The sequence below is a fragment of the Desulfosporosinus meridiei DSM 13257 genome (genome assembly GCF_000231385.2).
GTDB lineage: Bacteria > Bacillota > Desulfitobacteriia > Desulfitobacteriales > Desulfitobacteriaceae > Desulfosporosinus > Desulfosporosinus meridiei.
In genome coordinates, this window is record NC_018515.1 from 719,215 (window position 1) to 776,885 (window position 57,671).

At 41.6% G+C, this 57,671-nt stretch carries 56 protein-coding genes and 2 riboswitches (2 of these 58 only partly in view); of the genes, 46 read left to right on the forward strand and 10 right to left on the reverse strand.

All coding sequences use genetic code 11. The features are described 5' to 3' along the window. From DESMER_RS03325 to DESMER_RS03340, 4 genes are all read left to right on the forward strand, one after another. A protein-coding gene (locus tag DESMER_RS03325) for an HlyD family secretion protein (protein WP_014901648.1) crosses the window boundary here: on the forward strand, nt 1-265 show its 3' end. The gene continues 752 nt to the left of window position 1, outside the view; 265 of the gene's 1,017 nt are visible here — the last part of the coding sequence; its start codon lies beyond the left edge, outside the window; it ends in the stop codon at nt 263-265. Between the two features lie 15 nt (nt 266-280). Continuing rightward, nucleotides 281-1,054 (forward strand): ABC transporter ATP-binding protein, encoded by a 774-nt coding sequence (locus tag DESMER_RS03330; RefSeq protein WP_014901649.1) that lies wholly within the window; start codon nt 281-283, stop codon nt 1,052-1,054. After that, complete coding sequence (locus DESMER_RS03335; RefSeq protein ID WP_014901650.1) at nt 1,054-2,199, forward strand: ABC transporter permease; 1,146 nt, start codon at nt 1,054-1,056, stop codon at nt 2,197-2,199. The genes DESMER_RS03330 and DESMER_RS03335 overlap by 1 nt, the downstream gene beginning before the upstream one ends. A 253-nt stretch (nt 2,200-2,452) precedes the next feature. Further along, nucleotides 2,453-2,680 carry an archease gene (locus tag DESMER_RS03340; protein ID WP_042333325.1) on the forward strand — a complete coding sequence of 76 codons (228 nt, stop codon included), beginning with the start codon at nt 2,453-2,455 and terminating at the stop codon, nt 2,678-2,680. Between the two features lie 109 nt (nt 2,681-2,789). Here the strand turns inward: DESMER_RS03340 and DESMER_RS03345 are convergent, their stop codons facing one another. Continuing rightward, nucleotides 2,790-4,028, reverse strand: a complete 1,239-nt coding sequence (locus tag DESMER_RS03345; protein ID WP_014901651.1) for an LL-diaminopimelate aminotransferase — start codon at nt 4,026-4,028, stop codon at nt 2,790-2,792. Between the two features lie 285 nt (nt 4,029-4,313). Here DESMER_RS03345 and DESMER_RS03350 point away from each other — a divergent pair, with 285 nt between their 5' ends. The 16 genes from DESMER_RS03350 (at nt 4,314) to mobA (ending at nt 23,365) form a co-directional block, all read left to right on the forward strand. Further along, nucleotides 4,314-5,492, forward strand: coding sequence for an aminotransferase class I/II-fold pyridoxal phosphate-dependent enzyme (locus DESMER_RS03350; protein WP_014901652.1), 1,179 nt, complete (start codon nt 4,314-4,316; stop codon nt 5,490-5,492). A gap of 425 nt (nt 5,493-5,917) precedes the next feature. Further along, nucleotides 5,918-7,981 (forward strand): methyl-accepting chemotaxis protein, encoded by a 2,064-nt coding sequence (locus DESMER_RS03355; protein ID WP_014901653.1) that lies wholly within the window; start codon nt 5,918-5,920, stop codon nt 7,979-7,981. Nucleotides 7,982-8,370: 389 nt separating this feature from the next. Further along, nucleotides 8,371-9,072 carry a DUF2225 domain-containing protein gene (locus DESMER_RS03360; RefSeq protein ID WP_014901654.1) on the forward strand — a complete coding sequence of 234 codons (702 nt, stop codon included), beginning with the start codon at nt 8,371-8,373 and terminating at the stop codon, nt 9,070-9,072. A gap of 282 nt (nt 9,073-9,354) precedes the next feature. Beyond that, nucleotides 9,355-11,523 (forward strand): Tex family protein, encoded by a 2,169-nt coding sequence (locus DESMER_RS03365; protein WP_014901655.1) that lies wholly within the window; start codon nt 9,355-9,357, stop codon nt 11,521-11,523. A 79-nt stretch (nt 11,524-11,602) separates the two neighbouring features. Beyond that, nucleotides 11,603-12,352: a hypothetical protein gene (locus DESMER_RS03370; RefSeq protein WP_014901656.1), complete on the forward strand. Its 750-nt coding sequence runs from the start codon at nt 11,603-11,605 to the stop codon at nt 12,350-12,352. Between the two features lie 49 nt (nt 12,353-12,401). Then, nucleotides 12,402-13,574, forward strand: coding sequence for an amidohydrolase (locus DESMER_RS03375; protein ID WP_014901657.1), 1,173 nt, complete (start codon nt 12,402-12,404; stop codon nt 13,572-13,574). Between the two features lie 26 nt (nt 13,575-13,600). Further along, complete coding sequence (gene tsaE, locus DESMER_RS03380; RefSeq protein ID WP_014901658.1) at nt 13,601-14,086, forward strand: tRNA (adenosine(37)-N6)-threonylcarbamoyltransferase complex ATPase subunit type 1 TsaE; 486 nt, start codon at nt 13,601-13,603, stop codon at nt 14,084-14,086. 7 nt (nt 14,087-14,093) lie between these two features. Next, entirely contained in the window at nt 14,094-14,819 is a 726-nt protein-coding gene (gene tsaB, locus DESMER_RS03385) for a tRNA (adenosine(37)-N6)-threonylcarbamoyltransferase complex dimerization subunit type 1 TsaB (RefSeq protein ID WP_014901659.1), read from the forward strand. After that, nucleotides 14,812-15,279 (forward strand): ribosomal protein S18-alanine N-acetyltransferase, encoded by a 468-nt coding sequence (rimI, locus tag DESMER_RS03390; protein ID WP_014901660.1) that lies wholly within the window; start codon nt 14,812-14,814, stop codon nt 15,277-15,279. Before tsaB ends, rimI begins: the two co-directional genes overlap by 8 nt. After that, nucleotides 15,276-16,316 (forward strand): tRNA (adenosine(37)-N6)-threonylcarbamoyltransferase complex transferase subunit TsaD, encoded by a 1,041-nt coding sequence (tsaD, locus tag DESMER_RS03395; RefSeq protein WP_014901661.1) that lies wholly within the window; start codon nt 15,276-15,278, stop codon nt 16,314-16,316. Before rimI ends, tsaD begins: the two co-directional genes overlap by 4 nt. Nucleotides 16,317-16,694: 378 nt before the next feature. Further along, nucleotides 16,695-17,294, forward strand: coding sequence for a 5-formyltetrahydrofolate cyclo-ligase (locus tag DESMER_RS03400; RefSeq protein WP_014901662.1), 600 nt, complete (start codon nt 16,695-16,697; stop codon nt 17,292-17,294). Between the two features lie 11 nt (nt 17,295-17,305). After that, on the forward strand, nt 17,306-17,788 hold the full coding sequence (nuoE, locus tag DESMER_RS03405) for an NADH-quinone oxidoreductase subunit NuoE (RefSeq protein ID WP_014901663.1): 483 nt from the start codon (nt 17,306-17,308) through the stop codon (nt 17,786-17,788). 12 nt (nt 17,789-17,800) lie between these two features. Continuing rightward, entirely contained in the window at nt 17,801-19,597 is a 1,797-nt protein-coding gene (nuoF, locus tag DESMER_RS03410; protein ID WP_014901664.1) for an NADH-quinone oxidoreductase subunit NuoF, read from the forward strand. A 27-nt stretch (nt 19,598-19,624) separates the two neighbouring features. After that, a complete protein-coding gene (gene fdhF, locus DESMER_RS22820; RefSeq protein ID WP_014901665.1) occupies nt 19,625-22,306 on the forward strand; it encodes a formate dehydrogenase subunit alpha in 2,682 nt (893 codons plus the stop codon). Between the two features lie 200 nt (nt 22,307-22,506). Next, entirely contained in the window at nt 22,507-22,740 is a 234-nt protein-coding gene (locus DESMER_RS03425; RefSeq protein WP_014901666.1) for a glutaredoxin family protein, read from the forward strand. Continuing rightward, on the forward strand, nt 22,718-23,365 hold the full coding sequence (gene mobA / locus DESMER_RS03430; protein WP_282433050.1) for a molybdenum cofactor guanylyltransferase: 648 nt from the start codon (nt 22,718-22,720) through the stop codon (nt 23,363-23,365). The genes DESMER_RS03425 and mobA overlap by 23 nt, the downstream gene beginning before the upstream one ends. Here mobA and fdhD read toward each other — a convergent pair. Beyond that, entirely contained in the window at nt 23,362-24,162 is an 801-nt protein-coding gene (gene fdhD, locus DESMER_RS03435; RefSeq protein WP_014901668.1) for a formate dehydrogenase accessory sulfurtransferase FdhD, read from the reverse strand. The genes mobA and fdhD overlap by 4 nt on opposite strands. A gap of 174 nt (nt 24,163-24,336) precedes the next feature. Continuing rightward, nucleotides 24,337-24,466: riboswitch (molybdenum cofactor riboswitch) on the forward strand. Between the two features lie 75 nt (nt 24,467-24,541). Between fdhD and moaA the strand changes: the two genes are divergently transcribed. From moaA to mog, 4 genes are all read left to right on the forward strand, one after another. After that, complete coding sequence (moaA, locus tag DESMER_RS03440) at nt 24,542-25,513, forward strand: GTP 3',8-cyclase MoaA (RefSeq protein ID WP_014901670.1); 972 nt, start codon at nt 24,542-24,544, stop codon at nt 25,511-25,513. Between the two features lie 3 nt (nt 25,514-25,516). Further along, a complete protein-coding gene (gene moaC / locus DESMER_RS03445; RefSeq protein WP_014901671.1) occupies nt 25,517-25,990 on the forward strand; it encodes a cyclic pyranopterin monophosphate synthase MoaC in 474 nt (157 codons plus the stop codon). A gap of 128 nt (nt 25,991-26,118) precedes the next feature. Continuing rightward, on the forward strand, nt 26,119-26,553 hold the full coding sequence (locus tag DESMER_RS03450) for an MOSC domain-containing protein (protein WP_014901672.1): 435 nt from the start codon (nt 26,119-26,121) through the stop codon (nt 26,551-26,553). Then, nucleotides 26,553-27,065: a molybdopterin adenylyltransferase gene (gene mog, locus DESMER_RS03455; protein ID WP_014901673.1), complete on the forward strand. Its 513-nt coding sequence runs from the start codon at nt 26,553-26,555 to the stop codon at nt 27,063-27,065. Before DESMER_RS03450 ends, mog begins: the two co-directional genes overlap by 1 nt. A gap of 102 nt (nt 27,066-27,167) precedes the next feature. Here the strand turns inward: mog and DESMER_RS03460 are convergent, their stop codons facing one another. Further along, on the reverse strand, nt 27,168-28,100 hold the full coding sequence (locus DESMER_RS03460) for a DMT family transporter (protein ID WP_014901674.1): 933 nt from the start codon (nt 28,098-28,100) through the stop codon (nt 27,168-27,170). A gap of 193 nt (nt 28,101-28,293) precedes the next feature. Between DESMER_RS03460 and DESMER_RS03465 the strand changes: the two genes are divergently transcribed. The 4 genes from DESMER_RS03465 (at nt 28,294) to DESMER_RS03480 (ending at nt 33,171) form a co-directional block, all read left to right on the forward strand. Then, nucleotides 28,294-29,118 (forward strand): NYN domain-containing protein, encoded by an 825-nt coding sequence (locus DESMER_RS03465; RefSeq protein ID WP_014901675.1) that lies wholly within the window; start codon nt 28,294-28,296, stop codon nt 29,116-29,118. Nucleotides 29,119-29,407: 289 nt separating this feature from the next. Then, nucleotides 29,408-29,692 carry a co-chaperone GroES gene (gene groES, locus DESMER_RS03470; RefSeq protein WP_014901676.1) on the forward strand — a complete coding sequence of 95 codons (285 nt, stop codon included), beginning with the start codon at nt 29,408-29,410 and terminating at the stop codon, nt 29,690-29,692. A gap of 34 nt (nt 29,693-29,726) precedes the next feature. Further along, nucleotides 29,727-31,367, forward strand: a complete 1,641-nt coding sequence (gene groL, locus DESMER_RS03475; protein ID WP_014901677.1) for a chaperonin GroEL — start codon at nt 29,727-29,729, stop codon at nt 31,365-31,367. 217 nt (nt 31,368-31,584) lie between these two features. Next, nucleotides 31,585-33,171, forward strand: coding sequence for an IS1182 family transposase (locus DESMER_RS03480; protein WP_014901678.1), 1,587 nt, complete (start codon nt 31,585-31,587; stop codon nt 33,169-33,171). Between the two features lie 105 nt (nt 33,172-33,276). Here the strand turns inward: DESMER_RS03480 and DESMER_RS03485 are convergent, their stop codons facing one another. Continuing rightward, nucleotides 33,277-33,468, reverse strand: a complete 192-nt coding sequence (locus DESMER_RS03485; RefSeq protein ID WP_014901679.1) for a hypothetical protein — start codon at nt 33,466-33,468, stop codon at nt 33,277-33,279. A 344-nt stretch (nt 33,469-33,812) separates the two neighbouring features. On the opposite strand from DESMER_RS03485, the gene DESMER_RS03490 reads away from it, so the two are divergent. From DESMER_RS03490 to DESMER_RS03560, 15 genes are all read left to right on the forward strand, one after another. Beyond that, a complete protein-coding gene (locus tag DESMER_RS03490) occupies nt 33,813-34,892 on the forward strand; it encodes a hypothetical protein (RefSeq protein ID WP_014901680.1) in 1,080 nt (359 codons plus the stop codon). 290 nt (nt 34,893-35,182) lie between these two features. Then, nucleotides 35,183-35,845 (forward strand): cbb3-type cytochrome oxidase assembly protein, encoded by a 663-nt coding sequence (locus tag DESMER_RS03495; RefSeq protein ID WP_014901681.1) that lies wholly within the window; start codon nt 35,183-35,185, stop codon nt 35,843-35,845. Nucleotides 35,846-36,068: 223 nt separating this feature from the next. Beyond that, nucleotides 36,069-36,611 carry a hypoxanthine phosphoribosyltransferase gene (gene hpt / locus DESMER_RS03500; protein WP_014901682.1) on the forward strand — a complete coding sequence of 181 codons (543 nt, stop codon included), beginning with the start codon at nt 36,069-36,071 and terminating at the stop codon, nt 36,609-36,611. 35 nt (nt 36,612-36,646) lie between these two features. Next, on the forward strand, nt 36,647-38,179 hold the full coding sequence (guaA, locus tag DESMER_RS03505; protein WP_014901683.1) for a glutamine-hydrolyzing GMP synthase: 1,533 nt from the start codon (nt 36,647-36,649) through the stop codon (nt 38,177-38,179). Nucleotides 38,180-38,743: 564 nt separating this feature from the next. Further along, on the forward strand, nt 38,744-38,914 hold the full coding sequence (locus tag DESMER_RS03510) for an aspartyl-phosphate phosphatase Spo0E family protein (protein WP_014901684.1): 171 nt from the start codon (nt 38,744-38,746) through the stop codon (nt 38,912-38,914). Between the two features lie 273 nt (nt 38,915-39,187). Beyond that, on the forward strand, nt 39,188-40,024 hold the full coding sequence (locus DESMER_RS03515; protein WP_014901685.1) for a 3'-5' exonuclease: 837 nt from the start codon (nt 39,188-39,190) through the stop codon (nt 40,022-40,024). A 276-nt stretch (nt 40,025-40,300) separates the two neighbouring features. Then, nucleotides 40,301-40,402: riboswitch (purine riboswitch) on the forward strand. Nucleotides 40,403-40,569: 167 nt separating this feature from the next. Further along, nucleotides 40,570-41,085 carry a 5-(carboxyamino)imidazole ribonucleotide mutase gene (gene purE, locus DESMER_RS03520; protein ID WP_014901686.1) on the forward strand — a complete coding sequence of 172 codons (516 nt, stop codon included), beginning with the start codon at nt 40,570-40,572 and terminating at the stop codon, nt 41,083-41,085. Continuing rightward, entirely contained in the window at nt 41,082-42,377 is a 1,296-nt protein-coding gene (gene purB, locus DESMER_RS03525; protein WP_014901687.1) for an adenylosuccinate lyase, read from the forward strand. The genes purE and purB overlap by 4 nt, the downstream gene beginning before the upstream one ends. Before the next feature lie 100 nt (nt 42,378-42,477). Continuing rightward, nucleotides 42,478-43,191 carry a phosphoribosylaminoimidazolesuccinocarboxamide synthase gene (purC, locus tag DESMER_RS03530; protein WP_014901688.1) on the forward strand — a complete coding sequence of 238 codons (714 nt, stop codon included), beginning with the start codon at nt 42,478-42,480 and terminating at the stop codon, nt 43,189-43,191. A 150-nt stretch (nt 43,192-43,341) separates the two neighbouring features. Continuing rightward, nucleotides 43,342-44,757 (forward strand): amidophosphoribosyltransferase, encoded by a 1,416-nt coding sequence (purF, locus tag DESMER_RS03535; RefSeq protein ID WP_014901689.1) that lies wholly within the window; start codon nt 43,342-43,344, stop codon nt 44,755-44,757. A gap of 135 nt (nt 44,758-44,892) precedes the next feature. Beyond that, nucleotides 44,893-45,939 carry a phosphoribosylformylglycinamidine cyclo-ligase gene (gene purM, locus DESMER_RS03540; protein ID WP_014901690.1) on the forward strand — a complete coding sequence of 349 codons (1,047 nt, stop codon included), beginning with the start codon at nt 44,893-44,895 and terminating at the stop codon, nt 45,937-45,939. Continuing rightward, entirely contained in the window at nt 45,902-46,519 is a 618-nt protein-coding gene (purN, locus tag DESMER_RS03545; protein WP_014901691.1) for a phosphoribosylglycinamide formyltransferase, read from the forward strand. Before purM ends, purN begins: the two co-directional genes overlap by 38 nt. After that, a complete protein-coding gene (gene purH / locus DESMER_RS03550) occupies nt 46,516-48,060 on the forward strand; it encodes a bifunctional phosphoribosylaminoimidazolecarboxamide formyltransferase/IMP cyclohydrolase (RefSeq protein WP_014901692.1) in 1,545 nt (514 codons plus the stop codon). The genes purN and purH overlap by 4 nt, the downstream gene beginning before the upstream one ends. Before the next feature lie 76 nt (nt 48,061-48,136). After that, entirely contained in the window at nt 48,137-49,399 is a 1,263-nt protein-coding gene (purD, locus tag DESMER_RS03555) for a phosphoribosylamine--glycine ligase (protein ID WP_014901693.1), read from the forward strand. Nucleotides 49,400-50,063: 664 nt separating this feature from the next. Beyond that, nucleotides 50,064-50,618, forward strand: coding sequence for a manganese catalase family protein (locus tag DESMER_RS03560; protein ID WP_014901694.1), 555 nt, complete (start codon nt 50,064-50,066; stop codon nt 50,616-50,618). Between the two features lie 61 nt (nt 50,619-50,679). Here DESMER_RS03560 and DESMER_RS03565 read toward each other — a convergent pair whose 3' ends face one another. Both DESMER_RS03565 and DESMER_RS03570 read right to left on the reverse strand, forming a co-directional pair. Further along, the gene (locus tag DESMER_RS03565; RefSeq protein ID WP_014901695.1) at nt 50,680-51,000 is read right to left on the reverse strand and encodes a CC/Se motif family (seleno)protein; all 321 of its coding nucleotides are present in this window, start codon (nt 50,998-51,000) and stop codon (nt 50,680-50,682) included. Nucleotides 51,001-51,131: 131 nt separating this feature from the next. Further along, a complete protein-coding gene (locus tag DESMER_RS03570; protein WP_014901696.1) occupies nt 51,132-51,860 on the reverse strand; it encodes a DUF421 domain-containing protein in 729 nt (242 codons plus the stop codon). A gap of 177 nt (nt 51,861-52,037) precedes the next feature. Here DESMER_RS03570 and DESMER_RS03575 point away from each other — a divergent pair, with 177 nt between their 5' ends. Continuing rightward, entirely contained in the window at nt 52,038-52,967 is a 930-nt protein-coding gene (locus tag DESMER_RS03575) for a 3'-5' exoribonuclease YhaM family protein (protein WP_014901697.1), read from the forward strand. A 5-nt stretch (nt 52,968-52,972) separates the two neighbouring features. Here the strand turns inward: DESMER_RS03575 and DESMER_RS03580 are convergent, their stop codons facing one another. After that, entirely contained in the window at nt 52,973-53,665 is a 693-nt protein-coding gene (locus DESMER_RS03580; RefSeq protein WP_014901698.1) for a hypothetical protein, read from the reverse strand. Between the two features lie 243 nt (nt 53,666-53,908). Here DESMER_RS03580 and DESMER_RS03585 point away from each other — a divergent pair, with 243 nt between their 5' ends. Continuing rightward, nucleotides 53,909-54,340 carry a metal-dependent transcriptional regulator gene (locus tag DESMER_RS03585; protein WP_014901699.1) on the forward strand — a complete coding sequence of 144 codons (432 nt, stop codon included), beginning with the start codon at nt 53,909-53,911 and terminating at the stop codon, nt 54,338-54,340. 3 nt (nt 54,341-54,343) lie between these two features. Here DESMER_RS03585 and DESMER_RS03590 read toward each other — a convergent pair whose 3' ends face one another. From DESMER_RS03590 to DESMER_RS03600, 3 genes are read right to left on the reverse strand one after another with little or no spacing between them, the layout of a single operon-like run. Next, entirely contained in the window at nt 54,344-55,744 is a 1,401-nt protein-coding gene (locus tag DESMER_RS03590; protein WP_014901700.1) for a nucleoside recognition domain-containing protein, read from the reverse strand. After that, complete coding sequence (locus tag DESMER_RS03595; protein WP_014901701.1) at nt 55,732-56,517, reverse strand: FeoB small GTPase domain-containing protein; 786 nt, start codon at nt 56,515-56,517, stop codon at nt 55,732-55,734. The genes DESMER_RS03590 and DESMER_RS03595 overlap by 13 nt, the downstream gene beginning before the upstream one ends. Then, a complete protein-coding gene (locus DESMER_RS03600) occupies nt 56,514-56,780 on the reverse strand; it encodes a FeoA family protein (RefSeq protein ID WP_014901702.1) in 267 nt (88 codons plus the stop codon). The genes DESMER_RS03595 and DESMER_RS03600 overlap by 4 nt, the downstream gene beginning before the upstream one ends. Before the next feature lie 316 nt (nt 56,781-57,096). Here DESMER_RS03600 and DESMER_RS03605 point away from each other — a divergent pair, with 316 nt between their 5' ends. After that, nucleotides 57,097-57,671, forward strand: the start of a protein-coding gene (locus tag DESMER_RS03605) for an ABC transporter ATP-binding protein (RefSeq protein ID WP_014901703.1). Its footprint extends 1,228 nt past the window's final position; the window shows 575 of its 1,803 coding nt (coding positions 1-575); the start codon lies at nt 57,097-57,099; its stop codon lies beyond the right edge, outside the window.

Genomic DNA, 57,671 nt, shown 5'->3' on the forward strand with positions numbered 1-57,671 from the left:
CGACTTGTGGATTAAAATATATGTACCTGGAGCGAAGCTTGGTGAGATAGAAATGGGCGAAACTGTTGCTATTATAGCTGATGCTTACCCTGATAAAAAGTTTAAGGGAAAGATTCAATATATCAGTAACCAAGCAGAATTTACTCCAAAGAATGTGCAGACAAAGGAAGAACGGACGACCACCGTCTATTCAGTAAAAATAGCTGTTATTGAAGGTCAAGACCAGCTGAAAGCAGGTATGCCGGCAGATGTAACCCTGGAGTAAAGGAGTGAGGGCAAAATGAATTTAGCAATTGATTGCCAGGGTCTGGTTAAACGGTTTGGTTCGTATACAGCTGTTCGAGGAGTAAGCTTTCAACTTCCTGCCGGAGCTATTATGGGTTTTGTTGGACCCAATGGGGCAGGAAAGACAACGCTGATCCGAATGTTATGTGGAGTCTTGGTTCCTACTGAGGGTAAAGCTACAGTACTTGGTTATGACGTTCTGACTCAATCAGAAGAAATCAAACAGCGCATTGGTTATATGTCGCAAAAGTTTAGCCTCTATGACGATTTAACCGTAAAAGAGAATCTAGACTTCTATGCAGGGGTTTATAGTTTACACGGAAAAAGGGCACAGGAGCAGAAGGCACGGGTTATTGAACGGATTGGCTTGGCAGAGCGTACGACTCAGCTTGTATCAGCCCTCTCCGGTGGATGGAAGCAGAGAGTAGCGTTGGCTTGTGCTTTACTGCATAGTCCCCAGCTGCTCATATTAGACGAACCTACTGCAGGTGTAGATCCGGTTTCACGGCGTATTTTTTTAGATTTAATTCATCAGTTAGCTAAAGAAGGAATAACCATACTCGTCAGTACCCACTACATGGATGAAGCAGCAACTTGTGATTACCTAGGGTTTGTTTTTTATGGACGGTTGATTGCCTTTGGATCACCCGACGAAATGAGAGAGAAAGAAGCGAAGGATAGTTTAGATGATCTCTTTATCTATTATGTAGAAAACGAAGCCTTAGATGATCCTCGTAATCAAGCCCTCAAGAAAGGGGGAAGAGGTTAATGGGGAGATTTTCCTGGGTGCGCTTTTTAGCAGTACTAAGAAAAGAATTCCTTCATATAAGAAGAGATCGTGCCAGTTTAATTATGGCTATTGCTATGCCTATCGGAATGCTGCTCCTATTTGGTTATGCCGTCAATACGGATGTCGATCACTTACCCACAGTTGTTTGGGATCAATCGCAGACTGCCGATAGCAGAGAGCTTATTACCTCAATGCGAAATACCCAGTATTTAAATCCCGATAATTTTGTTCAAGGCTATCAACAGATTGAAGGTTATTTGGATAGCGGGAAAGCTCGGGTAGCAGTTATCATTCCGCCTGACTTTGGTAAAGAATTACAGAAGGATAATGGACAGGCCGATGTACAGATTTTGGTCGACGGGTCTGATCCCACTGTGGCACGAGCAGCTATGTCAGCTGTTCAAATGCTGGGGCTTAATAAATCCCTCGAGATTCAGGGGATACGTCTAGCCGCTAAAGGTGCAGCGGCAGGGACGAGCATGCCCTTAAATGTCGAGACTAGAGTTTGGTATAATCCGGACATGAAGTCCATGGTCTTTAACATTCCAGCCTTAATTGGATTGATCTTGCAAAATGTTATCGCTATGTTAACCTCGTTTTCTATTGTGCGGGAAAAGGAGCGGGGAACCATGGAACAAGTGGTCGTAACCCCTATCCGTTCTCTTGAGTTGTTATTGGGTAAGCTGCTTCCCTTTGTGTTCATAGGATTTGTCTCTTTAACCTTAATTTTAGCTACGGGAATTTTTTGGTTTGGAGTTATACCATCAGGAAGTATCCCACTGCTAGTACTGTTATCAACGATCTTCTTGTTTACGATTCTTGCCATTGGGCTCTTAATATCCAGTGTTGCTAGGACTCAGCTGCAGGCAATGCAAATGACGTTTATTTTGATATTACCTTCGATTCTATTGTCAGGATTCATCTTTCCTCGGGAAACCATGCCGACTTTCTTAAAGATCTTAGGTGGATTATTTCCCTTAACTTATTTTCTGGAAATTGTGAGGGGAATCTTCCTTAAAGGAGTAGGAATGGAGTATCTTTGGCAGGATACCCTTATATTGTGTGCCTTTGCAATTATTTTAGTGGGAATCGCTGCTAAGAAGTTTAAGAAGAATTTAGATTAGCGAGGGTGTGATATTGCTCCGGTCACCCACGGCACCGTCGCTAGCGCCCTTGATTCCGAAGCGAGAACGGCAAACTTCAGGGTAGTACCTGGAGTGAACCCGTGCCGTTCTGGCACTTCGGAATCGAAGGGCGCTTGACGCGACTCAGCCTAAAGGGTTCGCTGCGCAATATCACACCCTCGGGTCTAGAGTATTCATATCGCTTTACCCCATCCTGTAAAGGAGAAGGAGGGACAGCGCAGACCAATCTACTATGCAACTTCGGGATTTACAAGTCAAGTTATTTGGCGGAGCTGATTCGTTAAGGGCGGATGATTACTTTAAGATTGGCCAAAGAAATATCAAGGCAGTTCGAGAGACTCTGTTAGGTATGAACTTAAAAATTCTCGATGAGCAAATTGGGGGATACTTAAGTAGAAGTATTACAATGAGTGTGTCTACAGGTCAAATAGAGATTAAGACACTGCCAATTAATTGTTAAGGGAATGCTGTAAGGTTAACATGAACAGATCTTTCCTTTATTCATAACGGAAGAAAGTTGGCTAATTCAAAAAGCCTGTCATTAGATTTCTAACGACAGGCTTTTTGAATTAGCTTTCCATTTTAGTTTTTATGCGCTCTATAGCTTTCACTGTATTCTCACGAGTACCAAAGGCTGTTAAGCGGAAATATCCTTCGCCATTAGCTCCGAATCCGGCACCAGGGGTTCCGACTACATTGGCTTCTTTCATGAGCTTGTCAAAAAACTCCCAGGAACCCATGTTTTTTGGCGTTTTCATCCAGATGTAGGGGGCGTTGATTCCGCCGAAGACTTCATAGCCTGCTTCGGTTAAACCTTCTCGGATAATTCGGGCATTTTCCATATAGTAATCGATGGTTTCTTTTACTTGCTGTTTCCCTTCCGGGGTATAAATTGCCGCTGCAGCTGCTTGGACCGGATAAGATACTCCGTTAAACTTTGTGGTTTGTCTTCTCAGCCAGAGCTTATTTAAGCTATGTGCCTTACCTTCGGAGTCATAGACCATGACTTCTTTTGGGACGACGGTATATGCACAACGTGTTCCAGTGAAGCCCGCTGTTTTAGAAAAGCTTCGGAACTCTACTGCGACTTCACGGGCACCCTCAATCTCGAAGATTGTGCGAGGGACGCCTTCTTCACGTATAAAAGCTTCATAAGCAGAGTCATAAAGGATTATCGATTTATTTTCCCGGGCGTAATCTACCCACTCTTTTAGTTCCTCTTTGGTTAAGGTCATTCCAGTCGGATTGTTAGGGAAGCAAAGATAGATCATATCTACATGGGTTGTGGGAAGAGAGGGTTTCATTCCATTTTCTTCCGTACAAGGAAGGTAGATAATGCTTTCGTACTGCCCCTTTTCCCCATTGAAGTTCCCTGTTCGTCCTGCCATAACATTGCTATCCACATAAACCGGATAGACTGGATCTGTTACTGCCATGATATTACCTATACCAAAGATTTCTTGGAAGTTTGCTGTATCGCTCTTAGCTCCATCACTGACATAGACTTCATCGAGAGAGAGGTCTACTCCACGAGGTCTATAATCATTTTCAATAATTTTTTCTATTAAAAAATCATACCCTTGTTCAGGTCCATACCCTCTGAAGGTCTCAGCCTTCCCCATTTCATCTACCGCTTTCTTCATTGCTTCAGTGACTGCAGGAGGAAGTGGACGGGTTACATCCCCAATACCTAATCTAATAATATCTGCATTTGGGTTTTCGCTTTTAAATTGATTAATTCTGCGAGCGATTTCCGAGAATAGATAACTTCCTGGTAACCTTTGATAATTTTCGTTCATTAGTGCCATAACTTGATGAAACTCCCTTCTTGAATCTCCAATAGCTTTAGATCAGAGTATTCTCAAATAGTTAATATTTAATAATTATAGCATAATTTAATTAATCATTCAGGCTAACACGGCTAAAGCGCCTTGGAAATACAATATTATACTTTATGAGTATACAGTCTACGTGATAAAATAAGAAGGCATGCATTGATGAAAACGTTAAAGGAATAGTTCTTTTTAACTTACTTAATAAGTGTGTTAAAAGGACCGTCCCCTTAACACTTAACATAGAATGGAGTTGTTAATATGCCAATACCATCCATACGTCTTGAAAGTCTTGGTGCGTCTGTTTTTACGGAAATGGATAATTTAAAAAGAGAATTAGAGAAAGATGGGAAGAGTCTAATTAATTTAAGTATTGGAAGTCCTGACCGAGCTCCATCCCCTGAAATTCGCCATGTGTTGAGTCAAGCTGTTCTTGAAAAAGACCAATATGGATATACCCTAACTCGTGGGACGGAGGAATTCCGCAAAGTTTGTGCCCAGTGGTACCAGGATCGATTCGGAGTTATTCTAAATCCTGAAACAGAGGTATTGCCACTTATGGGGTCTCAGGATGGTTTAGCTCACATTTTTTTGGCTTATATTGATCAGGGAGATCTGGCATTAATTCCTGATCCCGGATATCCTATTTATACGGCTGGTCTAATGCTGGCAGGAGGGAAAAAGATTGCGATTCCACTTTTAGAGGAGAATGGATTTTTACCAGATTTAAAGCAGATAAATCCTGAACTGGCTTATAAGGCTAAAATTATGTTTTTGAACTATCCTAATAACCCTACTGCGGCAGTAGCGAATTTGCCTTTTTTCGAAGAGGTTGTTGAGTTCGCAGAAAAATATGATCTTCTCATCTGTCATGATGCCGCCTATTCCGAATTAGCTTTTGGGGGCTTTAAGCCTGTAAGTTTTCTTCAAGCCCAGGGGGCAAAAGAAGTCGGAATAGAATTTCATTCTGTTTCCAAGACGTACAATTTAGCAGGAGCAAGATTAGGGTTCGTAGTAGGCAATGAAAGTGTCATTGGTACTCTTTCTCAACTCAAATCTAATATTGACTATGGTGTCTTTGCACCGGTACTGGCTGCAGGTGCATATGCTCTTTGCAATGGACAAGGCTCGATTGTAGAGAATCAGAAGGCTTATGAAAGACGACGGGATATCTTAATTGAGGGTTGTGCTTCAGCGGGATGGAAAATGCCAATACCTCAAGGCTCAATGTTTATCTGGGCACCTGTGCCTACAAAGCAAGATTCGGTATCCTTTGCCATGGATTTAGCTAGAGACGCTGGTGTAATTGTAGTGCCAGGGGTAGCTTTTGGTGAGCATGGCGAAGGTTTTGTAAGAATTGCAATGGTTCAAGATGAGGAAGTTCTGCAGGAAGCTGTACTGCGGATTCAGCAGTTTTTAAATAGGAAGATTAATTTATAGACTACTGAATCTCTTCTCTATCTCTTTTGATTAGGTACATTATAATCAATAATTGGCGATATGACGTCCTGTCATGTCGCCTTTGACTTACTTATGGGGGGTATAATTATTATAGATCTACAAAATGAAAAAAATTAAAGGAAAATAAGATTTATTGTCGAAAAAGTATAAACAAATATTTGTATATGAGATTTCTCACGCCCATTGGAGCAAGTAAGGCCAAGGGGGGTACTTTGTATATATCATTACAGATGAATCGGTGGAGAAATTATACTGCTAAATGTCTATCTGCTAGGGATTCGTAGGTAGACATTTTTTTCTTCGAATGATTGGAGGGATATTACTTTAAATAACTGTCTGTCTTTATGCTATAGATGGTATAGCTGTTATTGTAATAATCATTATATAGAATGGAGAGGAAGAGGTTGTTCAAAAGATTGTTTAAGATTTCTAATGTTAGTGGGAAAACAATGATGACTATTCTCCCCTTGGTATTAGCAACTCTGGTGGCCATGTCTGTAGTTAGTTATAAGTATTCAGAAAATCTTCTAAAAAACGAAATCCAAAATAAAATGACTGCTCAGTTGAATGGAACGATTACGGATATTGAAAAACAATTAACCGCACATGACACCTTACTTCAAGGCTTGGCTCGCACAGTTGAATCTGTTGGCAATGGTATCACTACTGACCAATACGCAAGTTTATTACAGAAAATCATCACTGCTAATAGTGTGACATTTGGAGCGGGTGTTTGGTTTGAACCCTATGCCTATAATAAGGAAACTCAATACTTTGGCCCCTATGTCTATAAGGACAAGGATGGTAAAGTTATCTTTACGAATGAATTTGCAGACCCCAAATATGATTTCCCTACTAAACCTTGGTATACAATAAGCAAAGGTATAACGGAGAAATCGATCTGGACAGATCCGTATTTTGATGAAGATTTAAAAACAACAATTTTAACGGATAACGTGCCATTTTATGATAACAATGGGAACTTTAAAGGAACGATTACCGGTGGAATTGATTTTATAACTCTGCAAAAGGTAATAGGTGATATTCACTTAGATATTGAATCTAACATCTATCTTTTAAATAAAGAAGGTAAGTACTTAGCAAACCCAAATCCTGATAAGATCATGAATATTAAAATCACTGAAGAAGAGAACCCTAGCTTGCAAGAAGCGGCAAAAAACATGATGGTTGAGAAGACGGGTACCTTTAGTTACAACGACCAAGGGGCAAGGCAGGTTTACTACGCAGAGGTTCCAAAGTTTGGTTGGATTCTGGCGATCGATGTTCCTGAAAGTGAGCTATTAGCTCCGTTAAAGGATCTGTTAAATAGGATGATAATTGTGATCGGGCTGGCAATTGTGGTTACCGGAACAGCGCTATTCTTATACAGTCGGTTTATCGTTAACAATATCAAAATGGTCAATAAATTTGCTTCTGCTATAGTTCAAGGGGATCTGAGCCAAAACATGGTGGTTCGCTCCAGTGATGAGTTTGGACAAATGACCGAGAATCTTAACAAGATGATGAAGAATCTTAAAGGAATTATTGAAGGAGTTGTTAATAGCTCCCAGCAATTGGCGGCCTCTTCAGAAGAATTGACGGCTAGTGCGGATGAGGGCAGTAGAACCACGGAACAAATTGTTTACTCTATACAAGAAGTTTCTGATGGGGTGAAACAAAAACTGACAGGTGTTGATGCTACCATAGATTCAGCTCAACAGGTTTCGGTTCATATGCACATGATTACTCAGGATATCCAAAAGGTTACCGAAGGTTCACGAAAGACCTCTGAAATGGCTGCAACAGGAAATAATGTCGTTAGAAAAGCTGTCGATGAGATGCAAGCCATTGAAATCAAGGTCTCAGAGGCAGCTGATGTAGTCAATAGTCTGGGCGGAAAATCCGGAGAAATCGGTCAAATTGTTGCTTTGATAACCAACATTGCCGCTCAAACCAACTTGCTTGCTCTGAATGCAGCTATTGAAGCGGCAAGGGCAGGAGAACAAGGAAGAGGGTTTGCTGTAGTTGCTGAAGAGGTAAGAAAGCTTGCGGAACAATCAAGTGATGCTGCCGGAAAAATCAGTGGACTAATTGGGGAAATTCAAAAAGAGACGACCAAGGCAGTCCTGACTATGAAAGATGGAACTGCTGCCGTGCACGAAGGAATAACAATGGTTAATTCAGCAGGAGATGCGTTTCAAGAGATATTGCAAGGGGTCAACGATTTTTCAAAACAAGCGCAAGTGGTTGCCGATGTAATTCGGCAGGTTGGAACAAATACCGAGACTATTGTTTCATCGATTTTAGATGTAGCCAATATTCCTAAAGAAATTGCAGGCAGCCTTGAGAATGTAGTAGCAGGGACAGAAGAGCAGAGTGCATCTATGGAAGAGATACGTAGATCCGCGACCTCACTGGCTCAGATGGCAACGGATTTTCAAAGCAGCGTTACAATGTTCAAGTTATAATGCAGTATACAGATTACTTTAGCTGTACAGTTATATTCTAAATAGAAACAAATACCATAAATTCCGGACTCAAAGTAGGTGACACCGTTTGCTAAAGCGGTGTCTTTTTTTAACTACAAAAACATTCAGTAAGTAAATTTTAATTTTAATTACTATGGATTTTCAAAGGAGCGTTGATGTGGTTTAAAAACTATGAGTAATATGGTAAAATACTCTTGAATAATTGTTCGAATTCAAATGTTTTTCATAGCATATTGAATGTTATAAACACCCGCTTTTTAAGTGGGTGTTATATATCTGGGGGAAAACTTTATTGATGCTTGTCAATTAAGAGTACTGTTTATGCCACAAGTGTTTTAACCAGAAATTCTGTTACAAGGGGGAGTCTAATGACTTCAATAAATCCGTTTTACGAAAAGAAGTTAACTTGTCTTTTCTGTGGTTCCTCATTTAATACCCAGAAAGTGCGTTCGCGTTTTGCAGTTCCGTATAAAACTGACAGTGATTTTTGTCCGCATTTTCGAGAAGGCAATTACAATCCGCATTTTTATTATGTCAGTGTCTGCCCGGAATGTGGTTTCGCATTTTCTGAAGAATTTTCAGATCAATTTCCTTTAGGTACTAAGGAAATTATTAATTCCCACATAGCTAAGCATTGGACTAAGAGAAACTTTGGTGAGGCTAGGGATTTTCAACAAGCATTGGAATCCTATAAATTAGCCATCCTGTCCGGTACTCTTAAGAGAGAAAAAAATGCTGTTTTGGCCGGTCTTAGCTTGCGTTTGGCCTGGCTATATAGAACTGCTGATGATAAGGAGCAAGAAAAGCGTTTCCTCGGCTTGGCACTGAAGGCTTATGAAGATTCCTTCCTTCACTCGGATTTTGTGAATACTTCCATGTCAGAAATTAAAGTGCTATTTATGATTGGGGAAATAAGCCGCCGCTTAGAACAATACAAAAAGGCGGTTTTATATTTTGGGAAGGTCATCCAACATAAAAACGCTGATGAGGAACCAAAAGTAGTTAGATTTGCGAGAGAACAGTGGAGAGAAACCACAGACGAGCTGCGAAAGGAGACGCCAAAAACCTAATCAAATCCGAGACCCCCACTTCTTGTAAGTGGGTGTTTCCTTATTCTGCGCCACGCATCGGGTTAACTAAACGGTGGGGCAGAAGCTCAATCGGAGCCTTGAGTTTACTTGTCAGATTAAGTTAAAGCTGTGGAGGGAGAGTTTAGGTCCTTCACGGCTTGTTTATTATATAAATATCTCTCATGTTAAGAAGAGTGGAGATTTTATTCAGTTGGAGAACAATGGTATAATGAGTGAATGTTATTATGCTAGTGCTAGTATTGGGTTAGGGAGGATTTATCATTGGAGTTCAATCTTATCATTGCCAAAGAACTTGGTCTAAAGCCTAATCAAGTTAAAGAGGCTGTTAACTTACTGGATGGGGGAAATACGATCCCTTTCATTGCCCGTTATCGAAAGGAAGCAACAGGGGAACTCGACGAAAACGTGTTGCGAAATATCGTTGAACGTTTAGACTATTTGCGTCGCTTGGATCAACGAAAAACTGAAGTTCTTCGCCTTATCGGCGAACAGGGTAAGCTTACAGAAGAATTGTCAGCTCAAATCACTACAGCCATGGCACTTCAAGAGGTCGAAGACCTCTATAGACCCTACAAGCAAAAACGTCGTACAAGAGCGACAATTGCTAAGGAGAAAGGGCTTGAACCATTAGCTGAGTGGTTGCTGATACAATATATTAGAGGGGATCCTCAGACGGAAGCGGAAAAATACTTAAATGAGGAGCTGGAGGTCAATTCTACTGAGGAAGCCTTAGCCGGGGCGATGGATATCATTGCAGAAACCATTGCCGATGACGCAGATCTTCGTAAAAGAATTCGCGAGCAGACTTTTAAAACTGCAGATCTGGTAGCTGTTGCAGAGGCGAAGAAAGCTGAAGAACGCTCTCCTTTTGAGATGTATTATGATTATCGGGAGCCTGTTCGGAAGATTCCTCCTCATCGAGTTCTGGCTTTGAATCGTGGGGAAAAGGAAGAGTTCCTATCTGTTAGAGTTGAAACTCCATCGGACACAATCCATCGAATCATTGAAATGAAATATGTTAAAACCGGACAATCTGCCGCTTTGGTACAAAAGGCCGCCTTAGATTCGTATAAGCGATTGATTGAACCTTCTATTGAACGAGAAGTTCGAGCTGAACTTTCTGCTCAAGCAGAAGAGCAAGCTATCAAAGTTTTTGCAGCTAATTTGCGTCAGCTATTACTGCAGCCGCCAGTTCGCGGAAAAATGGTCTTAGGTCTTGACCCCGGCTTTCGAACAGGGTGTAAGTGGGCAATTGTTGATGAAACCGGAAAGCTTTATCAAGTCGGGGTAATCTATCCCCATACCGGAAAGGGTAAACGAGAAGAGGCTAAAGAAATATTGCGGAAGGCGATCAAGGAGTATGGTGCGGATATTATTGCAATCGGGAATGGTACTGCTTCTAGGGAGACAGAAGAGGTTGTAGCAGAGATGATTCAGGAGGATGGAATCCCTGTTGAATTCACCTTGGTTAGTGAAGCCGGAGCATCTGTATATTCTGCTTCCAAATTAGCAGGTGAAGAATTCCCGGACTTTGATCTTTCCTTGCGAAGTGCAGTATCCATCGCTAGAAGGCTTCAAGATCCTTTAGCTGAACTCGTTAAAATCGAACCAAAAGCTGTGGGAGTAGGCCAATATCAGCATGATGTCCAGCCTAAACGGTTAGAAGAGTCCTTGCATGGGGTCGTAGAATCCTGTGTTAATGTAGTGGGCGTTGATCTAAACACTGCCTCAGCATCTCTGCTCCAATATGTCGCCGGCTTAAAGCCTGCAGTGGCAAAAAATATTGTTGCTTTTCGAGATGAACACGGGAAATTTACACGCCGCGATCAGCTTAAGAAAATTCCAAGACTTGGAGCACAAACCTATATTCAGTGCGCTGGATTTATTCGTTTGCCGGATGGGGTTAATCCTTTAGAAAATACACCTGTCCATCCGGAATCCTATCAGCTTGCTGAAGATATCTTGAAAAGCATTGGCTGCACCCCTGTAGATTTGAGGGAACGTCTTACGGATGTTCGGAATAAACTTGCTGTTCTGAACCCGAATGAACTTGCCGAAAGGTTTGGCGCAGGGGTACCCACTGTACGAGATATCTTAGATGCCTTACAAAGACCCGGACGAGATCCTCGGGAGGACTTACCCCGACCTTTGCTTCGGAAGGATATAACTCATATGGAAGATCTGAATGAAGGTATGATTCTAGAAGGAACAGTGCGAAATGTAGTAGATTTTGGAGCTTTTGTAGATATTGGTGTCAAGCATGATGGTCTGGTTCATATTTCCCAATTGAGTGATAAGTTCATTAAACATCCGATGGAAGCGGTAGCTGTCGGTGATATCGTTAAAGTACGTGTTATTGGAATCGACAAGGTAAGAGAACGAGTAAGTCTATCTATGAGAGATATTTTGGCGAATGCTTCATCTGTTTAAGAGGTTAAAGACGCTCGGTGAAAACCAAGCGTCTTTGTGAATGTTTATTAAATATAATAAATAGAGGGTGCGAGGGGTTTTGGTAAAAGTAGATATATATAGAAGTGTTCTCCGGGAATTAGAAGATTGGGATCAATATTTATTAGATGAATCTTGTCTGCCTGGACCTAGAGCAAATCTTGAATTAATCAAGGCAGTTGCCGAAGAAGGGACAGAAGAGAGATTTATGAACTATCTTTCCCTAGACTCAGCTATTGCTCCTTTTGGTTCTGCAGCGGAGTTTTTGCCCATATGTGGTGTTGTTGGTTTAGGGAGTTTGATTGCTCAAGGACGTGTGGAACTTCTTGAACTATTGCGCTCATTTTCTTCCGATATAAGGTGGAGGATAAGAGAAGGGGTAGCAATAGCCTTACAACGGATTGGAGAGTCGAATATTCATGTTCTTTTGAATGAAATGGCTGAATGGAGTGAGGGGAGCCTTTTAGAAAAGCGTTCAGTGGTGGCTGCTTTATGCGAACCAAAGCTCCTTAATCATCAAAAGCATATCAATGTTGTTTTGCAAGTTCTCGATAAAATTACGTTTAACATTATTAGTGAACAAAACAGAAAGTCAAATGATTTTAAAATCCTGAGAAAATCCTTAGGATATGGTTGGAGTGTTGTAGTTGCAGCGGATCCAGAAGATGGAAAGAAATATATGGAAAAATGGTTAGCGCATGATGATAAAGACATTAGGTGGATTATGAAGGAGAACCTGAGAAAAAAACGGCTTGAGAAAATGGACCTGGACTGGACAAGAAGATGGAAAGCTGAACTTGGTGTGAATTAGAAATTTAAAATGGCTTATAAATCGTGTGAATTGGAGGAGTAGACTAAGTATGAAGAAGCTTTATATAAAAAATGGTCTGATTAAAACTATGGCTGGGCAAGAATTTATGGGGTATATCCTTATTGAAGGGGCGAAAATTGCTGCCCTCGGTAAGACCATTGATCTGAACCTTCCTGAAGATGCAGAAGTGATAGATGCTGGGGGGGCTCTCGTCTTGCCGGGATTTATTGATGCTCATTGCCATGTAGGGATTGGAGAAGAGATCTACCGCTGGGAAGGGGAAGACTTTAATGAGATGACAGATCCCGTCACACCGGATATGCGGGCTATTGATGGGATTAACCCAGAAGATGAGGGTTTTAGAGATGCCCGTCTTGGTGGAGTGACTACAGTCTTTACTGTACCTGGAAGTGCCAATGTAATTGGGGGTACCGGTGTGGTTATGAAAACTGCAGGGAAGATTGTTGACAAAATGATAGTGCGTGACCCTGCCGGAATGAAGATAGCATTTGGAGAGAATCCTAAGATGGTTTATGGCGAACAAAAGAAAATGCCCATGACTCGGATGGGAACTGCGGCACTTCTTCGTCAAACCTTAGTGGATGCCCAGACCTATAAGGATAAGTTGGAGCAGGGTGAAACAGATCCTGATAAACTCCCGGAGAGGGACTTAGGCTTAGAGGTTCTCGTTAAGGTATTAAATCGCGAAATCCCCCTTCGAGCTCATGCTCATCGTGCAGATGATATTATGACAGCTATTCGCATTGCCCGAGAGTTCAATGTAGATTTGGTCATAGAACATTGTACTGAAGGACACAAAATTGCAGAGGAACTAGCGGAACAGGGATATCCTGCTGTCGTAGGACCTTTACTTACCAATCGGTCGAAAGTCGAGCTGAAGGATAAATCCTTCCAAACCCCTGGAATTTTAGCTAAGGCTGGGGTCAAGGTAGCAATTATGACGGATCATTCCGTCACCCCAATTGAACAACTTCCTCTTTGTGCAGCTTTAGCGTGTAAAGCAGGGATGGATGAAGAAGATGCTTTGCGGGCTATAACTATAAATGCAGCAGAGATCTTAGGGGTATCTGATCGTATCGGAACTTTAGAAGTCGGGAAGGATGCAGATATTGTTATTTGGTCTGAACATCCTTTTACAATCAAGGCCAACCCACTCTACGTCATCATTAATGGAAAGATTGTAAAGCCAGAAGCTATATAATAAAGCCATTGTATCAGGAGGAAAAAATGGAGCAAAGATTTACAAGTATAACAGTTGAGGATACACGTGAGTTGGGGAAACAACTGGCCGGGTTTTTGTGTGGGGGAGATGTGGTTGCTCTGATAGGGGATTTAGGAGCAGGTAAAACGGCTTTTGCTCAGGGAGTGGGGGAGGGGCTAGCGATCGTTGGCCCTATGACGAGTCCAACCTTCACTTTAATTCATGAATACAATGGTCAAGCAAATGGAACAGAGATTCGCTTGGTTCACATGGATCTTTATCGATTACAACACCCCGAAGAGGCTGAGGTCATCGGAATCGAGGATTCCTTTGTCGAAGATACGATTTGTCTGATAGAATGGCCAAAAATTGCGGAGGATTATTTGCCGGATGATCGCTTAAATGTTGAAATCCATGGAAGTGGAGAAATGCCCCGTGAGATAATTGTTTATTCTAATGACTCTAGGTGGGAGCAACGCTTAAACTTTTTGGCAAATAACAGGAGGTTATAGTGATCCAATGAAATATTTAACCATAGATACTACAACAAAGGTTACAGCCTTAGCTTTAGCGGAAGATGGACGATTAGTTAGTGAGGGTTTTTTACACACCTCAAAAACTCACTCGGAACGAATTATCCCTATGCTCGATCAATTACTTTCAGCTGCGGATTGGTCTCTCCAGGATCTTGAGATGATTGGTGTAGTGCGGGGGCCCGGTTCTTTTACAGGTATTCGTATTGGAATTGCAACAGCCCAGGGATTAGCCCAGGTTCTTAATCTTCCGCTTGTGGCCGTAGTGTCCTTAGATGCTTTGGCCTGGGCTGGTAAGGGCAGAACTGAAGACATTGTTCCCATATTAGATGCACGGAAGAATGAGTGGTATACTGCACGCTATCATTGGCGGTCAGGGGCAGAACGTGCTGATTGTTTAACACCACCACAAGCTATGGCAACTGAACAATGGCTGAATTATTTAAGAGGATTGAATTGTTCACTTTGTTTTGTAGGCGACGCTGCAGCCAAGGCCAAGGGAAGAATTGAGGAAATATTGGGTGAGAGAGCAGTGATTTTACCAGACTATATTAGTTTGCCTCGCGGGGCCTATGCTGCCCAAGCCGTCTGGGAAAGGTGGAAAGAAATTGGTGAAGGGGAACTGGTTGAACCCTACTATATCCGCTTTTCAGAGGCAGAGGTGAATTGGGCGAAGAAAGAGGAAGCGCGGAGGAACGGGAAAGATGAATAACGGGATTATACGTCCCATGCTTGTGGAAGATCTCGAGGCAATAATGGAAATAGAAATTGCTTCTTTTTCTACACCTTGGTCCGTACAAGCCTTTAAAGCAGAGTTGAAAGATAATGAATATGCCAGGTATTCTTGCTTAGAGTTAGATGGCAAGGTAATTGGTTATATGGGACTCTGGTTTATACTTGATGAAGGTCATATTACAAACGTAGCAATTGCTCCGAACTATCGGGGGCAACAATGGGGAGAGTTTTTGATGCGGACTGTTATGGCTAAAATGGCAGCTGAGGGAATGGAACGCATGACACTTGAGGTTCGAAAATCGAATAGCCCAGCCCAGTCCTTATATCAACGCTTGGGTTTTACTACCGCAGGAGTTCGAAAAGGGTATTATGCGGATACAGGAGAAGATGCTTTGATTATGTGGGCAGAATTAGGAATGGAGGTGAATAAGGCATGACTGGGAAGCAAAAAGGCAAAATTATAATTTTGGGAATTGAAACCAGCTGCGATGAGACATCGGCAGCAGTTTTGGCGGATGGTACGGATCTTCGGAGTCATGTTATCTCCTCACAGATATCTACTCATCAAAAGTATGGGGGAGTTGTACCTGAAATTGCTTCCAGGGAGCATAGCATGCATTTTCGACCAGTTGTTCAGCAGGCTCTTGATGAGGCCCAGGTAACCTTTCAGGATTTGTCTGCCATTGCTGTTACCTACGGTCCCGGACTAGTCGGGTCCTTATTAGTTGGGGTTTCTGGAGCAAAAGCTATGGCCTACGCATCGAAGATACCTTTGATTGGAATTAATCACCTGGAAGCTCATATCTACGCTAATTTTATTCAGCAAAAAGACTTGCAGTTTCCCCTGCTAGCCTTATTAGTTTCCGGCGGGCATACCCATCTGATTCTGTTTGAAGGCCATGGGAAGTATGAAGTATTGGGGTACACTCGAGATGATGCAGCAGGAGAAGCTTTAGATAAAGTAGCTAGAACTTTAGGGTTAGGTTATCCGGGAGGTCCTCAGATCCAAAGGGTGAGTCAAGAGGGCAATCCTCAGGCTTTTAAATTTCCCAGGGCGATGCTGGAGGCGGATAGTTTGGATTTTAGTTTTAGTGGTATGAAATCTGCCGTCTTAAACACCTTGAACTCAGCTCGGATGCGTGGAGAGGTATTAAGTGTTCCGGATATTGCAGCTTCTTTCCAGGAAGCGGTAGTCGATGTATTGGTACGCAAGACCTTAATGGCTATTAAAAGAACAGGGGTTAAGACTCTGCTCCTAGCAGGTGGAGTTGCAGCTAATAAGCTGCTGCGTGAAACCTTAGAAATGTCTTTATTAAAGCTAGGGATCCGGCTGGTCTATCCAGAGCCTATTTATTGTACTGACAATGGGGCTATGATAGCAACGGCCGGATATTATCATTACTTAGTGGGAGACTTCGCACCCTGGACTCTAAACGCAGTTCCCGGACTTAGTTTTCCCAGGCTAAACAATTAAAGCAATAATCCTCTGTTAAGGAAGCATATGTTCTGTGGATAAGGTAGACCTGTGGACAATGTGGATAAGTCTGTAGATAACTCATTATAGCGGCTTTGCAGTTTTGCACAGGATGGGTTGGTTTTGGGATAGTATTATCCACAGACTCTGTGGATAATGTGGATAACCTAAGAATAAGGCGCAATAATTGGATTTTCTAAGTGGATAACTTTGTGGGTTTTAGGAGAACGAATGGATAATGTGAATAGAACCTATGAGTGATAAGTTGCAGATATTAAAGTTATTAACAAAATATTTTAATTTTTTGGGGAAGGATTTTGCCTAGATTAATCGAATAATTCTAAATGCACGAGATTTTACCAAAGGGGTAGCTCAAAGATGAATGAAGAATCGTATTGTTCAAAGATTGAAGTGCGCAAATCGTGTTTACAGCAACGGGCCGCTTTAGGAGAGCAAGAGAGAAGCAATAAAAGTTTTTTAATCCGGAAAAAGTTAGAAGACCTGCCGGAATTCAAAACAGCTCAAACAGTGATGTTATTCCTTAACTTTCGCGATGAAGTCGAAACAACTGCCTCAGCGGAAGCGGTAGTTGCGTGTAAAAAAAAGCTTATATTACCTCGTTGTGCGCCTAAGGGGATACTTCTTCCTCTGAAAGTCAGCAATCTAGCGGTAGATCTTGAGCCGGGAGCTTGGGGAATTCGTGAACCAAAACTGACGAATGAGGAGGTAAATCCTTTAGAGATTGATTTAGTCGTTGTACCTGGAGCGGGATTTGACCTGCAGGGAAATCGCTTAGGGTATGGGGGAGGCTTTTATGATCGCTTTTTTCCGCGATTAAAGAGCTTGACGCCCAGGGTAGCTCTTGGTTTTGAATGTCAGATTATTGACCAAGTACCTGTTGATAAGCACGATGTTAAAATGACTAAATTAGTCACGGAAAAAATGGTCTACGATTTTGGAAAAATAGCAAATCAATAGGGGGGATTTTTTTGTGCACTGCGTGTGAAGAGCTAGTAGATCCTAAGGAAATCCAGCTGGAAGAAATAATTAATAGGCATAAACATCAGAACGGACCTCTTATCCCAGTTTTGCAAGGAGCACAAGAGGTTTATGGGTATTTGCCTGCTCATGTGCTAAAACACATTAGTAAAGCCTTGCATATCCCGTTAGCCAGAATTTATGGTGTAGTTACATTTTATGCCCAGTTTCGCTTAACTCCTATGGGACGTAATTTAATCAATATCTGTTTGGGAACTGCTTGTCATGTTCGTGGCGGTGCCAAGATTGTAGAAGCTCTTGAAAAGGAATTAAAGATTAAAGATGGAGCTACAACAGAGGATGGACGTTTTACTTTAGAAGTCGTGGCCTGCATTGGAGCTTGTGGACTGGCACCTGTAATATCAATTAACAATGAGGTTCATGGACGTTTAGTACCGGAGAGCATTGCCGGGATATTGGCTAAATACGAGTAGGGGGATAAAGGGATGGCTGAGAACCAACGGATTCTAGTTTGTGCAGGAACCGGATGTGCCTCATCAGGAGCACTTCCAATCATTGATATCTTGAAAGAGGAAATCAAGCGGCAAGGACTTGAAGAAACCGTAAGTGTCGTTGGAACGGGATGTCAAGGTTTTTGCGAAAAAGGACCTACGCTAGTTATTGAGCCCCAGCACATTTTATATACCCGTGTCACTAAAGAGGATGTCGAGGAAATCGTATCCCAAGAGCTTATCAAGGGAGAACGGGTTGAGCGGCTTCTGCTCATTGATCAGACAACTCAAAAACCTGTCAGCTCAATGTCAGAAATTAGATTTTTCGCAAAGCAGCATCGAATTGTGCTTCACAATTGTGGTGTCATTGATCCTCAGAAAATTAATGATTATACAGCCCGGGAAGGCTATAAGGGTATCCAAAAGGCTCTTAAAGAAATGTCGCCTGAAGAGGTCATGGAAGAAGTTAAGAAGTCAGGGCTGCGGGGGCGTGGCGGTGCTGGATTCCCTACCGGCGTAAAGTGGGGTTTTTGCCGTCAAACTCCTAGTGATAAAAAGTATATTATTTGTAACGCTGACGAAGGGGATCCGGGGGCATTTATGGATCGCAGTGTTCTTGAAGGAGATCCCCATTCGGTTATTGAGGGAATGCTCATTGGTGCCTATGCCATCGGAGCTGATGAAGGCTATGTTTATTGTCGCGCAGAGTATCCTCTAGCCATTAAGCACTTGGAAACTGCCATAAAGCAGGCAGAAGAGGCTGGCTATTTAGGAGATAATATTCTTGGTTCCGGCTTTAATTTCCGTCTTAATGTCTTCGCCGGTGCGGGAGCTTTTGTCTGTGGAGAAGAGACCGCCCTGATGGCTTCTATCGAAGGAAAACGCGGAATGCCTAGGGTTCGTCCTCCTTTCCCGGCTGTTAGCGGGCTATGGGGCAAACCAACTAATATTAACAACGTTGAAACATGGTCCAATATTCCTCATATTTTGCGCAATGGTGCAGAGTGGTATACTCAATTTGGTACGGAAAAAAGTAAAGGAACTAAGATCTTTGCTTTAACAGGTAAGGTCAACAATACAGGCTTGGTAGAAGTTCCAATGGGAACAACTCTCAGAGAGATCATCTTTGACATCGGAGATGGAATTCAGGGCGGCAAGAAATTTAAAGCTGTTCAAATCGGCGGCCCCTCCGGTGGCTGTCTGCCTGAGGACATGCTTGATTTGGCAGTAGATTATGATACTTTGACACAAGCCGGAGCAATGGTGGGCTCAGGCGGACTGGTTATTATGGATGAGACCACTTGTATGGTGGATATCGCCCGTTATTTCTTAAACTTTTCCAAGAAAGAATCCTGTGGGAAATGTACACCATGTCGTGAAGGAACCACGCGGATGTATGAGATCCTGGATAGAATTACCAAGGGAGAAGGTAAAGAGGAAGATCTTGATACCTTAGAAAATCTTGCTTATACCATTAAGGAAACCTCCCTTTGCGGATTAGGTCAGTTTGCACCAAGCCCAATTCTGGCGACTTTGAAGTATTTCAGGCATGAATATGAGGCGCACATTCATGATCATAAATGTCCGGCTCACAACTGTACGGCCCTTCTGAGTTATACTATTGATACCGAGAAATGTAAAATGTGCAGCCTTTGTGCTAAAAACTGTCCCACAAACTGCATTTCAGGAGATAAGAAAACCAATACTCCCTATGTTATTGATGAAGATAAGTGTATTAAATGTGGAACTTGTATGGATAAGTGCAAGTTTGGAGCGATCAGCAGAGCATAAGTATAACTATTGAGAGGAGTGAATACTTTGGAGTGGCTTACATTAACAATTGATGGACGTGAAGTCAGTGTACCTAAAGGTACGACAGTACTTGATGCCTGTCGGATGAATAATATTCCTATTCCAACCTTGTGTCATGCGCCGGAGCTAACCTCTGCGGGAGCATGCCGTCTGTGTGTGGTTCAAATCGAAGGGATGCGCAATCTTCCCCCCTCCTGTGTTACTCAAGCAGCACAGGGTATGAAGGTTGAGACCCAAAATCCTAAGGTTCGCCAAGCACGAAAAACTATCCTGGAACTCCTTGTTGCCAATCATCCGTTAGATTGCATGACCTGTCAGAAGATGGGAGATTGTTCATTGGCAGAATATGCCTATGACTATGGGGTAACCGGTGAGGTCTATCAAGGCGAGAAGCGCTGTCTGCCAATTGATGACAGTAATCCTTTTATTCTGCGCGACCCGAATAAATGTATCTTATGCGGAAAATGTATTAAGGCTTGTACAGAAATTCAAGGAAAAAGCATTCTAGACTTTTCCTTTAGAGGTTTTGATACACAAGTAGGTCCTGCTTTCAATCTGCCTTATAAAGAGTCCGATTGTGATTTTTGTGGATCTTGCGTTTCAGTATGTCCTGTTGGAGCACTGACTGAAAAGCAAATGGTCGGCAAAGGACGTCCTTGGGAAGTATCCAAAGTCCAAACGACTTGTCCTTTCTGCGGAGTAGGTTGTAACTTTGATTTGAATGTTAAAGACGGAAAGGTCATTGGAGTAACTTCTAATCCTGAGGCACCGGTTAATGGCAAAGCTTTGTGTGTTAAAGGCCGTTTTGGCATGGACATGATCTATAGCGACAATCGTGTAACCACACCTTTAATTAGAAAAAATGGAGAACTGGTTCCGGCAGATTGGGATGAGGCTCTGGATTTGGTCGCCTCTAAGTTGGGAGAGATTAAAAAGACCTATGGTCCCAACTCTATAGCTGCTTTAAGCTCAGCTCACTGCACAAATGAAGAAAATTACCTGATGCAAAAGTTCATGCGCGCGGTAATCGGTACGAATAATATCGATCACTGCGCAAGGACTTGACACGCTCCCACTGTGGCCGGTCTGGCCACCTCATTTGGATCCGGAGCGATGACTAATTCCATTAATGAAATTCCTAACGTTAAGGCTATGTTTGTTATTGGTGCTAACCCGACAGAAGCTCATCCGGTAATCGGAACTAAAATGAAACAAGCCCTGGCTAAAGGCGCTAAACTGATTGTTGCTGACCCTCGGTGTATCAATCTTGCCGAAGATGCAGATGTTTGGTTGAGACTGAGGCCAGGAACGGATATTGCTTTGATCAACGGAATCATGAACATTATTCTGGCTAACGGGTGGGAAGATAAAGAGTTTATTGCTGAACGAACAGAAGGCTTTGAAAACGTTAAAGAAGCAGTAAAGGAATATACTCCTGAAGTAGTAAGTAAAGTAACTGGGGTTTCCGTAGAACAGCTCGAAGAAGCCGCCAGAATCTATGCTACCGCTGAACGAGCTTCAATCTTCTATACCTTAGGGATAACTGAGCATACCTGTGGTACGGACAATGTCATGAGTCTGGCAAACCTAGCTATGCTGACAGGAAATATTGGTAAGGAGAGTTCAGGGGTTAACCCAATGCGCGGCCAGAATAACGTACAGGGTGCCTGTGATATGGGAGCACTTCCCAATGTTTATCCCGGTTACCAACAGGTTGCCAGCCCAGAAGTACGAGCCAAGTTCGAGGCAGCTTGGGGTGTTCCCCTTGATCCGAATCCCGGCTTTATGATTCCAGATATGTTTGGAGCTGCAGTTAGTAAAGATCTGCGTGCTCTGTATGTCTTAGGAGAAGATCCGGTCATTACGGATGCCGATGCGAACCATGTACGCAAAGGTCTTGAGGCCTTGGACTTCCTTGTTGTTCAAGAAATTTTCTTGTCTGAAACAGCAAAACTAGCGGATGTCGTCTTACCTGGTGCTAGTTATGCAGAGAAGACAGGCACTTTCACAAATACTGAGCGAAGAGTGCAATTGGTAAATCAGGCCATTAAGCCTATTGGAAATGCTAAGACAGATGGGGAGATCATTTGTGAGCTGGCTACTCGTATGGGTTACCCCTTCAACTATGAATCTTCTGCAGATGTCATGCAGGAAATTTCAAAGCTCGCACCACAATTTGCTGGTATAACCCATGAGCGCTTAGGAACACAAGGCCTGCAATGGCCTGTACCCCATGCGGAGCACCCAGGAACCAAGTTCCTGCATGAAGGGAAGTTTAACCGGGGCAAAGGACTCTTTATGGCCGTAGAAAATCAGTTGCCTGCTGAATTGCCCGATGAGGAATATCCTTTCTTGCTCAATACCGGACGTAAACTCTCTCACTATAATGTTTTCACCCAACACTCCCCTTCATTAGGCATCCATTCTCCTGAAGAGCTTGCTGAGGTTAATCCTTCAGACGCTAAGAAACTGGGAATTGAAGATGGAGAAGTAGTCCAAGTAGCATCACGCCGTGGTGAGCTGAAAACTAAAGTTAAAGTAACTGAGAGAGTCCCAGAAGGCATGGTCTTCATGACACTTCACTATTTTGATTCACCAACCAATGTCCTGACCAATGGTGCCTATGATAAAGTTACCAAAACCTATGAGTATAAAGTATGTGGTGTAAAAATTTCCAAGGTTAGCTAAGATCCAAAAGGGGCCGATGCTTTACGAACTCAGTTCGTAGAGCATCGGCCCCCCGTGTTGTGTGCGTGTTGTGCGTGTTGTGGGGACGGTCCTTTTAACACACTATAGTGTGTTAAAAGGACCGTCCCCACAACACGTGACTTAGAAGTTTGAATATGGTACATTGAGGGTAGAATGAATGATTGGGGAAGTGAGGATTTTTGAAACAAGAAATAGTAATGTATACATTACCCCTTTGCCCATATTGCGCACGGGCTAAACGATTCCTCACGGGCAGAGGAATTATGTTTTCAGAAAAGAATATCCTGATTCCGAAGAATTTTAAAGAATTGCGGAATATGACAAATTCGATTGGAGTTCCGGTAACCATTGTAGGCAAACGAATCTTGACTCGTTTTTCGTTAGCTGAATATGAGGAGGTCTTTAGAAATTAGTACTCCAAAATCCGAAATACAAGTTCCTAGGTTGCAGGCAACCGGGGTTTTATTAGCGGGTGGAAAAAGCTCACGGATGAAAAAGGATAAGGCGTTTCTTGAGATAGAAGGACAGTCATTGGCTGAACGAAGTCTTAAGGTCTTGAAGGCTTTATTTCCAGAGGTGTTAATCAGTAGTAATCAGCCCGAACTCTTTGCCCAGTATGAGTTACCGGTTATTCGAGATGAGGTTATAGGTCGAGGCCCCTTGGAGGGGCTCTATCAAGGTCTTAAAGCAGCAAAGCATGATGTCGTATTTTTTGTTGCCTGTGATATGCCGTTTTTGGAAATAGAACTTATTCGTTTTTTAGCAAAGTGGAGTTCGGATTATGATTTAGTCGTCCCAAAACTTCAGTCTGGCCTTCATCCATTGCATGCTTTTTATCATCGGCGTTGTCTGAGTGCAATAAAAAATAATCTTGAGGCAGGCCGCCTGAAGATTATTGATTTCTATTCAGCATGTTCAGCTAAGTATGTTGATGAAAAGGAAATGAGTGGTTGTTTTACTGATTTAACGAATGCGTTTTGCAACGTAAACACACCAGAAGAATGGTCTTATATCAATAAGACCATAACCCCCATTTAGAATTCATTAGAGTTACAAATGATACGTTCGCTGCAAGTATAAATATTTACCCGTTGTTCCCTGGCAAAGCCTAGAACTGTAATATTCAGAGCAGTTGCTTGCGCGAGAGCCATATCCGTTGGAGCACCTCGAGCAATAAGGATAGGTGCTTTCATTTTGGCAACCTTAAGTAGTATTTCAGAGGCAACTCGACCACTGAAAAATACTACATGGTTTTCAAGATTTAATCTTTTGCGAAAGGCTTCCCCACTTAGTTTATCAAAAACATTATGTCTGCCGATATCATAACTTGTCATAAGGACTTTTCCTTGGTAACCTATTCCGCCGCTATGGATACCTCCGGTTTTTGCAAAGAGGGGGAGATATGACTGTAGGAATTTTGCGTAACTATAAGCTTCTTGAAGAGAGATACGATAGTTCGAGGTTATTGGTTTAACCATCAGGGCATCATTGGCAAAGCAAAAGGACGCTCTGCTTTTACCACAACAAGCTGAAACGTATCGTTTACTCATTAGCTCTTTTTGTAAAACGCAGGGCCTGCCTTCGACCCAAATCATGAAGTTCGCAGGATCTTGTCGTATTTCGTATACGTCCTCGGGAACTTGGATAAATCCCTCATTAAATAAAAAACCAAGGGTAAGCTCTTCGATTTGAGAAGGAGAGCACAATAGTGTTGCTATTTCCTCCCTGTTATAGTGAACGGTTAGGGGAATTTCTCGAACAACTGTATCATCTAGCCATTCTAATAATTCACCGTTGGCTTTAAGAATGGTATGGGTAACGGTTTCATTTGTCATAAATCCTCCTTGGACATAGCCTTTCTTATAGTGTACAATATTATTAAAGAAACCTAAATGTTTTTTCGATAGAATAATAAATAGAAAATAATTAAATCATAAAAAGCGAGCTATTTAAAGAAGATCTAAAAAAGGAAATTGGCTTTAAATGGCGAATTATAACTTTAAGAAAAAACAATTGAATTACTCCGAAGCTGAGTTACCTAAAGCATCTGCAATGGTGACCAGACAAGTGTCATAGGCACTCGGGTATTATGGGAAACTGTAATATCTCCTGTTGGAAAGGAGTCTGTCGACAGGTGGAATTAAACCCACGGTTGTTTGCAGACCGTGGGTTTTTTTGTTGTTTAAAAATAATAATCTGAGAAGAGGAGTCATAATGCAAGATCAATATCTTAGACGAATTGAATATCTCAGAATTTCTATCACAGATCGTTGTAATCTTCGGTGTCAATATTGCATGCCGGCTGAAGGAGTTCAATGGTTGCCTCATGACTCTATTCTTTCCTTCGAAGAAATTTTAAGATTAATGAGGATAAGTACACAATTAGGCTTCCGGCGCTTTCGAGTTACAGGCGGTGAACCTTTAGTTCGCAAGGGTATTTTAGGTTTTTTGCGGGAAAGTGCTCAACTACCGGGAGTAGATGATCTTATGCTAACAACTAACGGATTGTTACTTCCGGAAATGGCTTTTGATATAAAGTCGGCAGGGGTTCAGCGCATAAATATTAGCTTGGATACCATGGATCGAGATCGTTTTTACGAAAACACGCGTGGTGGTGACGTTTCAAAAGTTATTCAAGGGATTTTTCGTTCCCTTGAGGCGGGCCTCAATCCAGTTAAAATTAATGTGGTGGTTGTACGGGGATTTAATACAGATGAGTTGCCGAGCTTTCTTACCCTAGCTAAGGAATATCCGCTTCACGTTCGATTCATCGAGCTTATGCCGATTGGAGTCAGCTCCGAGCATAGGTCAGATTTTGTCTCAATTCAAGAAATGAAGGAGCTTCTGGGACTTGAGGATGATATTCCCATTAAGGACATTCCCGGCGGAGGACCTGCAGAGTATTTTCGACCCAATGGTTATAAGGGAAGTATAGGCTTTATTAGTGCCTTAAGTCGCCATTTTTGCAATACCTGCAATCGGGTGCGCTTAACTGCGGATGGAAAATTAAGACCATGCCTCCACAGCAAGCATGAAGTCGATTTTCGAGAAGTTTTGCGGTCAGGTATCTCCGACCAGGAAGTTATGAAATTGTTTGCTCAGGCTGTATGGCATAAACCAGCAGAGCATCATATGAACAACGAAGCGTGGCAAGATACACGCGTAATGTCTCAGATCGGAGGGTGAATAGTGGAGGATTTAACACATTTTGATGAGGAAGGCCGCGCTCGTATGGTGGATGTCAGTGATAAAGCTGAGACAGCACGAGTTGCCGTTGCTCAGGGAAAGATACTTATGAAGCCAGAGACATTGGAGAGAATCCGCTCAGGTTTAATTGCTAAAGGAGATGTTTTGGGAGTGGCTCAAGTTGCTGGAATTATGGCTGCCAAGCAGACATCCCAGTTGATTCCTATGTGCCATCCATTGGCGATTACCGGTGCTAAACTTAGTTTTAAATTTGTGGAGCCTGGTGAAATAGACATCGAGGCAAGTGTGAAAGTTCATGGCAAAACCGGGGTTGAAATGGAGGCATTGACAGCTGTAAGTGTGGCGGCCTTGACCATCTATGATATGTGCAAAGCTATTGATAAAAGTATGATGATTAAAGATATTTATTTGGCGGAGAAGATAGGCGGGAAAAGCGGGCATTATATACATGGCTAACTGCCAATCGCTTGCATTATAGGTGGAGAAATTGCAAGTAAGACATGCCTAGTTCAAGCAACGCATATGAAGTAGAGCTCCAGATGCGTAAGTTTCCAATATAACAATTTTGTTGAGGGGGCTTTATAGTGGGAAAAATTGTAGCTGTTTGTACAAGTGAACGAAAAGGAATGCGAAAAAAAAATGTAGGTGAAGGAATCTTAAAGGTCAATTTTGGGCTTGAAGGTGATGCGCATGGAGGAGATTGGCATCGTATGGTTAGTCTGCTAGCCATGGAGAGCATAAAGACAATGCAGGATAAAGGGTTGAAGGTGAAGCCTGGAGATTTTGCAGAGAACTTAACAACTGAGGGGATAGAACTATTTACACTGCCAGTTGGAACAAAGCTGAAAATTGGGGCCACCAGCATAGGGGAAGTCACTCAAATTGGTAAGGAATGTCATACAAAATGTGCGATATATCATCAGGCAGGGGATTGTGTCATGCCTAAAGAAGGAATCTTTATTCGTCTCCTGGAGGGTGGAGTAGTTCGAGTTGGAGACATTATTGAGGTGATCGAGTAATGCTTCGTGTTGGAATAATCACAGCCAGTGATAAAGGATCGCGTGGAGAAAGGGAGGATCTCTCAGGCCCTACCCTCAGCAAGCTCGTTCAGGAAATTGATGGCGAAGTTGTAGAGTATATAGTGCTTCCCGATGACCAAGCACAATTAGAAGCAACCATGTGCCAATGGGCAGATGAGCTCAACTTGGATTTGATTCTCACGACGGGTGGAACAGGATTCTCGATTCGAGATGTAACACCGGAAGCTACTCTAGCTGTAGCTGATCGTATGGTTCCTGGCATTGCTGAGGTGATGCGCATGGAAAGCCTTAAGGTAACGCCAAAGGCCATGTTAAGCAGGGCTATTGCAGCCCTTAGGAAGAGAACCTTGATTATTAATATGCCAGGTAGCCCTAAGGCAGTGCGTGAGTGTTTTGCTGCTATCGCACCGGCGATACCTCATGGGATTCAAATTCTCAAAGGAGAAGCTAGTGAATGTGCATCGACATCTCAAGCAACCCAAAATCAATAAAAATAGAGGCTGAACCCAAAACAATAGAGAGATTGGCACGGATGTCAATCTCTCTATTGTTTTGCAATAAACTATTACTTATCTAACCTTAAATAATTCAATTTAGATTACAACCTGCGTTCTGTCTGGCATCAGATTTTCCGCAATTTGAATATAGATTACAACTCCAATAATAACGCAGATTCCTAAAATATTGCTAAGCTTCATTGTCTGATTAAATACCAAGAAACCTAGAATACTGGCAACAACAGGGTCGAGAGAATACATTATTTGCATGTAGCTTGGTTCGATGTATTTCAAGCCTTTCATATATAAGGAATAACAGCCTATTTGGGGTATTAGTCCAAAGCCTAAGATCAATAATAATGCATAGCCGTTAGTCTGATTGCCTATCTGAATAATATTTTTGACTTGAGCTATAGGTGGATTGGAAATAGACAAGATTATTACGGCAAATAAAGCAATATACATCAGTATTGCATTTTCATCGATTCCTTGATCTAATAAATATTTCTCAAGAGTCATAAGTATCGACCATGTCAGTATGGTTAGAATTACCCAGATAACTCCATTTAGGTTTAGATTGAAACCTTGGCTGAAGACATCTAAAACTAGACAAATACCGAAAATTGCAGAAATGGCAGCGCCGATTTTTTTTAGAGTTATGGGGCTTTTAAATACGATTCTCGAAATAATCATGATCACAAATATGTTGCAAAAGATTAACGTTGAAACTACTCCAACCGGGAAATAATTAACAGACTTCACGAATGCAGTATTAGTAATAGCTGAGATGAGTCCGGCAAACAATAACAAGGCAAAGAATTTTATCGGAATTTTAAAACCGGATTTATTAGTAATAGCTAACAGAGTAGAGAAAAAGACCAGATTAAAGGAAGGGGCGAGAATTGCGATACTTGTAGTATTGATGCCAAGGTTAGACATTAATGTACAAAAAGTTCCATTAGTGCCCCAAAAAATGGCGGAAAAAATCCCGAAAATAAATCCTGTTCCCTTTGCACTTAAAGTTTTCAAACGTTGTTCCCCCCGGTACTGACAGAATGTAATTTTAGTTATTGTTCGTCATTGTCATAAAATCTCCTGTGGTCTAAACTAGACTTTTTAGGATTTTGCTAACAACTAGGATTGATACCAAAGCTTGTCACGTCTGTCCAAGGATTTACGTAAAGTAGAGTATAGGAGAAAGTGGCTGGTGAGGTGATCAATTTTGAAAGCCATAGCTTTTGTGGATTATGAGAATATATGGACTAGTCTATTAGACCGAGGGTATGACTTATCACCGGAACAGTTAGTTCAGTTCTTACAACTTTATACAGATCGTAATGATATTTATTTAATGGCAATTTATCTATACGCTAACTTTGATCGTGAAGAATTTTGGAGAACCCAAACAAGCTTTGAGAAAACCAATGTTTTTACAAGGCATGTTTATGGGAAAAATAATTATTCAAGTACTGAAATTCGCCGTAATGCGGCAGATCTGGAGCTAATGCTTGAAGCACAAGAAATCTTGCTGACAAGAGCTTCCACGTTCGATATGTTTTTATTACTGACAGGAGATGGAGACTTTCTTTCATTACTAAGGAAAATCAGAGCCTGGGGTAAAGATGTTAAAGTGATTGGGGTTTCTGGAAGTGTTCATCATGCTTTGCAGCCCTATTGTGAAGAAGATGACCTTTTACAGTGGATTTTGCAAGAGAAACATGAACCGGAGTACCAACCTGAACAAGATTTGGAACAAGGAATTCAGATCCTTGGAACACTTCAAACTCGGTTACCCTACGTAGCATCAACAAAAGCCAGATCAGCATTGACAGAACTTCTTGGACGTTCAATCTCACAAGTGAAAGAGTTTATCCGCTATATGCTTAAAGAAGATATTCTCAGAGAAAAAGAGCACCCTGATCCAAACTTGAGGATAGGCAAAACTAAAATTTACCTGCTTAATCTGAAAAAACCAATGGTTCAGGAGGTATTAGGCGATCTTTATGAAAATGTATCAGAGAGACAATTAAAATTAAGTTTAGAATAAAATTCATGCATAGAAGGTTCTGAATCTGGCAATTATAGTGGGTAGACAATACGGAGATGCGCAAGGGGAGAGGGGTTGAGCACTTTAAATTAACAAGTGCATGAAAACGAAAGAAATTATAAGGATTTTAGAGAGAATTGAGTATAAATCCATATTTTTTCGGCATTAGGGGGGTTGCTTTCCCGCACCCCCTTGCATATTATTATAGATATATTGTTAGCACTCAATAGAGTCGAGTGCTAACAAGTATTTAATAAAAAAATACAAAAAATAGGAGGGACTTTTCTTCATGAACATTAAACCTCTAGCAGATCGGGTAATTATTAAAGCACTCCCGATGGAAGAAAAAACAAAGAGCGGTATCATTATGCCGGACACCGCTAAGGAAAAACCACAAGAGGGTGAAATTGTCGCTGTTGGACCTGGAAAAGTAGAAAAAGGAGAACGCATTGCTTTAGAGGTCAAAGTGGGTGACCGCGTAATTTATTCAAAATATGCTGGAACCGAAGTCAAATATGACGGTGAAGAATACTTAATCCTCAAAGAAAACGATATTTTAGCCATTCTTGGTTAATTGAATAAGAAAATTTTTAAGGAGTGAATATACGTTGGCAAAGCAAATTATTTTTAATCAAGACGCTCGTCATGCTTTAGAACGCGGTGTTAATGCTCTAGCTGAAGCTGTTCGCGTAACTTTAGGACCCAAAGGACGTAATGTCGTTCTCGATAAGAAGTTCGGATCTCCCCTGATCACTAATGATGGGGTTACCATTGCACGTGACATTGAGTTAGAAGATCCATTTGAAAATATGGGAGCTCAGCTTGTCAAAGAAGTTGCTACTAAAACCAATGATGTTGCCGGAGACGGTACAACAACAGCTACAGTTTTGGCCCAAGCTATTATTCGTGAAGGCCTTAAGAATGTTGCAGCAGGTGCTAACCCAATGGGCATTAAACGTGGAATTGAACAAGCAGTTGAAGTTGTTGTGGCTGACATCAAAGCTAATGCTAAACTCGTAGAAACAAGTGAAGCTATTGCTCAAGTTGCCTCTATCTCCGCTAGTGATAAAACCATTGGTGATCTGATTGCTCAAGCTATGGAAAAAGTTGGAAAAGACGGCGTTATCACTGTTGAAGAAGCAAAAGGGATGACCACTGAGCTTGAAGTTGTTGAAGGAATGCAGTTTGATCGCGGTTATATTTCCGCTTATATGATTACAGACACAGAAAAAATGGAAGCTGTACTCAATGATCCTTTCATTTTAATCACTGATAAGAAAATCAGTGCAATTCAAGACGTTTTACCTGTCCTTGAAAAGGTAGTTCAAGCTGGCCGCCAACTAATGATAATCGCTGAAGATATCGACGGAGAAGCTCTGGCTACTCTCGTAGTTAACAAACTTCGCGGAACCTTTGTTTGCGTTGGTGTTAAAGCTCCTGGCTTTGGTGATCGCCGTAAAGCGATGCTCGAAGATATCGCAGTTCTAACAGGTGGAACTGTTATCACTGAAGACTTAGGTCTTAAATTAGAAAACACGACTCTTGAAATGCTCGGACGTTCACGCCAAGTCCGCGTAACCAAAGAGGAAACTACACTTGTTGAAGGATCGGGAAACCCCGAAGACATCAAGAAGCGCGTAGAAGCTATTAAACGTCAGATCGATGAGACAACTTCTGACTTCGATCGTGAAAAGCTCCAAGAGCGCTTAGCAAAATTAGCAGGTGGGGTTGCAGTTATCCAAGTTGGTGCTGCTACTGAAACTGAAATGAAGGAGAAGAAACTCCGCATTGAAGATGCTTTAGCTGCTACTCGTGCTGCTGTTGAAGAAGGTATTGTATCCGGTGGAGGTACTACTCTGATTGATGCAATCCAGGCTTTGGATAAACTCAGCTTAACTGGGGACGAAGCAACTGGTGTAAGTATTGTTCGTCGTGCTCTCGAAGAGCCCCTTCGTCAAATCGCCAATAACGCCGGACATGAAGGTTCCGTTGTTGTTGGAAAGGTTCGCGAATCCGGTACAAGAGGAATCGGCTTCAATGCTGTAACAGAAGTCTATGAAGATATGATTGCTGCCGGTATTGTTGATCCGGCTAAAGTTACCCGTTCAGCTCTGCAAAATGCCGGTTCGATTGCTGCAATGCTCTTGACCACTGAATGCTTAGTCTCTGACCTGCCTTCAAAAGATGGCGGAGCAGGTGCTATGCCTGGTGGCATGGGTGGAATGGGTGGCATGGGCGGCATGATGTAAGATTGGCCTGAAACCCTTGGTATCAGCTAGTCTACTGTATCTGCACCTAAGAATGCTCATGTTTTTGACCACATTTGAATCGAAAATAGGGGCTGTGTGAAAACACAGCCGAGAGAAACCGCTAGAAATCATTAGATTTCGGCGGTTTTTCCGCGTATTTGAAAGAAAAATGGTATAATTAAGACAAGGAAAGTACGAATGAGGCAGGTGTTTTCCCTTGTCAAAACCGGGTAAGAAAGTACATAACCAAGTTGTTTTCAAAGAGTACAATCAGAATCAACTGAGCTTACCAATAGATTTGGAATGTCTTATTCCTCCCAATCATATGGTCAGAGTGGTAAACTCTGCTCTCGATCAAATGAATCTAGAACCTCTTTTAGCTAAATATCCTGGAGGTGGACGTTCGAGTTATCATCCCGTCATGATGACCAAACTGATCGTTTATGCCTATGCCGATAAAACGTTTTCTAGCCGCCGCATAGAAAAGGCAGCCCGCGAAAACATCATGTATATGTGGTTGTGCGGAGGAAATAGTCCGGATTTTAAAACCATCAACAGCTTCCGGGGCGAACGTATGAAAGATGTGTTGGTTGAGATTTTTAGTGAGGTTGTTGAACTTTTACATAAACAAGGCTATATCAAGCTGGAAAATTACTTCTTAGACGGGACAAAAATAGAAGCTAATGCTAATAAGTACAGCTGGGTCTGGGGAAAATCGACCAAGCGCTACAAAGAAAAGTTGCGGGAAAAGTGCCGAGAACTCTTTGAATTTGTGGATTTGGCCAATCAGAAAGAAAATGAAGAGTATGGGGACCGGAACCTAGAAGAACTAGGAGAAGAAAAACCGATTGACTCCCAGGCTATAGAAGAAGCGGTTAAAAAGATCGACGAACGATTAACCCAAAACCCAAAGGAAAAGAAATTTATTAAAGTTAAAAGAGTCTTGCTGAAAGATTACTTACCTCGTATGAAGAAATACGAAAAACAAGAGGAACTGCTGGCAGAGCGCAATAGTTACTCAAAAACGGATACAGACGCAACCTTCATGCGTATGAAAGAGGATGCCATGAAAAACGGGCAACTGAAGCCAGGTTACAATGTCCAAATAGGAACAGAAAATCAATTTGTCGTAGGATACTCCATCCATCAATCGGCGGGCGATACCAGTTGCCTGAAAGAACACCTGGAAGAGTTGAAGAAAAACCTAGGGGGTAAGCTTCCGGCCAACATCGTTGCCGATGCGGGGTATGGCAGTGAAGAGAATTACGAATATCTAGCTCAAGAGAACCTTGGGAACTATGTCAAATATAATACTTTTCATAAGGAAGCAACAGCCAAGGGGAAACCTGATCCGACCCTGGTTCAAAATTGGCTATATGATAAACAGAAGGATGAATACACGTGCGGGTTTAGGAGAGTTCTAAGATTCAAGTACATAAAAACTCAGAAAAGCAAGAGGGGTTACCGAAGTACCATTCGAGTCTATCAAAGTGATGATTGTCAAGATTGTCCATACCTCAAACGTTGTATCAAACAAAGTAATAATCCGGATTTCAAGAAGCAGATCTACATTAACCCTAAAGGCAATGAACTAAAAGCAGAGGCACGGGCTAATCTGACGAGCGAATACGGGCTAAAAATGCGCAGTTTAAGACCTATAGAGGTGGAAAGTGTCTTTGGAGATATCAAAGGCAATTTTGGTGTGCGACGATTTATCCTTAAAGGATTGGAAAAGGTCAAGCTGGAGTGGGGATTACATTGTATTGCCCATAACATGAGAAAACTGGCTGTCGTCTTGGGATAGACGGTCAGCCAGTTTAGCCTTCCCTATTCGAAACTTATTAAGGGGCGTGAGAAACTAAAGTTTCAACACGCCCCCTTTCGGTCATTGTAACAACTATTCTCATCATCAAGAATGCCCTAGTTCGCTCAAAGCCGCTATACTTGCCTCCCGGTAAACTGTATCTTCAATTTTCATTTGTGGCTGAAAAGTCTGGTTCCTTAACTCGGTATATGCCTTTTCCAATTGGGAGTATTTGGATTTAAGTTCTCCTAATTCACTTGCTAAAGCCTCTCTTGTTGCTTGGTCCTTGTGGCTCAATAATAACACCTCCTTAAATATACAGCTTTAAACACCAGTATTTCCTGAATTTAAGGAATAATGTCTGACGTTTTATGGTAACTAATTGACTTCGATGTGTCTGAATAATGAAAATCAACACTTAGTATAAACTTGTTGACCAAGGGTTACATGTTATGTTCTGAATACAATCATTAATAAATTTGGTTTAATTGATAGGAGATGTCGATAATTCTGCTTACATGATATGTTGTGTCGAAAGTAACAAAACATTATTATTTACTATAAATTCGCAGCATTTATGTGCCGATAAGAACTAAAATGGCAGTTTAGACTTTAACGATTAATTGGCAGGAGGTGAGTTTATGAGAATTGCAAGCTCGGATGTAGCTATGAGCAGCCAGCATAGTTATTCTGAAGCAACTGTGAGTCTAGAGTCCCTTAAAACATGGGGCACCAGAGGGAATACTTTTAACCAAGTTGACTTTACCAAGCTGGAGAGCGATACGGTAGAAATATCCGAACAGGCTAAATATCTTCAGATGTCTGAGGAAACTGAGGTGAGCAAATCCCATAGTGAAGTAGATTCGCTTTTTCAGCTTAGCGAGTCGGATAAACGAAGGATTGAGCTTATCCAAAGGTTATTTAAAGCCTTAACAGGCAAAAGGATTAAGTTTGCGATACCCCAAAAGGTTGAGCTTAAGGATCCCGATCTATTCCTGAACATCCAAGACCCAAAGGTTATTACAATCCAGCGCTTACAGCTGCCGCAGAGCGTAGGGTGGGGGCTTATTTATAACAAAAGCAACACCCATTATGAGGGGGAAAGCACATCCTTTAGTGCACATGCAGCGGTAAAAACTGAAGATGGCAAAGAAATCAAACTAGATCTGCAATTAAACCTTAGCCGAGAGTTTATGTCTAAGAATGATATCAGAGTACGTGCAGGTGATGCCTTAATTGACCCGCTAGTTATCAACTATGGTTCAGCTAGCGCATCGGTTACACAGAAAAAATATGCCTTTGATATTGATGCCGATGGAGCATTGGATCAAATATCCTTCGTCGGACCTGGCAGTGGGTTTTTAGCCTTAGACCTTAATCAGGACGGAATTATCAACGATGGCAAGGAGCTTTTTGGGCCCAACAGCGGGGATGGGTTTTCTGATCTAGCTAATTATGATTTAGACGAGAATGGCTGGATCGATGAGAATGATGCAATTTATGAAAAACTGCGTATCTGGACAAAGGACGCTGACGGTAATGATCAATTATTAGCTCTTGGCGAAAAGGGAATTGGTGCTATCTATTTGGGAAATGTAAAGACGAGCTTTGCCTTAAAAAATACCAGCAACCAGCTTGATGCCCAAATTCAAAAAACAGGAATTTTTCTTAGGGAAAACGGTAGTGCAGGAACGATTCAACATGTTGACTTAAGCGTATAACAATCATAAGCTGCACCACATTTGATAATGCAATAGGATTTAACGAATGAAAAGAAGGCTCCTACCTCTAAGCCACTTTGCTCACGCTCGTGAGTGCGTAGGTGGGAGATGAATTGTCGCCATTTTTTTTCGATAGCTTACCAAAGTACTTAAGTCCTTCTCTGTGGCTTAGGTACTTTTATTAATATAGTACAGTATTGTAAATGTGAATGCCCTTCGTACTTATGTTGGAATAGGGCAAGCTAAGTACACATATAAGTAGGGTAAGAACTCCGCCAGGGGGGCATGTGATGAAGAAAAGAGGAATTTGGTTACTCATCGGAATCAGCATCGTGCTGATAGGGGTATTTCTAGGACGCTTTTTTTGGCAGCCAGAACCCATCGAAATGGTCACGCACGGTTTAGAACGACTAAACGCAGCGCCCTCTTTTCGCTACAGTTTAACCCAGCACCAATGGGTCGAGGGGAAAGATCGCGTACTCACTCAGATTCAAGGGGAGAAGGACGGTGGGAACATTCGAATCATGGGTCAGCTAGTCGGGAGCGAGGTAGAGATGATAAAAATTGGTGATTCTACCTATAGTAAAGATCCTTTCAGTAAAAAGTGGGTTCGTTTTGCTAACGCTCCTGCAGCCCAGGAAGTCTTTCTGGCGGAGCTCAATCCCTTATCTTCGCTTCAGATGAAAGAAATTGGAGAGGTGATGCTTAGAGGTCAAGAGAAAGTAAATGGTGATAGAGTATGGGTATGCCAATTAAAACCTAGTGTACAGAATCAAATGATGGAGGTATTTTGGACAGATTTCCAGTATACGCTTTACATTCGCAAATCAGATAAAACAATAGTCAAAGCGGCTATTGAAGCGAAAAACAAAGCCAAGTCCGACCCCATGACGATGACACTCGAGTTTAAAGATATTGGTAAGAAGATAGATATTCAGGCGCCTAACATTTAAAAGGGAGTTCTAAGTTTAATAGCAAGCAGTATGCAAATATATAAGCATACTGCTTGCTATATTTTTGACTGATCAAAAACCTAAATAACTTTAAATCGTATTTTTTCTTTGAATAAAATAACCTTAAAGCAATAAAAGCGTTTGCACAATGGGCAAGCCTCTGGTATAGTTTTGGCATGAGTTTTTCAGTTGTTGAATTTATAGGATAGTGGAGGTGCCTTAAATGGAAGAATATATTGCGAAAGTGCTGATATCAAGGGAAGAATTGGGAAAACGTGTAGCAGAATTAGGGGCAGAAATTACTAGAGATTACGAAGGTAAGAAACTTTTAGTTCTTGGGATTTTGAAAGGGGCAGTGCCCTTTATGTCGGACCTTATTCGAGAGATTAAATTGCCGTTGGCTTATGACTTTATGGCATTATCAAGCTATGGCGCGTCCACTCAATCGTCTGGAGTAGTAAGGATTCTTAAGGATTTAGAACGAAGCGTTGACGATGTCCATATTTTAATTATTGAAGATATTGTTGATACCGGACTAACCCTAAAATACTTAAAAGCAAATCTTAAAGCAAGAAATCCTTTAAGTGTTAAAGTGGTTACACTTCTTGACAAGGCTGCACGCAGACAGGCAGATGTCACCCCTGATTATAATGGCTTTTCAATTCCGGATGAATTTGTAGTAGGGTATGGCTTGGACTTTAATGAGGAATATCGCAATTTGCCTTATGTAGGAGTATTAAAACAAGAAGCTTATGAGATAATTTAATTAATTTAAATAAACAAGAATGGTGATGAATAATCGTGACAGAAGAAGTCATTTTGGTATTGGATTTTGGAGGACAATATAATCAATTAATAGCTCGCCGAGTGCGAGAGGCACATGTATATTCTGAAATGATTTCATATAAAACCCCTATCGATGAAATAAAGGCCCGTCGGCCTAAGGGGATAATTTTTTCCGGTGGACCGGCAAGTGTCAATCAGCCGAATTCCCCTACAGTCGATTTAGAAATATATTCACTAGGGATTCCCATACTGGGGATCTGCTACGGAATGCAGTTAATGACCGTACAATTAGGAGGTAGTGTTGAACACCCCGAAGTAAAAGAATATGGAAAAACTATGCTTACAGTCGATAAGGCAACAGACCTTTGGCAGGACTTGGGAGGAGAACGTCCTTGTTGGATGAGCCACGGAGATTCTGTCCAAACCTTACCGGAAGGCTTTAGTGTTGCTGCTCATACTAGTCATACTCCAGTTGCAGCCATGATGAATGAACAGCGTCATTTCTATGGCGTTCAGTTTCATCCGGAAGTTAAGCATACCCCGGATGGACAAACGATGTTGGAGAAGTTTCTCTTTGATATTTGTAAATGTACCGGAGACTGGACGATGGAATCTTTCATCGAGCTGCAGGTTGCCGAGATACGAGCTAAGGTTGGAAAGGGAAGGGTTCTTTGTGCTTTGAGTGGTGGAGTAGACTCTTCTGTAGCTGCAGCCTTAGTACATCGTGCAGTCGGCGATCAACTAACCTGTGTGTTTGTTGATCACGGGTTTATGCGGAAAAATGAAGCTGAACAGGTAAAAAAGATTTTTACAGAGCAGTTTAAGCTTAACTTAGTTTTTATAGATGTCCACGAGCGTTTCCTGAAAAAGCTTGAAGGGGTGTCTGACCCGGAAACTAAACGTAAAGCTATTGGCAATGAGTTTATTCGTGTTTTTGAAGTCGAGGCAGCGAAGTTGGGGCAAGTAGATTTCTTGGTTCAAGGTACACTATATCCGGATATTGTGGAAAGTGGAACGGATACAGCTGAAACAATTAAGAGTCATCATAACGTTGGCGGCTTGCCGGAAGACATGAAATTTGAACTTATTGAGCCATTACGTATGCTTTTTAAAGATGAAGTTCGTGAGTTAGGAATTGAATTAGGGATGAGTGAGGAGATTGTCTGGAGGCAACCATTCCCCGGGCCTGGTCTGGCAATCCGAATTCTTGGAGAAGTAACACGTGAAAAGTTAGATATTTTGCGTGAAGCAGATGCAGTTATTCTAGAAGAGATTCGTCGTTCCGGAATGTATCGTGATTTATGGCAGAGCTTTGCTGTGCTTCCTTCCATCAAAAGCGTCGGTGTCATGGGAGACGGTCGGACCTACGAGTATCCTATCATTTTCAGAGCAGTGACCAGTGAGGATGCCATGACGGCAGATTGGGCCAGACTCCCTTACGAGCTTCTGCATAACATATCCTCAAGGATTGTCAACGAAGTAAAAGGTGTTAACCGTGTCGTTTATGATATTACATCTAAGCCCCCTGGAACCATTGAGTGGGAGTAGGGTAGATGTGGTATAAACCCTAGATTTTCAAGGGTTTATGGGTGTATAAGTATTTGGCAGGTGGTTATGATTTCAGCCAGTTTTTGGCGTCATCATAGCCATCTGTTTTGTTGTTGCCGGCTTACAAGACACTAACAAAACCAATTGATTCCAAAAAATTCTACGCAATAGTAGAGAAATGGTCAAAAGGCAAAACGTGAGTATAACCATATGAAGTTACTAAGCACCCTGAGGGTGCTTTAAGTATTTGGTTGTTCAATTATCAGGTGAGATGGGTTGACTTGAATTAAGCGTGTGTCCAACATAACACTATTATCGACATGGAGGAACAATTAGCCTGGAAACCGGGCCTGAGAGCACAACATTCATCATTAAACTTCTCTTGCCTGGGTTTCGACAGGCATAAAATATAGATTATAGCTTAGTATCTGATATTATGGAATTAATGTGGAAGAGATACCATATTGCGACAAATGATTACCTATTAATGGATAATTTATTCTTGCTAATTCATCGTTAAAGCAATAAAATCTTCTTGAGAAGAGATTTTCAGGAGGAATCCGTGTGGAAAAGAAACTTTTGAAAAGAATTGAGGCATTACGACAGAAACTCAATAAATTCGAACTAACTCGTGACCTTGTTGATAGTGAAGTCGTTGAGGTTAGTCAACAATTAGACAAGCTGCTTAATCAATACCAAAGGGTTGTTTCTTATCAACAATTAAGCTTTTGGTAAACAAGAATATAGTTACAAAGGGATACCACAAGAGAATCCAATCTTGCAGGTGTCTTTTTTTTGCTATCAATCAGGATCGTATGTTCTTAAGTCTAGGCTTAGCGCGAGGTTTAATATTTTATGTTGAGATAAACTGGGCTTGTTTATTTAAAATTCATAAGTATGGTAGCTGTACTTTTATTGCAATAATACTGGATATATTATGGAAATAACAACTAGTTAAGTGCTTTTATCTCTTAAAGGGATTATAATAGATTAGCAGAGGAGGGCAAAATGAACTATATTGTATTTGATCTTGAATTTAATATGTTTTTCAAATTTAACGAAGGAGACTATGCAAATCCTTCTTTGAAAAGTGAAATTATCCAGATTGGAGCAGTAAAGCTAAACGAAAATCTGGAGACTATCGGGGAGTTCAATTCAATTATTCGACCTGTAGTTTATAAAAGAATTAATCCCTATGTTAAGAAGAAAACAAATATTAATTCACACATGGTTATTAAAGGGAAAGCTTTTAATGAAGCAATTAAAAGCTTTAGTGATTGGGTTGATAAAGATCCGGTTTTATGTTCTTGGGGGCATGATGATATGCTGGGTTTAAGAGATAATTGCTTGTTTTTTGGCATAGATTCACTGTCTTTTGATAAATACATAAATATCCAACAAATCTATATGAAGCGTGAAGGTTTAGCAATGCAGCCAAGCTTGGAAAGTGCTGTTGAAAGCTTAAAGATTGAAAAAACTTCCCCATTTCATGATGCTTTGAGCGATGCATTTTATACAGCAGAAATTTTTAAGGAAGTGTTTGATGATTCTAATTCAATAATTGATTGGGGGAAGGTACAAAAAGAAAATGAGGAAAAGATCCGAGAGCTCAAAGCCTTATTAGCAAAAGTGAGCATACATTGTCCTGAATGTGACAAGATCTTGCAAAAAACTAGAGAAATGACAAAAGCAAAAAAATACTTTGCTCATAGTTACTGTGATAATTGTAAGCTGCCGGTTCGCCATATTTCCAGGATCACTCAAAATGGTAATGGGGAGTATAGGATTTCTTCCAAGGATTCGATCTATAAAGCAGAAGAGTCAGCAGACTCACAAAATACATGAAAGAGAGTTGGAAAAACACTGATTTCAGACAACTTCCATTTCTTGAAAAAGTCTATTGGATATAAGTTGAAAATGTCTCCAAAATGCCACTGCTTGTGATGATTTGAACATCATTACTAGAGCCGTGGCATTATGTGTTTGTAAATAAGTTTATGTGGTAAATAGAGTTGGTTGTTAATCTCACGCCCATCACCTATGTCGAACATTTCTTAAAAAATATTTAATAATGTTCGGAATTTCTATTGACCTATAGATAACCTTCTTGTAAAATGAACTTAGAAAATTTCATAAGGAGTTCATATATCCGCGGAGATATGGTCCGCAAGTTTCTACCAGGCCGCCGTAAATGACCTGACTATGAGCGAAAGTGTACCTAGGGCTATGATTTGCATTGTCCGAGTGGTACAGGTTTGATTGCGATCAAATTACACCGAAGGGATAAAAGCCCAGGCGGGTAGGTTTCACTCTGTTTAAAAGGGGGGATCTGCCTTAGGCCTGGGCTTTTTTGCAATTTTAGAAAACATACTATGAAAGAGGCGAAATAAATGAACCGAGTTGGGGTTATTATGGGCAGTGATTCGGATTACAAAGTTATGGAAGATGCGTTAAAAGTTCTCCGTGAGTTTGAAATTGATTTCGAAGCTAAGATTTCCTCTGCCCACAGGACATTGGAGAGAACCGTAGCCTGGGTAAAAGCTTTTGAGGCTCAAGGTGGAAAAATAATTATCGCTGCAGCAGGATTAGCCGCCCATTTGCCTGGGGTTATTGCAGGAGCAACTACATTGCCGGTAATAGGTGTCCCACTAAGCAGCGGATCCCTGCAGGGTATAGATGCCCTTTACTCTATCGTTCAGATGCCCCCTGGGATTCCCGTTGCAACGGTTGGTATTGGTGCTGCCAAAAATGCTGCTTTGCTCGCTGTCCAGATTCTAGCCTCTCAGGATAAACCTTTAAATGACAAGGTAAAAAAATACCGGGCGAAAATGATGAATGACATTGAGGTCAAGGATGAAGCATTACAAAAGATGGTAAGCCAAGGGATAAAGGGGATAGTAATATGATTGAACGCTATACTCTTCCTGAAATGGGAGGGATTTGGACAGATGAGCATCGTCTTGAATTGTGGCTGAAAATTGAGATTGCCGCTTGCGAAGGATGGGCTAAGTTAGGGAAGATTCCGAATGAGGCGGTTGATATCATTCGAAAGAAAGCTGCATTTTCTTGGGAAAGGGTACAAGAGATCGAGGAAGTTACTCAGCATGATGTCTTGGCGTTTTTAACCAATGTTGCAGAGCACGTGGGAGATGAAGCTAAACATATTCATCTTGGTCTAACTTCTTCGGATATCCTTGATACAGCGCTCTCTCTACAATTAGTTGAAGCTTCTGATATTTTGCTGACAAAACTTGAAGGGCTGGAAACGGTTCTGCGTCGTAGAGCCATTGAACATCGGGACACACTTATGATGGGCCGTACTCATGGAATTCATGCTGAACCCATCACTCTAGGGTTAAAATTTGCTTTGTGGTACGATGAAATCAGACGTCAGAAGCGGCGCTTAGCCTTTGCCCGAGAGGAAATCAGAGTGGGTAAAATCTCCGGTGCAGTAGGGACATTCGCTAATGTTGATCCACAAGTAGAAGCCCATGTTTGTCAGGCACTTAACCTCAAGCCGGCCTTGATTTCGACACAAATCATCCAACGTGATCGACATGCCTTTTTTATGACAACCCTTGCTGGCATCGCAAGTACTCTAGATAAAATAGCAACGGAACTTCGTAATTTACAGAGAACGGATGTTCATGAAGTAGAGGAGGCCTTTGGAAAAGGACAGAAAGGTTCTTCTGCAATGCCGCATAAGAAAAACCCAATTACTCCTGAGCGTATTTGTGGCATGGCAAGAGTCATTCGTGCTAATGCTCAAGTAGCACTGGAAAATGTGGCCTTATGGCATGAGCGAGATATTTCTCATTCTTCAGCGGAACGTATGATTTTACCGGACAGCACAATTGCCTTAGATTATATGCTCCATAAGATGACTCAGCTGATAGATCGACTGAACGTATTTCCGGAGCAAATGAAAGTCAATATTGATAAGGGTTGTGGACTGATTTTTTCCCAACGTGTTATGTTGGCCTTGGTTGATAAAGGGATTAGTCGCGAAGCAGCCTATGCTTTGGTACAAACCAATGCTATGGAAGCCTGGAATACTAAAGAGCAGTTTCAGAACCTAATCAGTAAAGACACGAAGATACGGGAATATTTAGATGAAAAGGAAATTAACGAACTCTTTGATTATGGGTATCATACCAAGCATGTAGCCGACATTTTCCAGCGTTTAGAGCTTTTTTAGACAAACGAAGATAGAATAAAAATAGAGTTAAAGAGCGAGCACACAACGATGAAGTAAGGTTAGAATTTAATTGACTGCGATTAAGAGAGGGGTAACTAGAATGGAAAAGTTAGAATTGCGTTATGAAGGAAAAGCTAAGCGGGTTTATGATACTGATCAAAATGAATACTTCTGGGTAGCCTATAAAGATGATGCAACAGCCTTCAACGGTGAAAAAAAGGGTCAAATCCTGGACAAGGGGTTAGTTAACAACCAGCTATCTGCGTTATTCTTTGTAGAATTAGAAAAGGCAGGCATTCCAACCCACTTTGTAAATTTGTTGAGTGATAGAGATATGCTTGTTCACCGTTTACAAATGATTCCTCTAGAAGTAGTTGTTCGCAATATTGTTGCCGGAAGTTTGTCAAAGCGTTTAGGAGTAGAGGAAGGTTTCGTGCTTCCACATCCGGTCGTTGAGTTATATTACAAAGATGATGCCCTAGGGGATCCGTTGGTTAATGAATCCCATGTTGAGGCAATGGGCTGGGCGAGTAGGGATGTTGCTACAGAAATTCAAGCATTAGGTTTAAAAGTAAACTCAATTCTACAGTCTATTCTGGTAAAAGCAGGCATTGAGTTAATTGACTTTAAGCTTGAATTCGGGCTCCGCGATGGAAAAGTCTATCTCGGAGATGAAATTTCCCCGGATACCTGTCGGTATTGGGATATTGAAACCCGGGAAAAGCTGGATAAGGATCGCTTCCGTCGTGATTTAGGAAAGGTTGAAGAAGCGTATCAGGAAGTTTACCGCCGAGTAAAGGCCGTTCTTGCTTAGCCTAAAGGACGGGATAAATAAAGATTTATAAGTTAAGTTGAATTAGGAAGTGGTTTCATCCCTGGGAATAACGCGGTGAAGTACTCGCTTAGGCAATGCTCTAAGGTGCCTCGCCGCATGCTCGAACTAAGGAGGAGAGAGGGGCCGAAAATGTTCGAATTTGGAGAGGACAAACCGAAAGAGGAATGTGGAGTCTTTGGAATCTATGCTCCTGATCAGGAGGTTGCCCGTCTTACCTATTATGGGCTTTACGCTTTACAGCACCGCGGGCAGGAAAGTGCCGGAATCGCAGTGTCAAACGGACGGGGCATTAACGTGCATAAAGGAATGGGCCTGGTATCGGAAGTGTTTTCTGACAGAATAGTGGATAGTCTGAAGGGAAAAATGGCAATTGGCCATGTACGTTATTCCACGACGGGATCAAGTCTGTTGGCCAATGCTCAACCTTTAGTGGTTCACTATCAAAAAGGTATGATGGCATTAGCCCATAACGGGAATTTGACTAATGCCTCAGATCTCAGAGAAGAACTGGGTAAGAATGGTGCAGTCTTTCAAACCACGGTTGATAGTGAAGTGATTATTAATCTTATAACCCGCTACCGTCGGGATTCCTTGGAAGATGCTTTGGTTAAGACTATGATGGATCTACGCGGAGCATATGCCTTGGTTATTTTAGCCGAGGATAAACTCTTTGGGATCCGTGATTCGCTGGGTGTTCGTCCTTTATGCATTGGAAGTCTAGGGGGGCGGTATTGCCTTGCTTCGGAAAGTTGTGCTCTGGATACAATAGGGGCAGAGTTTGTGAGAGATGTGGAACCCGGTGAAATTATAATAATCGATGAAGAAGGATTGCACTCACGCCGAGGCCTAATGATAACTAAGCAGGCGTCCTGTGCCTTTGAATATATATATTTTGCTCGACCTGATAGTACGATGGATCAGTTGAATATTGCTGAAAGTCGGCGGCAGATGGGTATTGAACTGGCACGTGAATGTCCTATAGATGCGGATCTTGTAATTGCAGTTCCAGACTCTGGCACCGCTTCAGCTCTAGGATATGCCACAGCCCTGGGAATACCCTTTGGAGAGGGGCTTATTAAAAATCGTTATGTCGGCAGAACATTTATCCAGCCCACACAGGCTATGAGAGAAGTAGCAGTTCGTCTTAAGCTTAATGCCAATGCCAGCGTGCTTAAAGATAAACGAGTTGTAATGATCGATGATTCTATTGTCCGAGGAACCACTAGTTCCAAGTTGGTTGAAATGGTTAAGAACGCAGGTGCCAAAGAGGTACACTTTTTAATCAGTTCTCCTCCGGTTGCTTACCCTTGCTTCTATGGTATTGACACCGCAGAACGGGAAAAGCTTATTGCCAACAAATTAGATGTTGAAGGTATTCGAAAGTATGTTGGAGCCGATTCATTGCACTATATATCTGAGGAGGGCTTGCTTCGCGCTTTAGGGACAGAGTCTGTCTGTTTGGCATGTTTTAATGGGTCCTATCCTATCCCCGTTTCCAACTTAAACAGAGGTAAAAAGAACTTTGAATCTCAGAACATATTCTGAAGGGAATGGCCAGTCTCGGGGATTAAGAGACTAATCCTAAGACTGAAAGTCCTTTGGACTAATTATTTAACTAACTATGGTAGAGTATAGGTAATGCTATAAGCTCTGACACATTAAGGGTAGGAGGAATTAATCTTGGGATATTCTTACCGAGATGCGGGTGTTGATATTGAAGCTGGGAATGAAGTAGTAGAACGTATAAAGCCGGCGGTCGCTCGGACTCTTCGGCCGGAGGTTCTCGGCGGATTAGGCGGATTTGGCGGGCTTTTTAAACTGGATTTGGCTAAATACCCAAATCCAGTCCTCGTTTCAGGAACCGACGGAGTAGGTACGAAGCTGCGCCTCGCTTTTCAAATGAATCGGCATGATACGATTGGGCAAGATGCAGTCGCTATGTGCGTCAATGATATCTTAGTACAAGGGGCGGAGCCTTTATACTTTCTTGATTATCTAGCCGTAGGTAAAGTCGAGCCGCAAAGGCTGTCCCAGGTTGTTGAGGGGATTGCCCGAGGGTGTGAAATGGCAGGTTGTGCCTTAATTGGAGGAGAAACTGCAGAAATGCCTGGTTTCTATGCAGAAGATGAATACGATATAGCAGGATTTTCAGTGGGCGTGGTGAATGAAGATAAGTTAATAGACGGCTCAAAAATTCGAGTAGGAGATATCCTTATCGGTTTGCCTTCTTCCGGTCTACATAGTAATGGGTACTCCCTAGCCCGAAAAATCTTTGCCCCCTATTCCTTAGATGAAAAATTCCCTGAGTTAGGGGAATCTCTTGGGGATGCCTTACTGCGCCCAACCCGAATTTATGTTAAATCAATTTTATCCCTTCTTTCTGGAGTAGAGATACTTGGAATGGCTCATATTACTGGAGGTGGGTTAACAGATAACGTTCCACGGGTTTTACCGGCAGGTCTAGGGGCTAAAATTGATACTACAAAATGGGAGCGTCCTTCAATCTTTTCGCTGATTCAACGTTTAGGAGATGTTGCCTGGACAGAAATGTATCGGACGTTCAATATGGGAGTTGGTTTTGTACTTGTTGTACGTGCGGAAGATGAGAGTCTGGTGCGACAAAAACTCGATGAATTGGGTGAAAAAAGCTTTGTTTTAGGGAGTGTCATAATGGGAGAAGGGGTGGCTTATGAGGACGGCAATACTGGCATCGGGCCGAGGGAGTAATCTTCAAGCACTAATCAAAGCCTATCAAAGTGGCAGTCTGCCTATCCGGATTGTGGCAGTTGGATCGGACTCTCCAGGGGCCGGCGCACTTATGCGCGCTGAAGAGGCGGGAATCCCAAGTCGTGTTTTTTCCATCAATCAGTACCTCCATCGTCAAGCCCAAGAGGCAGATATCTTAAATTGGATGGGTGAAAATGAGGTAGAACTTTTACTCTTGGCTGGGTATATGAGGGTTCTTAGTCCTTCGTTTATGAGAGAAGTTCCTTTTCCAATTCTTAATATCCATCCCTCCTTATTGCCTGCTTTTCCGGGTCTGCATGCTCAACGTCAGGCGCTTGAATATGGGGTTAAAGTAAGTGGCTGTACTGTACACTTTGTAGATGAAGGCTTGGATAGTGGTCCGATTATTTTACAAGAAGCCGTACCCGTGCTCCATGAGGATACGGAAGAGAGCTTGTCTCAGAGAATTTTAGCGGTGGAACACCGTCTCTATCCGGAAGCCGTTCGCTTGCTAGCCTTAGGGCAAGTTAAACGGTCTGGACGAAGAGTACAGATTTTGCAACAGGAGGAATTGAGATGAAGCGAAGAGCAATCATAAGCGTTTCAGACAAAACGGGTATTGTTTCCTTTGCCCGTGAACTTGTAGATATCGGCTTTGAGTTAATATCTACCGGAGGAACTTATAAAGCATTAGATGAGGCTAATATTCCGGTCAAATATGTGAGTGAGGTCACTGGATTTCCTGAAGTTCTAGATGGCAGAGTTAAGACCCTCCACCCGTTAATTCACGGGGGAATTTTAGCTCGCGATAGTGTCAAACACATGGAGCAAATGGAGAAAAACGGAATCAAATATATTGATTTAGTAGTTGTTAATCTTTATCCATTTCGGGAGACTATAGCGAAGCCTGGAGTTAGTTTTGAAGAAGCTATAGAAAACATTGATGTTGGTGGGCCAACGATGGTGCGCGCAGCAGCTAAGAATCACGGACGGGTTACAGTTATCGTAAATCCAGAATCTTATGAAGAAGTATTAAGTGTGCTTCGAGAAGCAGGAACAGTTCCCGCCGGTATGAGGAAGAGACTGGCTGCTGAAGCCTTTTCCCATACTGCCGAATATGATCGTCTAATTGCCGGGTATTTAGAGCGGCAACTTGAACCACCGGATACATTTCCGGAGACACTGCGTATAACTGCCCAAAAAGTTCAAGAGCTTCGTTACGGCGAAAATCCACAGCAAAAGGCTGCCTTCTATATCAATGCTGAGGCTGGGGTAGGGACACTTGCCAACGGAAAACAACTTCAAGGGAAAGAACTTTCCTATAATAATTGGATCGATATGAACGCTGCTTGGAAGCTCGTGCGGGAATTTGAAACTTGTGCAGCTGCAATCATCAAACATACCAACCCTTGTGGAGTGGCAATGGGCAAGACCCCTCTTGAGGCTTATGAAAGTGCCTTTGCCGCAGACCCAATCTCTGCTTTTGGTGGGATTATCGCTTTTAATCGTGTAGTAGATACAGCGTGTGCCGAAGCGCTTAAAGAGCGATTCTATGAGGTTATAATCGCGCCTGACTTTAGTCCGGAAGCACGAGAGATTCTTAGCTCTAAAACAAATCTACGACTCTTTGTGGTAGGAAGAGGAGAATTGGGCAAAGTCATGTCCGGTTGGGTTTATAGAAGTGTTGAAGGCGGTTACCTTGTCCAAGAGATTGATCGAGGGACTACTCCGGTATCTGAATGGGAGTTTGTGACAGAGCAAAAGCCTACGGAAGAAGATTTGGTCGCTCTTGATTTTGCCTGGCGCATTGTCAAGCATGTCAAGTCAAATGCTATCGTTGTAGCTGATCACAAGCGCACTCTGGGAGTTGGAGCCGGGCAGATGAACCGGGTGGGCTCCGTTAAGATTGCACTTGATCAAGCTGGAGATGCCGCCAACGGAGCTTATTTAGCTTCGGATGCATTCTTTCCATTCCCGGACTCTATTGAAGAGGCTGCCCGTGCCGGGATTCGCGCAATTGTTCAGCCTGGAGGATCTGTTAGGGATGAGGCTGTAATTGAAGCAGCAAATCGTTTGAATATGATCATGGTCTTTACCCATCGCAGACATTTTCAGCATTAGTTAGCATTTTTAACTGATTTAGTTCAGTCTTTTTTGGGAACGATAGTTTCTGCTAAATGATGAGTGGGGTGAAAAGGTGAAGAAGCATCGGGTTTTAATAATCGGCAGCGGTGGTCGTGAACATGCACTGGCTTGGAAGTTGGCCCAAAGCCCTGAACTTGAACGTTTATATGTAGCGCCGGGAAATGCCGGCACTGAGTACTGGAATGTTCCAATTTCCGCACAAGACATTGGGGCACTGGTGGAATTTGCAGTTAATGAAAAAATTGATCTAACGGTTGTTGGTCCGGAGGATCCTTTGAGCATAGGCGTCGTAGATGCTTTTCAGGAGGCAGGTCTGCGAATTTTTGGCCCCTCAAAGGCTGCCGCTCAGTTGGAAGGCAGTAAATCCTTTGCCAAGATGATTATGCAAAGTGCTAATATCCCAACAGCACAGTGTCAAGTTTTTGAAGATCCAATCCAGGCCAAACAGTATATCGAAACCATTGGGGCCCCTTGTGTCTTAAAAGCGGATGGATTAGCCGCCGGCAAGGGAGTTATAGTGGCAATGGATTTGATAACTGCTCTACAAGCAGTGGATGAAATAATGGATGGCAGTTTTGGTTCTGCCGGCAAAAAACTGCTGGTTGAGGAGTTTCTAGAAGGGCAAGAAGTAAGTTTGCTATGTTTTTCAGATGGAGTCACAGCTTTGCCGATGGTTCCTGTTCAGGATCACAAACGGGCCTTGGATAATGACCTAGGACTGAACACCGGAGGTATGGGGACTTATAGCCCACCACCAATCTGGACGACTGAACTTGAAGCAACAGTTATGCACGATCTTGTTTTACCATCTCTCAAGATTATGCAAGAGCAAGGAACTCCTTTTGTCGGTGTATTATTTTTAGGGCTCATGTTAACAAAGCAGGGGCCTAAACTTCTGGAATACAACGTTCGTTTTGGGGATCCGGAAACTCAAGTTGTAATGAAACGACTTAAATCAGATCTTCTGCCTATTCTTTGGTCATGTACAGAAACAAATCTCTCTAAGGTTCAATTAAATTGGAAAGAAGAGGTTGCAGTTTGTGTTGTAATGGCTGCGGAGGGTTATCCAATAACTTACACAAAAGGAATACCAATCAGATTACCTGAAGAGAGTGATCCGGATGTAGTAGTCTTCCATGCAGGAACCGGAATTAATGAAGGCCAGCTTGTAAGTAATGGGGGCCGGGTTTTGGGCATAACATCGGAGGGTAAAACTTTGCAAGAGGCTCGTGAAAAAGCTTATTCTCTGATTAATAAAATCGATTTCCCCAAAGCCCATTTTCGCAGAGATATTGGAGTTAAAGGGTTGAACTAAAATTTCCAGTTTTATGTTTAACACATTCTTCACACAAAGTTCATGGTAATGTAACAGTGATCATCTATACTAAACTCAGTAGACAATGATTATCCGTTTTTTAGCGGTTAATATAAATTCTTTCTCATTTTTCTCCCCTTCTTTCTTTTCCCCTCTATCGAAATGGAGGGGATTTTTTATTATTCGGATTTATAACCTCTCATTACTTGATTTCCGAAGATCTTTTCTGTTCATTGACTATAGGGAAAAATTACAGAGAACAAGGATCTTGCCTGACGAAGGTAAGATCCTTGTTCTTTGCCCAAAGGTCAACTGTCTTGGGGCTAGTCATAGCTACTGGGATTTTCTTAGATATGTCGTGATGGATTTAACTGCTGCTTAATGGCTGATCCGAGGTAAGATTCTACTCGGTGAGGTATTAAAACATTTTGGACATACATAAATTGGACTTGTTGCTGCCGGGATTATGTTAATATTTAGGATTTGAGCCGTATACTGAATCCATTTACTTAAGTGATCCAGGCACTGACAATTAGGACAACTTAACAACACTCGTCTTCACTTCCTCGAGATTAGTGTATGAACACCCTAAGGAAAGTGTGACCTCGCCAAGTCTATCTCCATATAATAAAGGCAGGACTCTTAATAAGAAGGTGAGAAGGGAATGTTTAATTATAGTAAGCGTTTGTTTTATCCGATTCATGTTGAACGAGAAGATCCGGCATTTGCCAAATTGCTCATAGAACATTATTCAGGTATAGATGGTGAATTATCATCTGCCCTACAATACTTTCACCAAAGATCTTTTATATCTAACCGGCATATCCGTGAGTTGTTAGGCATTATCACTGCGGAAGAATTTGGGCATATGGAGTTAATTTCGGTAGCCGTAAGTAAATTAGGAGGGCCACCATTAACTTTGCTGAATGCTCAAGATGCTCTAAAGGAAATTAAGCACATTGATCAGAGTTTTGATCTCAATAAACTTTTGCAAATGGATATACAGGCAGAAACAAGAGCGATTCGCTTATATAAGCAACATTTGGAATTAACTAATGATGTAAACATGAAGAAAATGATTAAGTTTCTGATTGGCAGAGAAGATGTACATAAATACTTATTGAAAAAGGCCCAAAGGTTAGTTCGGGAAAACGGAACTCCAGAGGATTTTAATGAGCTTATCTACGACTATAAAATGAGTTTGCAAGTTCTGAAATGAAATATTCAATTTAGATAGATTCAGTAATAGGATGAAAAAAAGTCGGCTGATAAAGCCGACTTTAGTATTTAATAATCCAATCAGAAATCATTAATCGTTCGGAAAAACCAAATCCTTCAGTATCGATAGTAAGGTGTGATTTGTGAATTAGATCACGATCATAGAAAACAGTAATCCCTTCTGTATTAAACTGGTAGTAGTTTTCAGGTTTTCTAGGACTTCCTTTTCGTACAGTAGGAGGAGTAGAAAGGGGGATACAACATTGTGTGACAACCAGACGTTTTATGTAAAGGTTATTTTTTTTGGCTTTCTGGAGGAATTTTAAGGCGTTTTGTGTAATGTAAATAATCATATTCTTACTTGTTATACGGTTAGGATCCAACGTAGATTCACCTCCTTGACGTTGCCATACCTTATTCTATCATTTTTGTCTTTGCTTGCAAGAGATTGAGGGTCAAGTTTAGATAAGATCGCACTCCAACGAAACTTAGGGTAATTATGCTTAAGGGCTAGTTAGTTTGTGATGGGAACAATATTTTGTTTGTCTTCCATAAAGCTTTTTAAAGAAACGTGAAGCTCGTTATCATTATTTACAGAGGCAAAGAAAATATCTGCGGGAGTTTTAATGTTCAGCGTGGCTAATTGTTGCTCTAGCCAGTCTTCGGAAAGATCAAGCTTCTTTAAGACATTTCCATAGATTTCACCGTCGATAATGATAGGGTAGGAAAGAGAAGAGCCTACTTTTGTTAGATTCATATCTTCAAGGGTAACTAAATCTTTATTTGCATGTTTTAAAACAGATAAATTACCGTTTGCCTCTATAATGCCTATCTGTACATCACTTATATTAAAGACATCCTTCTCACGAAGCATCTGCAGAATATTGTCGATGGAAAATCGAATTTTTTTAAGGTTGCTCATAATCAATTGTCCGTCTTGAATTACAATTGTAGGCTCAAAAGTAATTAAGTGTCCAAATTTTCGATGCTTAATTGCTGAGTTGGTTATGACCTTTTGAAAAAGACCGATTAAAATAATTGCTACTGCAGTATGTATGTGAGAAATGCTGGGGTCAGCTAGGTCAGCACCTGTTATTGCTCCCAAAGTAATAATAACCAGAAAGTCGAAAACTGGAAGTTCCCCTATAGCACGCTTTCCCATATATAGAGTAACAATCAAAAGTAAAGGTATTATTGTAAAGATCCGTCCCACTACGACGAGAAGCTCTTTGATTAATTCCATTAATTCACTTCCTTCCAAAACTAGGCCCTATCTAAATGTTTTCAAGATCGATTGACAATATGGATTAGAAAAACGAGCAAATTGCTAAAACACGAAGAGGTGGTCATTTAATTGTCTCTCTGGTTTGTTAGAATTGTAATTGTAAAAAATGCTTGGTGAAGGGAAAGATTTTAAACTATGCTGAAAGACTGTAATGCTGGGGAACGATTTGAAGGGGTATTGCTGATTAATGAGTGGAAAGAGGTTCCATTTCGGCAAAAACCGGGGGCATATCTCTCCTTGACATGCCAAGATAGCTCTGGGCAGATGCAAGGAAAAATGTGGAACTACGATCCCCAAGTTCTCGTGCTGCTAAAAGATCAGGATATAGTTAGGATTAAAGGGGTTGCTTCTGAGTACCGTGGTACTCTGGATCTAACGATTGAAACAATTAAAATAGTAGCTGAAGAAGACGTCGACTTATCAGAACTTTTGCCTAGTTCCCCGATTGCGGCTTCGGAATTGGAGAAACGCCTAACGGTTCTGATTGAAAAGACTAGCCAACGGGAACTTAGGGCTTTGCTGGAACAGGTTTTTGGACATCCGGAATGGGGGGACGCGTTTAGAAAAGCACCTGCCGCCATGAAGGTCCATCAAGCATACTTGCGCGGGCTTTGGGAACACAGTGTTAGAGTAGCTGAGCTTGTTGAAGAAATTGCCAAGTATTACCCCAAAATGAATCGAGATTTAGCTGTAACAGGTGCCCTTTTACATGACTTGGGGAAAATTGGTGAGTACAATTATGAGCGCGGAATTAAATTTACAACAGAAGGAAGGCTACTGGGGCACATTATCTTAGGAATTGAACTTCTAACTGAGGAAATTACCAAGATTTCCGACTTCCCGCGAGAATTGAGGTCTAAGTTGTTGCATATCATTACAAGTCATCATGGTAAATATGAATGGCAATCCCCAAAACGTCCGAAATTGATGGAAGCCTTAGTAATTCACTATGCTGATGCTTTGGATGCTGAGCTTTATCAGTTTGAACAAGCAAAAGAAAACCACCCCGAAGATGAATGGTCACCATATATCCCTAGTATGGAGCGGTACATTTATTTAAAATAAGATACTCAGGCTTTAGCCAGCTTTTTTAATTTGGTATCCCAAAAGCGATTTGCTATAAGGCGAACACAAAATGGATGGTTACCCCAGGTGTTGAGGTTATCCAGTGAAAGCATAAGTGCATAAGCTTGACGACAGATAGATAGGATAGGGTAATTCTTAGCAATATGTGCTAAAACAGAAAGGATAGCTTCACAGCGTTCAGAGTAAAACAGATTTTGTATGTAACGGCGGCTGTGAGGAGCAAGGCGAAAGCGAGTTAAATCTGTGGAAAGAGGCTTAATTTCGCTTTCGGAAATCAATACCACATTAAATTCCGGTAGATCAGCTAGAATATCTGCTGATTTTAAGAATTGCCCAAGGTGTTCTTGGACTTCAAGAATTGGAAAAGAGATACAGCCTGGAGTAGAAGCTAAAATTCGGATACGCAAAAGATTTGACTGAATCATTTTTTCGTTAGCCATGAAATTATGGGGTTTTTGGGTCATGTGTAGAATGAGGGCGGCAAGAACCTCATTCCCGTCAGAGGCTTGTTGTTCCCAAGCAGGTAAGAGACCAAGGATATCTTCTTTAAGAGGGAGGGTAATCTGATCAAAAAGTTCAGATTGGATAATTGTATTTAAAGATTGTTCAGTGGGGTTTGTGAGTAAAATTCGCCGAAATCCAGGGTGCACTAAGGTCTTATTATCTGAGTTATTCATCGAAGGTACCTCCTCCGTAGATTATTATCTAATTAGTTCTGTCTTTTAGTGTATGTTTTTTATAGGGTTCTATCCAAGGAATTTAACTTGTCCTAATTCGAAGCAGAAGTGTCAGATAATAACGACGGAAGAATACTAAAATTTTGTTTTAGTAGGTACTGGCTATTGGGATGGTAGGATGGAAAGTTCCGCGCTGATCTTGCATAAGTATGATAATAAACATACCGTTGAAAAGGAGCAAAGATGGGAACTCTTACCCCTAGCTTAGAAGACTATCTTGAAGAAATTTATCGATTCTCTCTTTCCACAGATACAGTTCGAGTAACTGATCTTAGTATCAAACTAGGGGTTTCTTTGCCGTCGGTAACTAAAGCTCTACGTAAATTGAAAAGCGGTCAGTATATTTACTATCAACGCTACGGAGAAATAAATCTATCTGAAAAAGGGAAAAAGCTGGGGAATTTCTTAGTTAAGCGCAACCAGTTATTACAGGAATTCCTAGTACTTATTAATACTGATTGTGATATTGCGGCAGAGGCTGAGGCCATGGAACATTATCTTTCAGAAGCTACCATTCGATCTATTCAAGCTATTGTTACCTTCCTAAATGAAAATCCTAAATGGTATGAGGTTTTACTGGAATACATCACGTCTTCCAGTAAAACCAAAGAGTAAAGTCTAGGCTAAACCGAACATACGAACCACTTGAGTCAGAATAAAACAAGCAGAAAAACCGATGAGTGTTGGAATTAGAAATGATAGGAAGGCCCATTTTTTACTGCCGGTTTCCTTGTAGGTTGTGAGGAGAGTGGTAGCACAAGGCCAATGCAATAGGGAAAACAACATGACGTTAACTGCTGTAAGCCAGGTCCAGCCGTTACTAACCAAAACGTTCCTAAGCTCCTCTAAGCTTGCAAAATCCTGTAAAGAGCCGGTGGAAAGATAGCTCATGATAAGAATCGGCAGAACAATCTCGTTTGCAGGTAGCCCAAGTATAAAGGCCATTAGGATGAATCCATCTAAGCCGATAAGTTTTCCTAAGGGGTTTAGGGTATGAGCCACAGTAGAGAGTACACTCAGTTCTCCAATATATACATTTGCCAGAATCCATATTACGCCGCCTGCGGGGGCTGCTATGATGATTGCACGTCTTAGTACAAATAAGGTGCGGTCAATCACTGAGCGATAGATTACGGCTCCTATCTTTGGCCGACGGTATGAGGGTAATTCCAAGACAAGAGAAGAAGGTTCACCTTTTAATATTGTCATTGATAGTAACCAGGAGACAGTTAATGTAACAGCTATACCCAGTAAAATTATTAGCGCAATCACCAAGGCATTAATTATTCCTGAATAGGATGCAATAGCCCCACCTATAAAAATTGAAGTGATGGCAATCAATGTCGGAAATCTACCGTTGCAGGGAACAAAATTATTGGTCAGAATTGCGATTAGGCGCTCCCGTGGAGAGTCTATTATTCTGCATGATGTGACTCCAGCCGCATTACATCCAAATCCCATGCACATGGTCAGACTCTGTTTACCACAGGCTTTGGCTTTTTTAAAAATATGATCCAGGTTGAAAGCTATTCGAGGTAGATAACCGGAATCTTCTAATAAGGTAAATAAGGGAAAAAAGATGGCCATAGGAGGCAGCATAACTGCAACAACCCAGGCTAAAGTCCGGTAAACTCCTAGAACAAGAACTCCATGTACCCAATCAGGGGCACCTAACCACTGAAACCCAAGAGTTAATTGATCCTGAAAGGCAAAGAGCGCGCTGGCTAGGAGCCCTGAGGGTATATTTGCACCTTCTATAGTTATCCAAAAGACACACACCAATAGCAGGATCATGAGGGGATATCCGAACCACTTGGAAGTAACCAGATTATCAATTATTAGATCAAAGCCAATTCGGTGGCGTTCTTTGTTTGAAAGAACATGTTTGGTAATTTGCTCTGCATTTCCATAAATATCGGCAACAATCTGGTCGCTAAATGAATTACAATAGGCTTTGCGAACATATTCAGCTTGACCATAAGCCTCACTAAGATTTCTAGAAGAACTCATTGCGCACATTTGGATTCCTCCCAATCCTGAAATGAAACATGATCAATATCCAGAAAATTGCTTAAACTTTCCAGAAAATTCTGATCTCCGTCTAAAAGCCTTAAGGCGATCCAACGAGGTGACAAGGTACTATTAGGAATATTTTCTACCAAAGGCAACAACTCTTTTAGAGCGCTTTCTATATCTGAGGAATATTTTATCTGTCGAGGAATCGGCTGTAGTAATCCGGTAGCAACTTGTAATATCTTCTCGCGGAGTTCTGTAAGTCCAATTCCTTGCCGAGCAGCGGTTGCAACGACAGGCACTCCTAATTCACGTTCCAACGAAGGAACATCAATGACTAAATTTTTCTTTTTAGCCTCATCCATTAGATTCAAACACACAATAACATTAGGTGTTATTTCAAAAACTTGAAGAGCCAAATTTAGATTTCTTTCTAGAGAAGTGGCATCCAAAACTACTACTGTAACATCAGGGTTCGCAAAGCACAAGAAATCTCGGGCAATCTGTTCCTCAACCGTATGAGCTAATAGAGAATAAGTACCAGGCAAGTCGACGATTAAAAAGGGTTTTTTTTGATATTGGTAACTACCATGTGCATTATCTACTGTTTTTCCCGGCCAATTACCGGTATGTTGATGGAGTCCGGTTAAGGCATTGAAAATTGTGCTTTTCCCTACATTTGGGTTACCGGCTAGGGCAATGCTCAATTGATCGTTTCTAATTGGAACTCCAAAATAATTTTGCCATAATAGGCTCTTTTTTTCTGCAGACAGAATCATACACATTCCTCTCCGTTCGATAACGTTCTTACCAAAATTTGGGAAGCGTCTTCGCTTCGTAGTGCAATAAGTGTGCCCCTTACCAGATAAGCGGTTGGATCACCTGATGGCCCTCTGCGTATACTGCGGATCAAGGTTCCAGGGACAATTCCTAAGTCAAGTATACGGCGTCGTAAAAGTCCGCTTAACTCTAAGGAAACTATTTGACAGGCCGAACCTAGAGATAAATCTGATAATGGATTGATTCGTTCTGCATTTTTCACACCAATGTACCCCCTTTTTCTAATCAGGTTATCTTCTTTCTCAGTTAGAGGTTAGCCGCGGCTAACTTTCAGTTAAAAGTTCATTTTGAATAGATTATGTTAAGAGGTCTCTTTTGTTCCCCCGAAAGCTTATACTAATTTGATAAGGAGCCATTGCGCGTTTACAAACGTAAGGCAAATGGCTCCTTGGTTTTTAGTCGTTGAGTTTAGAATTGAAGGATATGGTATGTTTGAGGCTGAGGTGCCTTTGCAATGGGAAAACTATGCTATAATTATAGAATACAGTCGGTGGTCATTACTTAGGAGTTGTTGATATATGAGACAAGGGATCGGCAAATTAAGATTTGCAGATGAAGAAGTACAGATGCCCAAAGTTACAAGGAAAATGCTGACCAGAATATTGAGTTACTTTTTGCCTTATTGGAAAAGCATGCTGCTTGTAATTAGTATAATATTTACTAGTTCAATACTAGGTCTTGTGCCCCCAATATTAATTAGAAATATTATTGACATTGCTTTGCCTCAAAAAGATCTCTTTCACTTAAGTTTGTTAATTCTGGTATCCATTGGGGTTACGGTGATTTTAGGACTTTTGCAAGTAGCTCAGTCATATCTCAGTATTTGGATTTCTAAACATATAATCTTAACTATGAAAAATCAAATGTATGGTCATTTGCAGAATATGTCTTTGAATTTCTATACTGCTGCAAGACCCGGGGAGATTATCACCAGAATAACAAGTGATATAGAGGGAATCCAGGATATTTTTAACTCAACCGTTATCAATGCTATAACCAGTATAGTTGTACTTATCTCGACTGCCGCCGCACTGATATTGATGAATTGGAAGCTGGCAATTGTCGGAATGATTATTCTGCCTACTTTTATTAT

Excerpts from the sequence above, each read along its gene's own strand:
- DESMER_RS03330 (WP_014901649.1), top strand. The coding sequence starts at position 281 with ATGAATTTAGCAATTGATTGCCAGGGTCTGGTTAAACGGTTTGGTTCG.
- DESMER_RS03335 (WP_014901650.1), top strand. The coding sequence starts at position 1,054 with ATGGGGAGATTTTCCTGGGTGCGCTTTTTAGCAGTACTAAGAAAAGAA.
- DESMER_RS03340 (WP_042333325.1), top strand. The coding sequence starts at position 2,453 with ATGCAACTTCGGGATTTACAAGTCAAGTTATTTGGCGGAGCTGATTCG.
- DESMER_RS03345 (WP_014901651.1), bottom strand. The coding sequence starts at position 4,028 with ATGGCACTAATGAACGAAAATTATCAAAGGTTACCAGGAAGTTATCTA.
- DESMER_RS03350 (WP_014901652.1), top strand. The coding sequence starts at position 4,314 with ATGCCAATACCATCCATACGTCTTGAAAGTCTTGGTGCGTCTGTTTTT.
- DESMER_RS03360 (WP_014901654.1), top strand. The coding sequence starts at position 8,371 with ATGACTTCAATAAATCCGTTTTACGAAAAGAAGTTAACTTGTCTTTTC.
- DESMER_RS03375 (WP_014901657.1), top strand. The coding sequence starts at position 12,402 with ATGAAGAAGCTTTATATAAAAAATGGTCTGATTAAAACTATGGCTGGG.
- tsaE (WP_014901658.1), top strand. The coding sequence starts at position 13,601 with ATGGAGCAAAGATTTACAAGTATAACAGTTGAGGATACACGTGAGTTG.
- tsaB (WP_014901659.1), top strand. The coding sequence starts at position 14,094 with ATGAAATATTTAACCATAGATACTACAACAAAGGTTACAGCCTTAGCT.
- rimI (WP_014901660.1), top strand. The coding sequence starts at position 14,812 with ATGAATAACGGGATTATACGTCCCATGCTTGTGGAAGATCTCGAGGCA.
- tsaD (WP_014901661.1), top strand. The coding sequence starts at position 15,276 with ATGACTGGGAAGCAAAAAGGCAAAATTATAATTTTGGGAATTGAAACC.
- DESMER_RS03400 (WP_014901662.1), top strand. The coding sequence starts at position 16,695 with ATGAATGAAGAATCGTATTGTTCAAAGATTGAAGTGCGCAAATCGTGT.
- nuoF (WP_014901664.1), top strand. The coding sequence starts at position 17,801 with ATGGCTGAGAACCAACGGATTCTAGTTTGTGCAGGAACCGGATGTGCC.
- mobA (WP_282433050.1), top strand. The coding sequence starts at position 22,718 with ATGAGGAGGTCTTTAGAAATTAGTACTCCAAAATCCGAAATACAAGTT.
- fdhD (WP_014901668.1), bottom strand. The coding sequence starts at position 24,162 with ATGACAAATGAAACCGTTACCCATACCATTCTTAAAGCCAACGGTGAA.
- moaA (WP_014901670.1), top strand. The coding sequence starts at position 24,542 with ATGCAAGATCAATATCTTAGACGAATTGAATATCTCAGAATTTCTATC.
- mog (WP_014901673.1), top strand. The coding sequence starts at position 26,553 with ATGCTTCGTGTTGGAATAATCACAGCCAGTGATAAAGGATCGCGTGGA.
- groES (WP_014901676.1), top strand. The coding sequence starts at position 29,408 with ATGAACATTAAACCTCTAGCAGATCGGGTAATTATTAAAGCACTCCCG.
- DESMER_RS03490 (WP_014901680.1), top strand. The coding sequence starts at position 33,813 with ATGAGAATTGCAAGCTCGGATGTAGCTATGAGCAGCCAGCATAGTTAT.
- DESMER_RS03495 (WP_014901681.1), top strand. The coding sequence starts at position 35,183 with ATGAAGAAAAGAGGAATTTGGTTACTCATCGGAATCAGCATCGTGCTG.
- hpt (WP_014901682.1), top strand. The coding sequence starts at position 36,069 with ATGGAAGAATATATTGCGAAAGTGCTGATATCAAGGGAAGAATTGGGA.
- DESMER_RS03515 (WP_014901685.1), top strand. The coding sequence starts at position 39,188 with ATGAACTATATTGTATTTGATCTTGAATTTAATATGTTTTTCAAATTT.
- purE (WP_014901686.1), top strand. The coding sequence starts at position 40,570 with ATGAACCGAGTTGGGGTTATTATGGGCAGTGATTCGGATTACAAAGTT.
- purB (WP_014901687.1), top strand. The coding sequence starts at position 41,082 with ATGATTGAACGCTATACTCTTCCTGAAATGGGAGGGATTTGGACAGAT.
- purC (WP_014901688.1), top strand. The coding sequence starts at position 42,478 with ATGGAAAAGTTAGAATTGCGTTATGAAGGAAAAGCTAAGCGGGTTTAT.
- purF (WP_014901689.1), top strand. The coding sequence starts at position 43,342 with ATGTTCGAATTTGGAGAGGACAAACCGAAAGAGGAATGTGGAGTCTTT.
- purN (WP_014901691.1), top strand. The coding sequence starts at position 45,902 with ATGAGGACGGCAATACTGGCATCGGGCCGAGGGAGTAATCTTCAAGCA.
- purH (WP_014901692.1), top strand. The coding sequence starts at position 46,516 with ATGAAGCGAAGAGCAATCATAAGCGTTTCAGACAAAACGGGTATTGTT.
- DESMER_RS03560 (WP_014901694.1), top strand. The coding sequence starts at position 50,064 with ATGTTTAATTATAGTAAGCGTTTGTTTTATCCGATTCATGTTGAACGA.
- DESMER_RS03570 (WP_014901696.1), bottom strand. The coding sequence starts at position 51,860 with ATGGAATTAATCAAAGAGCTTCTCGTCGTAGTGGGACGGATCTTTACA.
- DESMER_RS03575 (WP_014901697.1), top strand. The coding sequence starts at position 52,038 with ATGCTGAAAGACTGTAATGCTGGGGAACGATTTGAAGGGGTATTGCTG.
- DESMER_RS03580 (WP_014901698.1), bottom strand. The coding sequence starts at position 53,665 with ATGAATAACTCAGATAATAAGACCTTAGTGCACCCTGGATTTCGGCGA.
- DESMER_RS03585 (WP_014901699.1), top strand. The coding sequence starts at position 53,909 with ATGGGAACTCTTACCCCTAGCTTAGAAGACTATCTTGAAGAAATTTAT.
- DESMER_RS03590 (WP_014901700.1), bottom strand. The coding sequence starts at position 55,744 with ATGTGCGCAATGAGTTCTTCTAGAAATCTTAGTGAGGCTTATGGTCAA.
- DESMER_RS03595 (WP_014901701.1), bottom strand. The coding sequence starts at position 56,517 with ATGATTCTGTCTGCAGAAAAAAAGAGCCTATTATGGCAAAATTATTTT.